Here is a 57,671-nt window from a genome sequence, read left to right on the forward strand (position 1 = left end):
AATTCAGGAAAAACCTCTTTCTTGACGATCACGGAAAATATCAGCCCGCCGACAAGAAACACCAGCATCAGCAAGTTTGCGGTGACATGATTTCGCGCCATCCAGGCGATGGCGCCCGTTTTGGTATCGATACCTCCGTCTTCCACTCTCAGCTCATTCATTCGCGCCTCCGCCACGAGGGCCTTTTCTGGTGGAATTTTCGGCTGAGGCCGCTGCATCTGCCGGTGGCAGACGGGACAGGTTAATCTCTCCAGCGATCCGCACGGGCATTCCCTCGGTCACTGTAATCAGGCGCGTAGTCACCAGAGTTTCACCCCCACTGAGACCTTTCTCCAGTACTGCGTAATCCCCGCTGGTATAAGCCACTTCAACCGGCAAAACCGCAGTGCGGTTATCCCGCACTACCCATACGTTATCGCCATCCTGTAGTGCGCTTAATGGAATCCGCACACGCTCCTGCGCACTTTGGGAAACAATCTCGACCCGCGCGAGATCATTCAGTAACAACTGGGGCTGCGATGGATCCTGAACAGATAGCGGGTCGTCTAATTCCACCAACACACTGGCAAGCCTGCCCTGCTCTTCCAACACTGGAATCACGCGAACGAATTCACCACGACGATAAATACCTGCGGGCCATTGGCTGCCATAAATACGCACTTCAATATCACTGCTATTCAGGCGATACAGCTGAGAGGCTGGCACTTCCACAGCAATCTGGAAGCGATCGGCACTGGCCAGGCTATAAAGCGTATCCCCGGGAGATACCCGATCACCCACATCCACACTGCGACTCACTACAAGTGCATCGAAAGGCGCTCGGACCTGAGTGAGACGGAGGTTGCGCTGGGCAAGTGCGACATCGGCCTCTGCAGCCTCCACGCCAGCCTCGGCAGCGGCCTGCTGGGGTTCACGTAGCACCAGTGCGCGGTCGGCATCTGAGAGAGTTGTGCCAAGCAGCTCATATTCCTCCAAAGCCACCTGCTGCTGGCCACGCTCCTGCTGGAGTTCCGCTCGGCTTTTGGCAAGGGTACTTTGAGCAGTTTTTAGCGCCAGCTGATAGGGTTCCTGCTCTATACGAAGCAGCACCTTACCTTTTGGCAGAACCGCACCTGGCCCCAGATCGTAATCAAGCCATTCAACCTGTCCATCCACCTGCGGTTCCAGCTCCGCCTGTTCGCGCGCCGCCACTGTTCCCAGGGCACTCAGGGTAAAAGAAAAATGCCCCTGCTCTGCCAGGGCAACATCCACCGCCGGTGCTGACACCTTGCGCTCACCACGTCCCACGGTGGGTTTCTCACGGATCAACCAGCTGGAAAGCAAAAATGCCAAAACCAGCAAAACTACAGGCATCAGCAAGCGCCAATTGAATTTATTCAGCATTAAGAATTTCCCTCCAGGTACAGCTCCAGATCCACTGGCTCAGGTACGGGGAGGTCCTCCTGAGGAAGCCCCCCGGAAAGTGCGCGGTAAAGTGTCACTCGGTTTTCAATCAACTGGCGTTCAGCGGAAAGCACCTCACGCGCCAGATTTTGGTAATCGGTCGTCGCAGTTAGAACATTGAGGAAGTCCACAGTGCCATTGATATAGGCGCGACTGCGCCGCTGGGCAATCAATTCCGACAGGCGCTCACGCTCCCGCAGGTGCCCAAGCTCCTGTTCAATGGCGCGCTCGCGAATTAAGGCCTGTTCAACTTCTGATAGCGCTTCATTCACCGTACTGCGATACAGCGCCCAGCTCTCCTGCAAGACCGCACCCTGCTGATCTCGCTTGGAAGCCAGTGCCCCACCATCAAAAATGACACCCTCAATAGACGCGGCAATCGCAATCAGCCAGTTCTCGGTAATATCGCTTATCAGACTGGTGCCATTACTGGCGACAGCGGACAAACTGAGCACAGGAAGCCGATCCGCCCAGGACTGGTCCGCCAAGTGGTAATCCTGAAGCAGGTTGCGCTGGGCCTCACGCACATCCGGGCGGCGCAACAATAACTGGGAGGGAATACCGGTATCCGGCAGTCCTGGCAATACAGGCAAGCTTGCCACCTCTTGGATATAGCCTTCCAATTGGGGCTCATTGGTCCCAAGCAGAGCAGCTAACTGTACCTTGAGCGTTTCGATATCGGATTCGGTCTGTTCCAGTTCCTGCTCAGACCCCTGAACAAGCTGGCGTTGCTGCAACACATCGGCAGCATCTGTGACACCGCGACCAAATCGCAACTCCAATACCTTCAGACTCTTGCGATTGGTCTCAAGTTGCTGCTCCAGCAAATCGCGCTGCCCCCACTGCTCGCGCAGCTGTAACCAGGTAGCAGACACTTCAGAAGCCAAACTGAGAGCCGCAGTCTGAAGGTTTTGTTCCTGTGCCAGGAAGCCCGCCTCAGCAGCACTGGCACCGGAGCGTACGCGCCCCCACAAATCCACTTCATAACTGGCAGCGATACGGGTGCTCCAGCTGTTGCCCTCGTTAGACGGGTCAGTAAATTCCCCGGATGAATAGCGCTGCTCGGTATTTTCCACCTGGGCGGTCACACTGGGCCAGAATCCCGAGCGCGCTCCCCGGGCCGCGGCGGCAGCTTGCTCAAGGCGCCAGTAACTGGCCTGCAGGCTCGGATTGTCCTGCAGGGCCAAGTGAACCAGTTGATCTAATTGGGGGTCATTAAAACTACGCCACCAGCGCGATTCCGGAGCCACACTGCCGGAAGCACCAAAAGTTTGCGGCAGCCCTAAAATTTCCTGCGATTGAGGGGGTTCGACAGGTTGCGAAGAACAGCTGGCAAGCAAGGGAATACAAATTGCCAAAACGCGGTAAAAGCACAAGGAATATCACCGAAAAAGAGTTTTAAGCCATTAAAAGTAGAGATTTATTGCGTGCATTATCTCCCCGAAAAAATGCCCGGCAAGGCGTTTTACTCTTGTTTACAAACCGCGGGGAAAATCCTGTGAAATTTTGCCGTCCGTAAGAGTGCCCCAACGCAACTACTTAGGTATGATGCGCCACACTAAACTGAATGGTCACCGGGATTTGCCGCGGGATTCTTCGATAGTCCCCATGACAATCGGTGTTGGCCAGGCATCCATTAAGCCTGACCAGCTGGACATCCGGTGCAGATTAATAACGGAAGTAGAAGAGACAAGCCATGAGTAAACATCAGCCCCTCGCCCATTGGGACGACATTTTGCTGCTGGACCAGCAGCTGACCGACGAAGAGCGTATGGTGCGCGACGCCGCGCGCGAGTACTGCCAGGACAAGCTGATGCCCAGAGTCCTCGAGGCAAACCGCCACGAAATCTTTGACCGGGAAATCATGAGCGAAATGGGTCAACTTGGTCTGCTCGGTTCCACGATCGAGGGCTACGGCTGTGCCGGTCTCAACTACGTTTCCTACGGCCTGGTAGCGCGCGAAGTAGAGCGCGTGGACTCCGGTTACCGCTCCGCCATGAGCGTACAGTCCAGCCTGGTTATGCACCCCATCTACGCCTATGGCAGCGAAGAGCAAAAGCAAAAGTACCTGCCCAAGCTGGCCACCGGTGAATGGGTTGGCTGCTTTGGCCTGACCGAGCCGGATGCAGGCTCCGATCCCGGCGGCATGAAAACCCGCGCCAAGAAGGTTGACGGCGGCTACCGCCTGAGCGGTTCCAAGATGTGGATCACCAACAGCCCGATTGCCGATGTATTCGTAGTCTGGGCAAAAGACGATGAAGACATCATCCGCGGCTTCGTACTGGAAAAAGGTATGGAAGGCCTGTCGGCTCCTAAAATCGAAGGCAAGTTCTCCCTGCGGGCCTCCATCACTGGTGAAATCGTGATGGATAATGTTTTTGTACCGGAAGAAAACAAATTCCCGGAAATCGGCGGCCTGCGCGGCCCCTTCGGCTGTCTGAACCGCGCCCGTTACGGTATTTCCTGGGGCGCCATGGGTGCCGGTGAGTTCTGCTGGCACGCCGCTCGCCAGTACGGCCTGGATCGTAAACAGTTCAACCGTCCGCTGGCTCAAACCCAACTGTTCCAGAAGAAACTGGCAGACATGCAAACTGAGATCACCCTGGGCTTGCAGGCCTCCCTGCGCGTTGGCCGCATCATGGACGAGAATAAGCAATTCGACCCCACCATGATCTCCCTGGTGAAGCGCAACAACTGTGGCAAGGCCCTGGAAATCGCCCGTATCTCCCGCGATATGCACGGCGGCAATGGTATCTCCGACGAGTTCCACGTAATTCGCCACGTGATGAACCTGGAAGCGGTAAACACCTACGAGGGCACCCACGACGTACACGCCCTGATCCTCGGTCGCGCCCAGACCGGGCTACAGGCTTTCGTTTAAGGCCCGCATACAGGCGCCCCCCGGCACTTGCCGGCGGGTGCGCCAATACCCGTTTCTCTGCTCTTTCCCGCTTTTTAGCTCGGTATCTCAATATTCGATTTCAATACGGTTCTCTCTGCGTACCAGTTGATTCTGTCACACACTGTCGACCCCTCTCTCCCCATGCCAAATAAGGAGTGCTATTCTCCCCTGCTTTGCGAGTCTGTGGATTTAAAGACACTATGGATCAACTGCTGCATTGGTTCGACCTGATCGGCATAGCGGTATTTGCCTTCAGCGGAGTGCTTGCCGCGGGACACAAACAAATGGACCTGTTCGGCGCCGTAGTACTCGCCTGCGTCACCTCGACGGGTGGAGGCACCATCCGCGACATCATTCTCAACATCCCGGTTTTCTGGCTACAGGAACCTTACTACCTGTGGATTGCCGTAATCACCGGTGTGGTCAGCTTTTACCTGATACGCTATTTACAGGTACCCATGCGCCTACTGATGTTTGCCGATGCTATTGGCCTTGCAGTATTTGTGGTGATCGGTACCCAGAAGGGCCTCGAAATGGGTTATTCCGCCACTATCGCCATAGTAATGGGAATGATGACAGGCACCTTTGGTGGTGTTATCCGCGACGTGCTGTCCGGGGATATTCCCTTGCTGTTGCGCAGGGAAATATATGCTACTGCAGCCCTCACTGGCGCAGCCGTTTTGGTTGCTTTAGATGCCAATGGCAAACTACCAGGCGATTTGGTGGTGGCCATTGCAGTGCTTGTCACCCTGTCTATCAGGCTGGCTGCCATACGCTGGAATCTTTCCGCCCCCATAGCCCGGTTTGGTAATCATTGACTTTGGCCAACTCCGAAACCCAAACATCAGTATTCGACACTGCTCACAGGAATAGACCCAGTGCGTAACTTTCGCCCGCTCTCCGCCCTACTTTGCTTTCTCTGCCTGGTGCTGAGCGCCTGTGAGCGATCAGACCCGGACGCGAAACCAGGTAAAGACAAGGAGTCCAAGAGCCATACTCGCTTGATCTCCAAGCCCTGCTGGTTTGAAACCGACGACAGCTGGCCCTTTACCCAATGCTTTATGATGGAAGTCCCAGAGGATTATGCCCATCCAACACGGCGGAAAATCCGTTTTCCGGTTATCCGTTTCCGCGCCAAAGAGCCCGATGCCAGCAAACCGCCCCTCCTTCACTTAGGAGCCGGCGGCCCCGGCGCAAGCATGGGCCTGGAACCAGAGAATGCCAGCGACTGGCTATGGCTAAACTACGCCGCCATGACGGTCGAAGACGGCCGGGATCTTATTGTGATCGACCCCCGGGGCACCGGCATGGCGCGGCCACGCCTCACTTGCAGTGAATTTATTGATGATGCCCAGACCGCTTTCCAGCGCAAGCTTTCACCGGAGGAGGAGGCGCGTGTTTTCGCTTTCAGTATGGAGCGTTGCTACAGTCGCCTGAGTAAAGGCGCCGATATGGCCCAATATAACAGTACAGTGGTAGCGCGGGATGTGGATGAGCTGCGCAAGCTACTGAAGCTCAATGAACTCGACCTATACGGTGTTTCTTATTCAACCCGGTACGCACTCACCTATGCCCGGGATTACCCTGAGTCTGTACGCGCACTGGTACTTAACAGCGCGGTATTTCCCAACATCGCCTACACCCAGCAGCTAGCCCAGGATTCGCTAGCAGCTTATGAGCGCGGCCTCAAACATTGTACTGAGGATAAAAAATGCAATAGCCGCTACCCGGATCTCCGTCGCAGACTGGAAAACCTGGTGCAAACCCTCGATGAGGAGCCCCGCACCATCCATATCAAACACCGCTATTCAAAACAGACCTACCCGTTCGTTCTGAACGGACAGCGTTTGCTGCGAGTGCTTTTCCAGGCACTGTACAACGAGAATTTCTACAGTGAACTGCCAAAAATGATCGAAGGACTGGAGAGCAGTGGCGATGAAGGACTTAAACCTGCACAAAAAGCCATCGGTCACTTTATGGAAATTGTGCTTGACCCCTATTTTGGCGATGCTGCCGGAGTCAGCCATTTCTGCTATGAAGAAGCGCCTTTCGTGGATTTTGACCAAGCCCGCGCCAGTGCCGAAAATACCGGAATCCTTGGTGGCGCCGTACGCTCAGACCTGAGCCTGCTACAGCTGCAGTGCCGTATTTGGGCGATTCCCTCAGCACCACTACTGGAATCTGAGGCCATTGAAACTCCCGCACCGGTAATGGTGCTGCACGGAGGTCTCGACCCGGTATTGGCTGCGGAGGATGTAGATGCTGCACGCAAAGCCCTACCCAATCATCAGTGGCTACTTTTCCCCAAATTGGCACACGATATTATTTCCGCCAGCAGCTGCGCCGAGAAAGCTGCCGGCCGCTTCCTGGACAATCCACTAAAAGATCAAACTCAGGCCACCATGACTTGCCGTGAGCAGGAACTCGCCGAGCAGGAGGCAAATAAAGAAGAGGACCAGCAGGCAGAATCCAGTGAGGCTGAAAACCAGACTTCCGAACCCCCGGTGGCATCGCCAACACAACCACCAGCAGCCTCGGAAAGTGGCCAGCTGAATTAACAACAGCATGGCTTTCCACCTACTCAACCAGCCAGGCCTGTACATACTCAGAACAGCTGGCAAAAACCAAGAATACAGGCTGAGCTAATTTGCCAACCTGGAGTCAGGCAAACCAAGGGAATTGAGCAGATGCAAACGGATGACAATACTGCACTGATTGAAGTAGCTGACCTGGTAACACTTCAAAAAAGTTCTGACCCCGTAATCCTTGACTGCCGTTATGAGCTGGCTGACCCGGAGAGTGGTGCTCGAGATTACGCTGCGGGACATATTCCTGGGGCCCACTACGCCAGTCTACACCGGGATCTCTCAGCCCCAACGCAACGTTTTGGCGGGCGGCATCCCATGCCCACCAGCGGCCAGTTCCAGGAATATGCCCGCAGCCTTGGTATCAATGACGATACACCTGTCATCGTCTATGATGACAACCGGCTGGGTTTCGCCGCGCGAGCCTGGTTCCTGTTTTATTTTTTTGGTCACAAGCCTGTCAGCATCCTAAATGGGGGGCTGAAGGCTTGGCTTGATGCTGGAGAGGCGCTTAGTACCATTGAACCCATTGCCCCGAAATCTGGAACCTTTACTGCAAGACCCAAAGAAAATCTGTTGGTGCACTATGAGGCGGTCAAGGAAGGTTTAAACGGCGCGTCATGGCAGCTTGTTGATGCGCGGGATAGCCAGCGTTTCAACGGGATTCAGGAGCCCATTGATCCTATAGCCGGTCATATCCCTTCAGCTATCAATCAACCCTGGCAGAATGTCACGGACAAAAATACCGGAAAAGTAAAGTCAACTAAGGAACTGCAAGCTCAGTTTGGCAGTCTGGGAGAAGGTAAACCGCTGCTTAACTATTGTGGTTCCGGTGTCACTGCCTGCGTGAATGTCTTTGGGCAATACCTGGCCGGTCGAAAAGATTCTCTGCTCTATCCCGGCAGCTGGAGCGACTGGTGTGCGCACCAACAATGAGTGAGTCGCTCGTGTTTACCTATCCGGTCCAGGTGCGAAGGAAGGCGGTAAATGGGGACCCTAGTCCCGGAGTGTTGCCGGAAAATACATTGCTGTGAGGGCAGCTATACCTACCCTCACACCTATTCAATGGCAACAATCACTCAAAGCGTCACCACACCCTGTTGATGTAGGCATCAACAGACCAATCACTACGAAATTGTATCCAACCACGCATATAGGCATGCCGGTAATACGCATCGAAAAAGTTAAGGAAGTCTCCTTTTGTCGCAAAACGGTACTCTCCATAGTTTGGATCGAAAAAGAGCGCACCTATATCAGAGTTCACCCTGTCATCTGCAACCCAGGCTGCAACAGCGTGCCCTGCTCTGCGGCCAGAGAAAGTAATATATCCATACGCATCTCGTAAACTGCGCAGCGCATTTACCAGGCTCGTATTAATTGGCGGAATTGGCTGAACTGGAGGTACTGGCTGGCCCGGTTGAATAACAACCATATTGTTCAATGCAACAGCAATTGCACTTGAACTCCAGCGATCTTCTTTATGCAAACCCTGATTTATTAGCCAGTTTTCGATATTTAATCCCTGTCTACCACCTCCATAAGTCCAGGTACGAAAATCCCGCCCCACCTTTATTAGCTCGCCAATATTTAGGGACCGATATGTGCGAAAACTAAAAGCACCAGCATTATGGACCCGGGGAGTTAAGCCTAATTTATCCGGCAAACTTTTATCGTCCAGTGCGTTGGTCTTTATCCAGTGCGCAGCTAGAGATGCGCAAATTCCAAACTTACCAAATCTGAAATAATGAATATAAGCCCGTGGTGAGGACTGGGAGAAGCCCCAGGTTTTTACACCATTGTTACGCCTGGCTATACGATCAACCCCCATAACAGTATTCCTCCTGAATGGATAGTTTATTAATCATGACAAACACGAGTGATACACCTACCTTCCAGTGGAGATGAGGCTCTCTTGTAGCTCATGTCATGAGCCAGACTTTACGAGAGCGCATAGCCTTCCGCTTTAGATCCTGAGCATATTTTTTTAGGTTTTGGTCTTAATTGATTTTTTAAGGAAAGTACTGGCAGTATTTGAGCGCCGGAACGTTTATTGGGAGGGTTTTTATAAAGGCAGGGAAATGAGGGGGGACGTAAATCACATAAAAAAATAGGCGGCACTTTTCATGCCACCTATTACTGATTCAATATGGGGTCTAATCGTGCATGGGATTGCGCAGGATCGGACAAATCGCTTCCTTATTTTTCGCCATATACTGCTGGTGATACTCCTCAGCGTAATAAAACGGCTGCGCCATGCTGATCTCAGTAGTCACCTCGCCACGCTGTTTTTCATCCAGCGCCGCCTGCACGGCATCCCTGCTGGCCTCTGCTTCTTTCTTCTGCTCTTCACTGGTGCAGAATATGCATGAGCGATACTGGGAACCAATGTCATTACCCTGGCGCATACCCTGGGTTGGATCATGCATGTCCCAAAACAGCTTTAGAAGCTCCGCATAGCTGACAACCTTGGGATCGTAAACCACCTTAACCACTTCAGCGTGCCCGGTGCGCCCGCTGCATACCTCGTCGTAATTCGGGTTTTCTGTCGCCCCGTCGGAGTAACCGACGGCGGTGGCAAAAACACCATCAGTTTCCCAGAATATACGTTCGGCGCCCCAGAAACAGCCCATACCAAACATGGCAACTTCCATATCTTCCGGGAACGGCTCTTTGATTGAGTTACCATTAACGAAGTGGACGCCAGTGATTTCCATCGGCTGCGGCCGACCAGGCAAAATCTGATCCGCATCCGGTATCTGGAATTTGTCGTATTGCATACTGTTATCTCAAGTGCTGAAATTTTCTTCAAACAGGATAGCCATAAGCTGCTAATCCGCCCAGAGCCATACTTAGGCCAGTTTAACTCAGTGATCAAACAGGTCAGAGAGATATTTGATCACTGGGTTAAAAATTGGCAGATCAACAATAAAAGGAGTCGCCATTGGCACGCTTAATCTTACTACTGCTTATCTTGATTGGAGTCTGGTATGCATGGCAGAAAATCAAGGCCAGCTCACCTGAAAACAAGCGCAAGCAGATTTTTCTGGCCACAGTTTTAGCGGCTGCGGTAGTCGTCGTTTTACTCGCACTGAGTGGCCGCCTGCACTGGGTTGGCGCCGCTGTGCTTCTGATCCTGCCGGTGCTCGGCCGCCTGCTTAACCAACTCACCCGTTTATTGCCCTGGATGGCACCGTTCTTTGAGCGATATTCCCGCAACCGACAGCAACAAAATCAACAACAGGGCGAGGAAAACTGGCAGGGGCAAAAAGCAGCTCAAAAGGATCAGGGCCCACCTCTCACCGAGCATGAAGCCCGGCGAATCCTGGGAGTGAGCGCCAATGCGGGAAAAGATGAAATTATTGGCGCACACCGTAAGCTGATTCAGAAATTACACCCGGATCGTGGCGGCAATGACTACTTGGCATCCCGGGTAAACGCCGCCAAAGAGTTATTGTTGCGTATTTTGTAATCAGGGCCCCCTGCAGAGGAGGTGCATATAGCGAGCCAGCTGCCGATATGGGTCGAGCTGAGAGTACTCCAGCTCCTTTTGCACAATCGCCGCCGCTGGCAATTTTTCTCGAATTGAGGGCGTCATGAAATCGTGGAAACAGCGAATGCCACTGTGACACTTAACATCAAAGCCAACTTCTCCCAACCACCCCTCCACCCACTCTGGTAACAAGGGATTTTGCGGGGTGAGACTGCCCGGATGCCCTCCCCAGTAGTCCTCACCAATATTGCGTTCAAGCTGGCGAAAGCTACCGCGCTGCAGCAGGCGAAACTCCAGCGCACGGCGATTGTAAAATGTCAGTGACAGGTATCCGCCGGGCTTCAGCAATCGGCGCAAGTGCTGCAGCGCCTGCTGCGGTTCTTCCAGCCACTCCAGCACTGCATGGCAGATCACCAGATCCGCCTCGCGCAGCTCTGCCTGTTCAGGCAATGCCTGTAACGGCTTATGCAGGAGTGTCACCTGCTTTTGCAGTTGTCGCTCTTCGACCTCAGCTGCGGCATGCTCTAGCATCTGTGCAGAAATATCGGCCAGGAAAACCCTGTGTCCGGCCTTCGCCAGATCCATAGCGAAATGCCCCTGGCCACCACCGGCATCCACCACTTTTAAAGAGTCTGACCTTCCATTGAGCAGCGGCGCCAGATCCCTGTTCAGCACCGCCAGGCGAATATCCCCCTTGAGCCCCCCATAGATACGGTTGCGAAAACGGTGTGCCAGGTCATCAAAGTTGCGATCGCTAAAACGACTAGCGCTCATCGGCTTCCTCATTACACAAAGCTATCTCACAGCGGCGACGATTCTCATCAATTTTGTCGCGTAGGGCGGCATCCAAATCCACCCCCAATACCGCAGCCAGCTTGATGAGATACATCTGGATGTCCGCAAGCTCCGCGGCGATCCCCATCGAATCTTCAGTTTGCATCAGAGCCTGTATTTCGCTGTTATCTTTCCACTGAAAATATCGCCCAAGCTCTGCAACCTCTACCGACAGTGCCATTGCCAGGTTTTTAGGAGAATGTAACGGTTGCCAACCGCGCGCTTCGGCCACTGCGTCGAAGGCCGCCAGGATTTCACGATGGGTCATCAAATTTCTTCCTCTGCTGACGTTCCAGACCGCCCTCACGCGCTGCCAAAATGGAGTTCAGTGCCTTGGATAAGAACTCACGCCGATACAGTACGCAGACCACAAAGAGGTAACTCGCAATAAAGAGCAGCGGATGGATAAACCAGCTCAACACTGACATAGAAAAGTAATAGGAGCGCAGGCCGTAATTGTAACTGTGGCCCGCGTGGTCGATCACCTTGGCAATGCTGATCGCAAATCTGCGGCGCTCTTCCTCAGAGAGATCACCGGTTTCCGGCGGCGGCGCAGCGCCAATCAGGACGTTGGCAAAGGAGTACTGGCGCAAAGACCAGGTGAAATTAAAAAAGGCATAGATAAAAATCAGGATCAGCAGCATCACCTTGAGCTCAAACTGCTCGACGGAGGTTGGCTCAGCAAAAGGCAGGCTCGTAATCACTTCGATAGCGGCCTTATTTGCGGTTAGGGCTGTTACCAAACCCGCCAGGATCAGGATACTGGTAGAAGCGAAGAAGCCAATCACCCGCTCCAGGTTACTCATGATCGCCGTGTCGGCCATACGCATATCCCTGTCAAGCATGCGCAGCATCCACTCCACCCGGTACCATTGCAGCGAGGACGTCAGGCACCAGGTTTCCTTGGCTTTTTTTCGCGCAAATATGGTGTAGCCGACCCAAGTAATAAAAAAGCCAGTGACGCTGGCGATATCCAACCAGGACAACCTCTATCTCCCTGTTCGTCTACATTTATGCCGGGGCTTTGGAAGGCGAAGTCTTCGCCTTGCTGGCATCCTTGTCAACACTGTCTTTCCGGTGTGTGCAAGCGGTAGAATAGCGCCCTTTCGCCAGCGACAGAGGCTGGCTAGAAAATTTCCTATAACTCCAGGGAGCTGTCTTTTGAGCAACTCACATCCTGCATTCAAACTGGTTACCAGCGCAGAAATCGATTCTCTCGGCGTGCGAGTCGAGGAATACCGCCACAATACTACCGGTGCACAGCACTTACATATCGCCGCAGACAACCCGGAAAATGTTTTCCTGGTCGCCTTGCGCACTGTGCCGGAAGACTCCACCGGTGTGGCACATATCCTTGAGCACACCGCATTGTGCGGCAGTGACAAGTACCCGGTGCGGGACCCGTTCTTTATGATGATCCGGCGTTCGCTCAACACGTTTATGAACGCCTTTACCAGTTCCGACTGGACCGCCTACCCCTTTGCCAGCCAGAACCGCAAGGATTTTGACAATCTACTGGATGTCTACCTGGATGCTGTATTTTTTGCGCGCCTGGACCCACTGGATTTTGCCCAGGAGGGACATCGCCTGGAGTTTGCCGAGGCAGATAACCCCAAAAGTGAACTTGTTTACAAGGGCGTAGTGTTTAATGAAATGAAAGGCGCCATGAGCTCTGTCAGTTCACAGCTGTGGCATACGCTGAGTAAATACCTGTTCCCTACTTCCACTTACCACTATAACTCCGGTGGTGAACCTACTGATATTCCCAAGCTCAGTTACGAGCAGCTGGTGGCCTTTTACCGCAGCCATTATCACCCGAGCAATGCCATCTTTATGACCTTTGGCGATATTCCCGCCGCAGAGCACCAGGCAGCGTTCGAAGAAAAGGCCCTGCACAAGTTCGACCAGCTGGAAAAAACGATTGCCGTTGGGCGCGAGGACCGTTACCAGGCGCCGCTCAAAGTTGAGGAGCACTATCCGCTGAACGGAGAGGCACTGCAGGGTAAAACCCATATTGTCCTGAGCTGGCTGCTGGGTGACGTCACCGACTTGGAAGAAGCCCTTACTGCTCATCTACTTGCAGGTGTGCTACTAGACAATAGCGCCTCCCCACTGATGAAGTTGCTGGAAACTACCGACCTGGGTACTTCCCCATCCCCGCTTGTAGGCCTGGACGATTCCCAACGCGAGCTGGTCTTTGTCTGCGGTATTGAAGGCAGCGAGCGCGACAGCGCCGACGAACTGGAAAAGCAAGTACTGGCAGTGCTGCAGGAAGTTGCGGAAAAAGGGATTCCCTACGAACAGGTTGCCGCCAGCCTGCACCAACTGGAGCTGCAACAGCGCGAGATTGGTGGCGACGGCTACCCCTACGGCCTGCAGCTAATCCTCACGGCCCTCACTGGCGCCACCCACCGCGGCGACCCCATCGGCCTGTTAAACATTGATGCCACTTTGGAAAAACTGCGCGAGCAGATTAAAGATCCCAGGTTTATCGCCGACAAAACCCGCGAACTGCTGCTGGATAACCAACACCGTGTGCGCCTGGTAATGAGCCCTGATGACCAACTGGCTGAACGCCGGGAGCAGGCGGAAAAAGACCGGCTGGCGCAGATCAAATCCCGCCTCAATGAAAAAGACAGGGAGCAAATTGTCGAAACCGCCAAGGCCCTGGCCGACCGGCAAAATCGTGAAGACGACGCTTCTATTCTGCCAAAAGTCGGCATCGAGGATATTCCGGCAGAACTGCCAGATGTAGAGGGAGAAAAAACCTCTCTCGGCAACCAGACATTAACCCGCTACAGCGCCGGCACCAATGGCCTGGTCTACCAACAGATGGTCAGCGCACTGCCGGAGTTCACTGAAGAAGAAAAACAGTTACTGCCTTACTACTGCCAAGTACTGAGTGAAGTTGGCCTGGGAGACAAGGACTATCTGGAAGTACAACAGTGGCAGACACGCGTAGCCGGAGCCTTACATGGTTTCACCAGCAGCCGCACTGCCATTGATAACCTCGATCATCTTTCCGGCCACTTTATCCTGTCCGGCAAGGCGTTATCGCGCAACCAGGAGGAACTGACTGAACTGATGCAGGCCACCATGGAGCAGGTCCGCTTCGACGAGCATGCCCGCATCAAGGAATTATTACTACAGACCCTGGCCCGCCGCGAGCAGGGCGTAGTTGGTAATGGTCATGCCCTGGCAATGGCCGCAGCGAGTGCCGGCTTTAACCGCGCCGCCTGGGAAAGTCATGCCACAGGCGGCCTGCTGGGCCTGCGCGACTTAAAAGCACTGGTCGCCAACCTGGACAAAGAGGAAGGCCTGCAGAAACTTACCGCGCAGTTCCAGGCTATTCACCAAAAGATCCTGGCTGCACCACGCCAATTCCTGCTGGTAGGTGAAGAAGATAAAATTGACAGCTTCAGCCAAGCGCTGTTGCCGCTCACTTCCAACCCCAGTACTACCGCGGCAAATCCGGAAGCACCTTTCAAACAAAAGCGGGTTGAAGAACTTTGGATTGCCAACAGCCAGGTGAATTTCTGTGCCAAGGCCTACCCAACTGTGCCCATGTCACACCCGGACGCGGCACCACTGTCTGTTCTGAGTGGCTTCCTCCGCAATGGCTTCCTGCACCGCACCATCCGCGAACAGGGCGGCGCCTACGGCGGCGGCGCGGCACACGACAGCAATATTGGAGTGTTTCGCTTTTATTCCTATCGCGATCCACGTATGGGAGAAACTCTGCAAGACTTCGATGCCTCCCTACAGTGGCTGGCTGAAGAAAAACACAAGGAAGAACAGGTTGAAGAAGCCGTTCTCGGTGTCGTCGGCGGACTGGACAAGCCAGGCTCCCCCGCCGGCGAAGCCAAGAAGAACTTCCACTCGGGTCTTTACGGTCGAACCCACGCAGTACGCCAGCAATTCCGCAAACAGGTAACAGAAGTGACCCTGCAGGATCTTCAGCGAGTGGGCGCCACTTATCTGGACCAGAGCAAGGCGAGTACCGCTGTAGTGACAGGTCCCCAGGGCCAGGCTGCCGCAGCAAACCTCAACTTGCAGGAAGAAAAACTCTGACAGAGCCCTGTGCTCTATCCCCGGTAAAGTTATTGCCGGGGATAGATCCCGCAGCCGACGCGCATCCGGCAGGCCCCAGGCCTGCCTGTTAATCGCAGTAACCCTTCAGCGAAATTCAGATGAGTAAACACGACAATATTTACGCGAGTCCTCTGGGCCAGGTAGCCGGTTTTGAGTTCGATCGCCAGGTAGTGCAAGTATTTCCCGATATGATTAAGCGCTCGGTTCCGGGCTATACCACCATCGTCGCCATGATCGGCACCTTGGCTGAGCGCTATGCCCAGGCAGGCAGCCGCTGTTACGATCTCGGCAGCTCTTTATGCGCCGCAACCTTAGCCATGCGTCACCGCATCCCCGCAGCAGATTGTGAAATTATTGCCGTAGATAACTCCAAAGCCATGACAGATCAGGCGCGCACCGTGCTCGAAGCCGATAGCGGCGAAATACCTGTACAGCTTATCTGCGACAACCTGCAAAACGTCACTATTGAAAATGCATCTGTAGTCGTACTCAATTTCACCTTGCAGTTTATTCCGGTGGAAGAGCGCGAGGAGATTCTAAGAAAAATTCACGATGGTCTACGCCCCGGCGGCATCCTGATTATTTCAGAAAAAGTGGACTTCGCCGATAAAGCCCATAATGAATTAATGATTGAACTGCATCATTCCTTCAAGGCTGCCAACGGTTACAGTGCATTGGAAATTGCCCAAAAGCGCTCAGCCCTGGAAAATGTGCTGATCCCGGAAACCCTGGATACCCATCGCAAGCGGCTAAAGAACGTCGGCTTTACCAGTGTTGATGTCTGGTTCCAGTGTTTTAATTTCGCCTCACTCATTGCCATTAAAGGCAGCCCCGAAAAGTAAGTACCCGTGATCGACTACTCCCAACTCTACCAAGGCCTGCAACATATCCCTGATCTGCGCTCCTGGCTCGCGCAGCTACCCGATCAGGTGGCCGAAAACCTGAGCCCCCATCGCTGGGGTGACCTGCCCGACTGGCGCGCAGCCATGGAAGCCTTACCGGATATCAAACCCTCAGATATAGAGCTTGCGCAAAGCGTCCGCATTGGCAGCGCCAGTGATGCAAGCTCTGAACAACTGCAGTTGCTGGAACAGGAACTGAGAAAACTACACCCCTGGCGCAAGGGCCCATGGGAAATTTTTGGCCTGCCTATTGATACCGAATGGCGCTCAGATTGGAAATGGGATCGCGTATTACCCCATCTGACCCCTATGGAAAATAGATTGGTACTGGATGTGGGATGCGGCAATGGCTACCACTGCTGGCGCTCTTATGGTGCTGGCGCCCGGCGCGTGATCGGCATAGATCCATCGGCAAAATTTGTTGCCCAGTTTTATGCCCTGAAAAAATACCTCGGCAAAGAAAAACCGGTAGACCTGTTGCCCCTGGGTATTGAAGCCCTGCCATCCAATCTACGAGCCTTCGATACCACTTTCTCTATGGGCGTGCTCTATCACCGCCGCTCACCCATGGACCATCTGCGCGAGCTCCGGGAAACCTTGCGCCCCGGAGGCCAGTTAGTTTTGGAAACTCTGGTGATCGATGGTGGCCTGGGGGATAGCCTGGTGCCGGAGGGCCGCTATGCAAAAATGCGCAATGTTTGGTTTTTCCCCAGTTGCGCCACCCTGGAAAGCTGGTTGCGCAAATGCGGATTCCACAATCCAAGGACAGTGGACCTAAATGTCACCAGCCAGGAGGAACAGCGCCGCACTGACTGGATGCATTTTGAATCGCTGGAGGATTTTCTGGACCCACAATCACCAGATAAAACCATCGAAGGTCACCCCGCGCCCAAACGTGCCGTTCTGGTCGCGGAAGCGCCGTAGCTTCTCTTACGCTACGAATCAGGAAGATCATAAATTCCGCAAAATCCGTAACAAATAGAATTTTGTACGGAATGCTGGCTGCCACCTTGATTGTTGCGTCTTGTAAGGCAAAGTGCGCCCCCAATTGGTGCAACTATATCCTTAAGGGAGGGCTGTGAAAGTAGACAGCCCAGCGCAGAGAAAATTTATGAGCATTAGTGTTTTTGAACTCTTCAAAATTGGTGTCGGCCCTTCCAGTTCCCACACTGTGGGCCCTATGGTCGCCGCCCGCCAGTTTGTGCAGGATCTGCGCTCTCGCTCCCAGCTAGCCAGCACTGATCGTGTACAGGTGCACCTGTATGGCTCCCTGGCGCTAACCGGTGTGGGCCATGGTACTGATATGGCCGTACTGATGGGCCTTCTGGGGCAGGCTCCAGATACGATTGATGTGGATAGTATCGAAGACAAGATGGCTGCGATACAAAGTGATCGTACCCTTGTGCTAAACAATGACCACAATATCGAATTCGTTCGCGAACGTGACCTGGTCTTCCATATGGAAGAGTTCCTGCCGCAACACTCAAACGGGATGACCTGCCAGGCATATTCCGGATCTGAACTACTGTTCGAGCGCAGCTATTTTTCCATTGGCGGTGGCTTTGTACTGTCCGAGGAAGATTTTGCTCACAAAGAAGAGATAGCCACCCTGCTTCCCTATGATTTCAGCAATGCTGAGCAATTAATGAAAACCTGCGAGCAGCACGGCTGGACCATTGCCGAACTGGCAATGGAAAACGAGAAAGCCTTTCGCAGTGAGCAGGAAGTAAAAGATCGCCTGTGGAATATCTGGAAAGTCATGGACGCTTCTATCAAGCGAGGCTGCCACCAGGACGGAATCCTACCCGGAGGCCTGAATGTACGCCGTCGTGCAGCCGAACTCTATCGTGAATTGAATAAGCAGAGCCCGGAAGAACGCAACCACGGCCTCGCTATCCTCGATTGGGTCAGCCTGTTCGCCCTGGCCGTAAACGAAGAGAATGCTGCACGCGGACGTATCGTGACTGCCCCCACTAACGGAGCTGCCGGTGTTATTCCCGCGGTAATTGCCTATTACGTAGAGTTCGTACACAACCCGGATATTCACGGAGAGCTGAAAGACCAGGTAGTAAAATTCCTGCTCACCGCTGGCGCCATTGGCATGCTATTTAAAAAGAATGCTTCTATTTCCGCTGCTGAAGTCGGCTGCCAGGGAGAGATCGGCGTAGCCTGCTCCATGGCATCTGCAGGGCTGGCAGCAGTAGAAGGCGGTACTAATCAGCAAATTGAAAACGCCGCCGAGATCGGTATGGAGCACAACCTAGGGCTCACCTGCGACCCTATTGGCGGACTGGTACAAGTACCCTGTATTGAGCGCAATACCATGGGTGCAGTAAAAGCCATCAATGGTGCACGCCTGGCTCTGCGCGGTGATGGTGCCCATATAGTTCCACTCGACAGTGTGATCGAGACCATGCGCCAGACGGGTATCGATATGCAAAGTAAATACAAGGAAACCTCTCTCGGAGGGCTCGCTGTAAACGCGGTTAACTGCTGAGTTTTTAAGGCCGGGGCAAGTAACTGCCTCGGCCACAACACAACTCCCCCACATCAGCTCTTAGCCCATTGCTCCCACCTAGAAATAAAGGGTTTTGATAACTCTCTCACGGTGCATTTGCTACTTGTTAAATATCAGTGAACGATGTGCAGCGACACCAGCCATAGTACCGGACGCGATCGCAAATGTTCCGCTCTGCATTGGGTTGGACAGGTCCCCCGCAACAAACACCCCATTAACAGAACTTTCTTTAAAAGCATCAACTTTCACAATACTGCCAACTAGAGAGTCTTCCAGTGCTAAATCCAGCATTCTTATAAGCGGCGAAGCCAGCATAGCCTTTGGAGAAACATAAAGACCCTCTAGAGGTATTTCCCTCCCATCAGCTAACAAGACAGCTTGCAACTGCCCTTTTGCTCCCAGCAAATTGGTAATCGGTGTCTCCTCGAGTACTACACCTCGATCAATCAAGTGCCCCAGTACTTCTCCCTCTGGGTTGAATTGCCCCTGAGTAAAAAGGGTTGTCGCCCCCCAATCTGGAATCATTGCCGCCTGATGAAAAGACAATTCACTGGTCGCAAACACACCCAAGGGGCGATCACTTAGCTCATAACCATGGCAATAGGGGCAGTGAATAACGCTTTTACCCCAGAACTCTTTTACACCTGGAAGATCTGGCAACTGGTCTGTGATACCACTGGCAAGAATCAGTTTCTTTGCGCGGTAAACGGCATCACTCTCTGCCGCTACCTCAAACCCGCCTCGCAATTTCTCAACACCTACAGCCGCATCCTCAACCAGCTGAAAACCGGGATAGAGTGCAAGCTGGGATAGTGCGGTAGCCCGAATCTCGGCGGGGCTTTTTCCATCCAAGCCAAATACACCGTGAGACGCACGAGCAAAGCGATTGCGTGGTTGGTTTGTATCCAACACCACTACTTTACGCCGCCCACGAACAAGCTGCATCGCGGCAGACAAACCTGCAAAACTACCGCCAACAATCAAAACATCGATATCCATGGCCACCTCCCAATCATCATGTAACTTTAATTGTTACACAATATTTTTAAAAATGACAACACACGTAACACCAAATGTTTCATGATATACTACGAGCTCAATGACTAAGGTGAACTATGCGAAAGGACAGTCGGCTTTCCCGGGTGCTACATGTACTCATCCATCTTGAAATGACTGATCAGCCAGTCACATCAGATAAAATGGCTGAAATGCTTTCCACCAATCCAGTAGTGGTTAGGCGTACCATGGCTCTGTTACGCGATCGGGGATATGTACGGTCGAGCAAGGGGCATAACGGAGGTTGGTCACTGGCCAAGCCCCTAGATGAAATCACACTATTGGATATCCATACGGCTCTGGGTGAAGCATCGGTTTTCACTATTGGGCTAACTGACGAGCATACCAACTGCCCCATTGAGCATGCGGTAAACGCCTCCTTAAAAGACGTTATGAATGAAGCTGAGAAACTGATGCTGAAGCGTTTCGGAGAAATCACTTTGGATTTACTAGGAGCGGAATTTAAGACCTGAACTTTTCCATACTGCGCGCTATTTCTTCTTGGCCCAAGATTGAATTCGCCATAATGATCGAACGCCCAATTCCTGAGCCGCCGAAACAGATCTGGATGCGCAGGGTTAGTGCATCCAGATCCTCAATTACATTATTTACGATACAAATTTAACTGCCGACTTCTTCACCCCGTAGGCCACCTTCCCGCTCTTTTCCTAACAGCAAAAGGTCCGATTTTACGGATGCTATTTTTGAGTACCTGCTTATTCAGAAGCTGCGAGCGATTTCCTGCTCCCAAACAGAAGCCACTACAGTGCAGAGACTAATTCACAGATTTAGACTCACGCTGGATACCCCGCCACCTCCTTTTGAACGCAACCGATAGAGAGCCACTCAATGAGCGACCTGCGTCCGAAGCATAGAACCCTGCTCCCAATACTACGGCAGCACCAAGTAGCGTGAGTCCATCAGGTAGATCACCAAAGATAATAAAACCAATCACGATGGCCCAAAACAACAAGGCATAGCTGAAGGGCTGTAAAACTGTTGCGGGCGCATAGGAAAGGGCCTTGATGAGCAAATAGTGACCCATTGCACCCAGTAGTCCATTCAACATCAATAATTGCCAACCTGTTGAGGTCGGTTCTACCCAGTAAAAGGGTGCTAATCCGCCGAAGACAATCAGACCAATGAAAGCCGTATAGAAGGCCGTTGTACTGGAGCTATCGAACTGCGCGACACGGCGTGAAAGAATTTGATATGCAGCCCACAGAATTGCCCCAGCTATCGGTATCAAAGTTTGCCAACTCATTACTCCCAATCCAGGCCGAATGATAATCAGAGCACCTATAAAGCCTATAGCAACACCCACCCAACTCCTCGTATCTATCTCTTCACCCAGGTACCATCCCGCCATCAATATTGCAAACAGCGGTGCCGTTGCAGCGATTGCATGGACATCAGCTAACGGCATCATACTGAATGCAAAGATAAATACTGTCACCTCGATCAAAAGCACAAGAGATCGAAGTATTTGGGTACCGAGAATCTTACTTCGAACTTGTTTGAGCTTGCCTGTTAATCCAGCCGTGACGATCACGATGAAAAAAAACATCGCAAAGCGGACTGCCATAATTTGAACAATGGGATAGGTTTGGACGAGTAGCTTACCGGTTGCATCCATACCGGCTAAACAAAGCATCGCCATAATGCTCAAAAGTATTCCGCGACCACTTTTTACATTCAATTTTTTAGTTCCTGAAGATAGAGCCCGGCCAACCCTGGGTCCTGGTAAAACCATTATGATCAGGTAAGGAACACCTTATGCAATCCGGCTTCCCAACCTGCATTCAGGGGGTGAAAGAAGAATAAATACAATAGAGATTTAACCAACTTCGCTGAGAATAACGCTTAACGTTATTAAGAAGCCTCTTCCACTGGCCACTTGACGAATGCAAGCACCCACACCAAGACTATATTGACAACAGGAACTATAAGTAACAAGCCCCACCATCTGGAAAAGCCAGCCTTCTTAGCTACAGAGCCAAAGATTAGCAACGGGCCGAGAAGGATTACAAAAATGATGATGAGTTGCCAAAGACTAATTCCGCCAACGCCCATCATTGTACCTCCTCAGTTTTGGTGCTGACACTCCACCTAGATGCAGCCAAAACAGCACCAGCTACCAGAAACCCTAAAACTGGTATGAACAACGTAAGACTATAAATTGGATTCAGTCCAGCACGCTTAAATATTCGCCACACTGGGTATAAGAGAAACAAGGCCACAACTAACGCTTCCACCACAAAGCTACCCATGAACTCTCCTTTTGATGAAGCCCAATCCCAAGATCAGTAGAGCACTAAACTAATGGCATTATGAGTCAACAGTACTCTCTGGTTAGGCGGGCAAGTCTATGCGCGGTATCGCCCAACGCACAACCCCCGCAACCCAAATAAATCCAATAAGACCTCCAAGATAAACATTCATAGTTCCACCTGGGGTTATAAAGCCACTGTATCCGAATACAGTGATAGTTTCGATTGCCTGCTCAAGAAAGAAAATAACACTGAGCGACTTAAGCCAGCGTGGGACCTCAACAGATGTGCCAGGCCCTATAGCTAAAAACGCTACCGCCATCGCTGTTGTTGACCCATTCACCAGAGGCCCCCAATAAGAAGATATGCCGAAGATTGTGCGAGCAACTGCTGGCTCCAGCCCTTCTGGATGAAGTGCTAACCCCGCCCATAGCCAAGCTTGAACCTGCGCTGTGATGGCAAATCCAAGCACGCCTGCAAGAAAAATATACCGACTCGGTTTCGGTAACAATGTAGAAATCTGCCCACCAAAGATGGCGAGGCCAAGTGAGAAAAAAGCCGCTGTCCAAGCATAAAACCGGGCGCTCAGTTCGTTAATTGAAAACCAATGAACAATCTGCTCGCCACTTGAATCGATAGTTGGATACGAACTGCCTAGTGCGACAAAACCGGCCACATAAAATGCAGCAGTCATCAGAATATTTATTAATAAAATTCGTGATGGTTTTATGCTCATACGAGGCAAACCTTTATGTAGCTTTCAGCACCACTTAATGTAGACCTAGGTGGTTGGTATTTCACATCTCTATCTGAACTTGCCAGGGTATCCCGATATTAGAAATACTAAGCAAACAGCTGTAGCTAAGCACAAGAAACTCTCCCTCGGGGAAGGACAACTACAGCTTAAAATATCAAGATTCTCCGGGAAGATGAATCTCTTTCAAGCTTAAGCCACAAGGTTCGCAGGTAGCGACATAGCTAAACTTAAAGTTAACAAACTTTCCAAAGAATACGTATACTTTATGCCCAATACGGTAATACCAGTACCCAACTACTAATAGGCTTGGCAGCCCAATAAAGACTATTTGAGTCATACCTTCAAAAGCAAATACTTCCTCTAAGAAAGATTCAGGATATAGGGTTATAATACATAAGTATGTCATGAAGCCTATAGGGGCCATTAAAGCGACAGACAAAAAAATAAAACCGATTGGATCTTCACCTGCAACCCAAAGCTTGATCTTAGACTTTCCTCTTTTTCCACATCTATCACAAATATACATTCTCAGTAGTTACCTATAATATAGCCTAATAGAAGATGCACCCTAAACTGGGGTTGTCACCTTCCAAATTTTTACGCACCCAAAGATTACATCTTTCACCATTTTAAAGTGTCCATGATATTTTCTAGAAATGCTTATCTTTGGCCATTCTGCCGTCGAGCAAGCCAAAGTCTACGAAAACAAGAAAAATGTGCGACTCCTCATCTCACTTTAATACTTCAATGCCTCAATGCTTGGATGAAATGTAGCCATGAAGAAGAGCCCCTAAGCGGAGACACTAGTCGAATTACTAGGAGACTTAACTCTAATGATTATATTGTAACTGCTGAGTAGTCAGGTACTTGATCATGAAGTAAATATTAAGCGTTTTCTCCTAAGTTAAGCTCAGCAGTCAAGGCAAGCTAAATTAATAAAGTCCGAAGACTGCTAGCTAAGACATACTACAACCCTTTATCAGCATGTCGCATGGGCCTGCAAATCCTCATTATATTTTTCAATTCGTCTGGATGCAGCAGCTATCCCATTTTCGTACCTATTGATATCCCCCTTCTGCTCACCCCACTCTTTCAAATTAGCTATACGCTGCTCCTCGCGATCAATCAGCGCTGTAATTGCTGCTACCTTTGCTGTTTTCAACTGTTCTTCGATACTTTTATTTATAATTTCTATTTGTTTAGACTGTTGATCAAGAGCAGTTAAAGTATACTTTTCAAACTGATCATTTTGCTTCTGTTGCAACACCATAGAATAAATTGCTAAGGCCAGAGCAAAGCTAGAAAACAGAGATGAGATAGCACCAAAACTTTCTCCAAAGTTACTCGCCTGATCCAGGCTCTCAAAACCATAAAATGCAGTGATGCCTGAAATAACCCACAATACGATCGAAATAAATATTAAAATCCATAGCTTCATAATCTTTCCCTAGATTAATTTTACGACCATTACACGGTCGCTGATGGCAATAAAGCAGCTTCAAGCGAGCCTAGCGTATAGCACACAACAATCGAAGTGTAGATATTGAATGCAGTAATCTTCCAGCACTACTCATTTTTTTGCACATATTCACATTTTTACTTAACGTTTCCAATAACGAGCACATCATGCAAAGCGTGGGCAGTCCGGCAGGAGCTGCATGGCAACTGAGGGCAAAGTTAACTGACTTATTATATGCAATATACTTATCGTCCTTTAGTCCACTTTTTTTCGCAGAAACCACCAAAATCGCAGTAAAATCAAGTAAGAAGCTGTTGCCCAATAGGACTTAAACTGGCAAAAGAGAATGTTTCTGATCTTGGTTATATTGAGCAGATTAACTCCGTATAACTTTGAATAATTATTAACTTATACCGTCAAATCAATTCAACTGGTACGCAAAGATTAATTACACATAGAGACGCACTATTATTGAGCGAGTTGAAAGAGGAATAACTGGCGAAACTATCAGCCAAATATTCATTGCAGAAGCTAGAAATTAAAGAATTAAACTCTCCAAACAACGGGCAGATTACTACCCGTTGACTAACAAATAAAGAGCTATCCCAGCCAATCATCTGGCTACCCAACTTCAAAAAGTACGGCCAAGGATACGTTTAGCGGCATCTATCGCAAAGTCTTTATAATCTGCCTCTATTTGTGCCATTTCTAACTCATATTGAAATTGCTCTTTACGCGGCAATGCCTTCCAGTCTTTTAGAATTGGGATATGACTGGTTTTCTCTGCGATAGTATAAAAAGCAACAAACTCTTCTCGCACTTTATCTTCCACCTGAAGCGCATCCAATAGAACGCGAATACGAATCGAAGCTTCGGTAAGCCCTACTCCATCATCCAACAGGGTGCGGGCAATAATCTGGATGCTGTCGTTTACTCTTTCGCGCTGATCTTCGGCAGCTTGCTCCAGCTCCGCCAGTTGTTCGGCCTGTTTCTTTTGCGCTACTGATAGTTTGCGCAGATAGTAGCCAGCCACAATAGCAAGAGCAAAAATGATTACTGCTGCAAGAATAAGCAACCAGATTGGGAAAACGGTCATTAAAAGTACACCTTAAGCAATGCCAGCCCGATACTGGCAGTAACAACAGAGAGCAATGTGCTGAGCCCCACAATATTCGCCGTAAGCTGGCTGTTCCCGCCCATAGCATGCGCCATTACAAAGGCCGAGATCGCACAGGGAGCACCCGTCATCAGGATCAAATATCCCAAGTATTCAGGGCTCATGCCCAATGCCAAACCAATCAGCAGGCAGACAGTTGGAGCAACAACCAGTTTAAGTAATGAGGCCGCAAGCGCCGTAGGGGAACTGCGCATCAGTGTTCGCATTTTCATGCTGGCACCAATACAGATAAGCCCCAGTGGCAAGCCCACAGATGCAAGATACTGAATGGTATCGTGCAGTACTTCCGGCAGCCTTACAGCCAATAAACGGCACACAATGGCTGCAATGACACCGAGGATTAGAGGGTTCTTGACCAGCTCCCACAGCATCACCCGCCAGCCAAATTTTCTGTCCTTATTGTAAAGCACGAAAAGAGCGACGGCGATAACATTAAACTGAATCGTGAGTGCCGCTACCAACCCTGCGGAATTGGAAACACCCTCGCTTCCGTAGGCTTTTTCGATCCAGGCAAGGCCGACAATCGCCACATTTCCACGAAAAGCCCCCTGGATAAAAGCGCTGCGATCCATTGGCGATACCGGCCGCGCCAGCAACCATGCCAAAGGGAGCATCACAAAAGTGCCGAGAACCCCTGCTACAAGCAGGTCTATTTCTTGCGCGGGGTTGGCATCCGAGGAATAGATATTAATAAAAAGCAGTGCTGGTAATGCCACGTGGAAAACAAGCCTGGAGGCATCATCAATAAAGCTGTCTCGTACTATCCCTTTATATTTGAGCAGGTATCCGCCAATAATCATCAGGAAAATCGGCCCTGTGACTGATAGCGCGAATACAAGATTTTCCATAAAAAATTATTCTTCCGTGGCGGCTTCCTCAGCCTGTGGCAATCCCTTTACCTCAGGCTGATCCGCTCGCTCCCTTAAATCCGCAGAGATCTGCTTACGGGTTTTAGCACCCAGCTTACGCAAGCTGTCGATACGCTTCACCGCATTGCCACGGCCTGTCGCCAATCGCTTGTAAGTCTGCTGGTAAGCGTCATCCGCTTGGCGCAGGCGATCACCAAGAACATCCAGTGACTCCAGCACCATAGCAAACTGATCGTGCAGCTTGCCGGCTTCGTCGGCGATTTTTTCCGCGTTCTTGTTTTGTTTCTCGTAGCGCCAGATATTCTCGACGGTGCGCAGGGTCGCCATCAGGCTGGTGGGGCTCACCAGGACAATTTGCTTCTCATACGCGAAACGGAACAGCTCCGGGTCCGCCTGCATCGCCAACATATACGCAGCCTCAATAGGCACGAAAATAAAGACGAAATCCAGGGTGCGCACACCCTCTAGCTGCTCGTAGGCTTTCTTGTTAAGGCCGGTAATATGGGCGCGCAGGGAATTCACATGCTGTTTCAGGGCTTGGGTGCGCTCCTCATCGGTTTCCGCCGAGCTGTAGCGCTCGTAGTCCACCAGGGAGACCTTGGAATCGATAATCAGGTCTTTGTTTTCCGGCAGGCGCACAATCACATCCGGCTGGCGCCTGCGGCCATCGCTCGTCAGGGTTACCTGGGTTTCGTACTCTCGACCCTTCTGCAAGCCGGACTCCTCCAGCAAGCGCTCCAGCACTACTTCACCCCAGTTACCCTGAATCTTGCGGTCACCTTTTAGGGCCGAAGTCAGGTTCAAGGCCTCATCACTGATGCGCTGGGTTTGCTCGCGCAACGCTTTAATCTGCCCCAGCAGGCTGTTGCGCTCAGCATTTTCGCGATCGTAGACATGCTCCACCCGCTTACGGAAATCCCCCAGCTGACGCTCCAACGGATCGAGACTTTTGCGCAGGCTGTCTTCACTGCGGCGCACGAAGCTCTGCTGCTTCTCTTCAAAAATCCGGTTGGCCAGATTCTCAAACTGCTCACCCATGGCAATACGCATTTGCTCCATCAGCTTGCGCTGCTCCGCCAGGGCCGCCTCCCCTTTTTCTACCAACACTTGGCTTCTCGTGAGCTGTTGCAGCTTGTCCGCCAGCTCGGTACGCAGGGATTCCACCTCAACCCCAAGCTGGGATTCCCGCTCGCGGCTGCTATCGATACGCGCCTGAGCCACCTGCAAAGCGGCTTCGCTTTGCAATAAAGCGCGGCGGCTACTGGCTCGCGCCAACCAAAACACCAAGCCCAACAGAAACAAGATGGCAACAGCCGCCATCACCGCATGATCGGCATTCAATTGCAGCGGGAACGCTGGCATAGAGTGGTACTCCCAGACCCGGAAAGAGATGGATAAATCAGGATTTTGCCAGGGGCCTATCCCCAATGGCTTGCCTAGATAGAGGCGAAACCACCATTCTACCAGTTTGACTATGGAAAGTGCGTCCGCCAGAGGATGCTATTGCTCCCTGATACCTGCAATGGGAATTTTCGTGGAGTTTTGAGGTATTCTTGGGGGATTGGTTTCGATGTTGGTACTCCAGAACGCATGCACAAACACAGCGCCCACCCAGATAGCCCAGCCCCCAGCGCCCTGATTTTTGATTCCGGCGTGGGCGCCATCAGCATTGCGCGGGAGATCCGCCGCCTGATGCCGGGCCTGACCTTACACCTGGGTGTGGACAACGGCTTTTACCCTTACGGCAACAAAAGCGAAGAGGAGCTGCGCCCGCGGATCGTCCAGCAGGCTCAGGCCATGATGGAACACTGCGGGGCCGATATTTTAGTGGTGGGCTGCAACACCGCCAGCACCCTGGCCTTGCCCCAACTGCGCGAATCCCTACAGAAACCCGTAGTGGGCGTTGTGCCCGCTGTGAAACCCGCCGCTGCCGCCAGCCGTTCCCGCACTATTGCCCTGATTGCCACCGAAGGTACCGTCAATCGCCGCTACACCCGCGAGCTGATCGAGCAATTTGCCAACGGCAACCGGGTAATTAATGTGCCCGCACCGGAGTTGGTGCATCTGGCGGAAAGCAAACTGCGCGGCGAAGCCATCACCGCTGAGGATTTGGAGCCGGTCTTGCACCGCGTATTCCACACCGCCGGCGGTGACCAAGTGGATATTGCCGTATTGGCCTGCACCCACTTTCCCCTGCTGCGGGAAGAACTGGACCAGTTCGCCCCCCGCTCAATCCAATGGCTGGATTCCGGCGAAGCCATCGCCCGGCGCGTACGCTGGTGGCTGGAAGAACTCGGGCTGATACTGCCGGATACCCCAAACACTGGCCGCCTGATCACCAGCACGGTTGACCTAACCGGCAATATAGAGAGGGCCTTTAGCGAGTTCGCCCCAGTTGCCGAACCCCTCGCACCCAACCCCTAACAACAAGCCATTACATGATGAGAACCACGCAACAGAGTTGACAGCTCCGTCACAAACCGCGACCGTTCCCCGAATAACAAGCCCTAACCGGTACCCGAATTCATGCTGAAGCCGGCATTTCCCGCTCTCGAAATATTTGCGCAGCTGCCCCCCGGCGGACTGCTGCTCACCCCCAACAACCGTCTGCGCAACCGCTGCCAACAGGTGTTTGCCGCGCAGCAGTCGCCCGGTGCCTGCTGGGTGCCGCCGCCGGTGGAGTCCCTGCGCAGCTGGCTGGACAAGCTCTGGTTCCAACTGCAACAGCGCAACTGGCAGCCCGCCTTGCAGCAGGTATTGAATCGCGAGCAACGGCAATTACTCTGGCAGCGCGCCCTGGACGAATCCCTGGACCGGCAACTGCTCAACAGCCAGCAGTTGTGCCGGGATGCCGATAGCGCCCTGGCGCAGCTACTCCAATGGCAGCTGATTTCCGACCTCTCGCAAATAGATGAAGCGCTAACTCCCCTATTGGAACAGTTCGCACTCTCTATGCGCAGCGACGAACTGCCGCTGTGCGCCATGATCAAAGCCTTTGCCACTGAGCTTCAGGCCCACAGCGCCATCACCCCAGACCAGCGCGATCAATTGATCCTGCGCGCATTCCAGGAAGGCACTCTGGAACCCGTCGCGCAAATAGATACCGCCGGCTTTGCCCAGATTTCGCCCCTCGCCAATGCCCTGATTCACGCAGGTGCCGCAGCCGTTAATGAAAGGCCGGGACTTACCCAGCAGAGCGAGCTGTCCGTAGCCGCCTGCGCCGATTTGGATGAAGAACTCTACCAAGCAGCTCTTTGGGCCGGACAAAAGCTCGCCGAAAACCCCGGCCACAGCGTTGGCATAGTGGTGAATAATCTGGGCCAGTGCCGCGCCCAGGTGGAAGCGGTATTTTCCCGCGTACTCGAACCCCAATACCTGGACCCGCAGCAACCGCGCTACACACTGCCGTTTAACTTCTCCGCCGGTACGCCCCTGGCACAGACACCGGTCGGCAGCGCCGCCCTACAATTGCTATCGCTACTGCAAGACGAATGGGATTACCCCCAATTGCAAAATATCTTGTTCAGCCCCTTCTGGGGTGACGACAGTGAAACCTGGCTGCGCAGCGCCCTGTTCCGCCGTTTACAAAAACTGGAACTTCGCCGCATCGACGGCGCCACCCTGCGCTACTGGGCCGAACGCACCGCAGAAGTGCTCCACTTGGAATCGCCGCAACTGCCCCGCCAGCTGGAACAAATGGCCGAACGCGCCCGGCGCTGGCAGCGAGCGCCCGCTGAAATTTGGGCCGCGCGCTTTTCCGAAACACTTAGCGCATTAAATTGGCCCGGCAACCGCAACCCAGACAGCCAGGAATACCAGCAGCTGATGCAGTGGGAATCCATCCTGGAAGAGTTCGCCGCACTCAGTGCCTGCGGTGGCAACCTTACTCTCACCCAGGCCCTGCAATTGCTGCGTCAGATTGCCAGCCGCACCCCCTTCCAAGCGGAAACCCGCGATGGCCCCTTACAAATTCTCGGAGTACTGGAAGCCGGCGGCCTTGCCTTCGATCACCTGCGCCTGGTCGGCTTCGGCCAACAGCAATGGCCGCCGGCCCCAGCGCCCAATCCGCTGTTGCCGATTCAATGGCAAAAACACTGGAAGATGCCCCGCGCCAGCGCCGAGCGGGAATTGGAACTGGCCCGCGAACTCACCGCCGACCTGCAGAATGCCAGCGGCGATATCGTCGTGAGTTACACCTGTGAAGAAGACGGTGTGCAGCAGGGGCTGAGCAGCTTGTTTGAAAGCCCGCAACAAGCCCAGCACTTTGCCGAAGGCGCCCTGCACAATCACTACAGCCAACTGGCGCAAGCCTGCCAGCTGGAAAAAATCGAAGACAAAAAGCTACCGCCACTCACCCCCGCCGAATGCGAACGGGTGCGCGGCGGTGCCTCGGTGCTCAAGGCCCAGGCCCTGTCCCCATTAAATGCGCAGTTGCGCTTCCGCCTCGGCGCCAGCAGTTTTACCCAACCGGATATCGGCCTCGGCCCCGCCGAGCGCGGTAATGTGGTGCACCAGGTGCTGGCAGAATTCTGGCAACAGTGCGGCACCCTCGCACAACTGCAAGCCATGGACGACGAGCAAAGCCAAGCGCAAGTCGAGCGCGCGGTGGAACGGTCCCTCGGCAGTGTGCGCAAAAAATACAATCACCTGCCAATTGGATTTTGGGCCATGGAAAAGCAGCGCCTGGAGCGCCTGCTGCAACAATGGCTGTCCGTGGAACTGGACAGGCCCAACTTCTCCGTAGAGAAAGTCGAATGGGAACAAGCCGTGGAAATCGGCGGGCTGCACTTTAACCTGCGCCTGGATCGATTGGATCAACTCGCCAGCGGCGAGCAACTGGTAATCGATTACAAAACCGGTATTCCCAGTATTCGCGACTGGCTTACCCAGCGTATCCGCGAACCCCAGCTGCCGCTCTACGCCCTATTCCAACCGGACGCCCACGCCATCGCCTTCGGCCAGGTGCGCAACGGCGACTGCAAATGGAATGGCTGCGGAGACCTGGAGCACGCCATTACCGGCATTAAAGCCGTCGGCGATACGGAAAAGGAATCCCCCTACGGCACCTGGAGCAATCTGGTGGAGCACTGGCGCTACAGCCTGGAATCCCTCGCCACCGAATATCGCAGTGGTGTAGCCACCCTCGCCTTTGATCGCCCCACCGATAACAACAGTGAACTCTGGCCCCTAAACCGCTGGCCGGAAAGGGAGCAAATAACCGAATGAACGAAGTCGTGACCACTCCCGCCCTGCGCCGCCCCATCGATGCCGACGCCCGCAGCCAAGCCCTGGATATCAGCCGCAGTTTTGCCGTGTCCGCCCCGGCGGGCTCCGGTAAAACCGGCTTGCTCACCCAGCGCGTATTAAAGTTGCTCGCCGCCTGCCAGCAGCCAGAAGAAGTGTTGGCCATTACTTTCACCCGCAAAGCCGCCGGTGAAATGCGCGAGCGCCTGATCGACGCCCTGCACAGTGCCCGCGACCAAGCCCGGCCAGACAACCCCCACGATGCCATCACCTGGGATTTGGCCCGCGCCCTACTGGAGCGGGATCGCGAACTGGAATGGGAACTGCTGCAAACACCCCAGCGCCTGCGCATTCAAACCATCGACGGCCTCTGCCGCAGCCTCGCCAGCCAACTGCCGATCGAAAGCGGCCTGGGCGCACCGGGTGAACCCCTGGAGCGCACTCAAATCGCCTTCGAACTGGCCGTAGTGAACCTGCTCAAACACCTCGATGGCGAAACCCCAGACGCAGACCTACAGCAACTACTGCTCCACCTGGACAACGACCTGGACCAGCTCAATAAGCTACTGCGTATATTGCTGGACAAGCGCGAGCAATGGCTCGGCCCACTCTTGAGCGTTAACTTCGACGGCGCCCAGGATTATTTCCATTTTGTTATCGACGAACTGGTAGCAGAAAAGCTGCAAGACCTCACCACAGCCCTCGGCAGTTATGCCGGGGAACTGCTGGAGCTGGCCAGTTATGCCGGCGGCAATTTACAAAAGGAAAACCCCAGCCACGGCCTGTGCCTCTTCGCCGAACTGGACGATTTCCCCAGCACAGATAGCAGCGGCCTGCCCGCCTGGCTCGCCCTCGGCAGCCTGCTCCTCACCACCACCGGTGATCTGCGCAAAGGCGGCGGCATCAATAAAAAACTCGGTTTTGGCCTGCCAGATAAAAAAGATCCCGAGCGCCCCATCGCCGAAGAATACAAACAGCGCATGAAAGACCTGCTGGCAGAACTGGCCGGCAACGAACCACTGCTCTCCGCCCTGCGGGAAGTGGGCAAACTCCCCAGCGGGCTGCAACAGAGCCAATGGCAACTGCTGCAAGGGCTCGCCCAGGTACTGCCCAAATTGGTCGCCGAACTAAAGCTGGTATTCCAGCAACTGGGCGCCACCGACTATACCGAAGTGGCCCAAGCCGCACTGATCGCCCTGGGCGATAGCGACAACCCCACAGACCTGGCCCTAAAACTGGACCTGCAAACCCAGCATATTCTGGTGGACGAGTTCCAAGACACCTCCCACACCCAGCTACAACTGCTGGAAAAACTCACTGCCGGCTGGCAGCAGGGAGACGGCCGCACCTTATTTATTGTCGGCGACGGCATGCAATCCTGTTACGGCTTCCGCAATGCCAACGTGGGTATTTTCCTGGATGCGCGCGAACGCGGTATCGGTGAAGTGCCCCTGGAAGCCCTCGACCTCCAGGTAAATTTCCGCTCCGAAAGCGCAGTGGTGAACTGGGTCAACGAGACTTTCCAAAGGGCCTTCCCGCAAGCAGACAATATCGGTCGCGGCGCCGTGCGCTATCTGCAATCCGTAGCGTTTAAAGGCAGCAAATGGGCCGAGCCCTCGGTGAATTTCTACGGCTGCATTGATGACGAAGACCGCAACCGCGAAGCCGCCCAAGCGGTTGAGCTGGTGCAGCAATTACAAGCGCAAGATCCGGAAAGCCGCATCGCCATTCTGGTGCGCAAGAAAAAACATCTGCAAAAAGTTCTGCCGGCCCTAAGCGCCGCCAATATCGCCTTCCAGGCCCCAGAGCTGGCGCCGCTCGCCAGTAAAATGGTGGTGTTGGATTTACTCAGCCTCACCCGCGCCCTGCTCGATCCCAGCGACCGCATCAGCTGGCTGGCCGTACTCCGCGCCCCCTGGTGCGGACTGCAACTGCCAGACCTTTACACCCTGGCCAACTGGGGCAATGGAGATATCACCGTAACCGACACCAGCGCGCGCCCATTATTAATGGCCTTGCAGGAAGTGGAAGATATCGCCCTGCTCAGCGATGAAGGGCGCACACGCCTGGCCCAAGTGGCTCCCAAACTGCTGCTCGCCTGGCAACAGCGCGGCCGCAAACCCCTGCGCACCTGGATTGAAGGCCTCTGGCTGGAACTGGGCGGCCCCGCCACCGTAGCGCAAAAATCTGACTTAAATAATGTGCAGGATTTTCTGCAATTATTAGAAGCCTTCGATACCGGCGGAGCCATTACCGACTGGCAACAGTTCACCTTGGCCCTGGAACAGCTCTACGCCCGCCCCGCCCAGGATGCCAAAGTGCAGGTGATGACCATTCACAAATCCAAAGGGCTGGAGTTCGAACACGTACTGATCCCAGGCCTGGATCAGGGCGGCAAACCCGGCAGCGACCAACTGCTGCGCTGGAGCGAATGGCTCAGCCGCGAAGGCGAAAGCCGCTTCCTGCTCGCCCCCAAAAATGCGCGCGGCGGCCGCGACCCGGTTTTTGAATACCTGAAGCACGACAACAGCGAACGCGAACGCCTGGAAGGCACCCGCCTGTTGTATGTAGGTTGCACCCGCGCCATCCGCTCGCTGCATCTTTTGGCCTGCATCAACCGGGATGAAAAAAAGGGCCACCTAAAAGCCCCTGGCAGTGCCGCCCTACTCGCCGGTATCTGGCCCAGTGTTTTGCACCATCAGGAAAGCGACTGGTGCCACTGGCTGGAAGCGGAAGAACCCCTGCTAAACCAAGACGAAGCCAGCAGAGATTACGACTACCTACTGCGCCTACCCAACCAATGGCAACCCCAAGCCATGCCCCGGCAGGAATGGCTGGCCCAATACCGCATGCCAGACTACCAACCCAAAACCGAGGAAGAAGACAATATTCCCGAACTGGGCCAGGTTGCCCTGCGCTGGTTGAAACACGCCGGCACCGTAGCCCACGAAACCCTCGCCACCATTGCCGAGACCAATATCAACGACTGGACACCAAGTAAACTGGAAGCCCAACGCCCCCTATGGCAACTGCGCCTGAAACAGTTGGGGCTATCCGCCACCAGCCTGGACCGCGCCGCCGAGAAAGTGGAGATCGCTGTACTCAACAGCCTCAACTGCCCCACCGGCCGCTGGCTATTGGATGGATCATTAAGGGAATCTGCCTGCGAACTGGAATTGCACAGCGGCGGCCGACAGTTACGCCGCTCCATTGTGGACCGCACCTTTATCGATAACGAAGGCACCCGCTGGATTGTCGACTACAAAACCGCAGAGCCCAGCGGTGAGGAAAACCAGGAAGAGTTTATTGCGGCTCAGCTGGAGCAGTATCGGAATCAGTTGGAGAATTACCGCAAGCTCTTTTATGCGCGGGGGGAGCGGAATATTCGGTGTGCTTTGTATTTTCCGTTGATGCAGAGGTTGGCAGAGTTGGCTTAGAGTAGGACAAGAATAATACTTAAGTTGAAATCTGCTCTTTTTAATATCCAGTAGTAACTGAGGATCTGAGAGTCCTCTAATGAACCTAGAACGCCCCTAAATTTAACTTGCCCCTAAAGAGGGGCATAATCCTCGAAGAAAAGTTAATTATAAAAACTGTAAAATAGAAAACTAGATCTGTATTGTTACTATGACTAAACAATGCCACGTACCACTGTTTATTATAAATCTTTAGTGCGCAAATCATAAATTTCTTTAAAGTACTTTTTTGAAATTTTTGTATAAAAATCTGGCACAACGTAGTGACAATAACTTAAATGTCCCAGCAGCGATGCTTCTTCTTCCGGATCTAGAAGCCCCTTCCTATATAAACTCAAAAGCAGCCTAATATGATCTTTTTGCTTCTTGTGAATCGTTATATGCCCACTAGTACATCTCTTCAGGCCTGTCACAGAAGCAGTCCCCCCGGTGCTACTGCCAAATCTCGTTTTGCTGTGATTGACCCTGACATCTGGAGACTTTGTTTCCTTGATAAGCGCAATAATCTCCTTATAAATCTCTTTGCATGCTCCTTTTTTATTCGTCGACAATACAAGATCATCAGCATATCTCGTATAAATTACCTTTCCATATCTTTCATCAGCTATCAAAGCTGTGACCTTAGAATCAAATTCGCGCATAACAATATTACTTATGACTGGCGAACTAGGATAGCCAATGGCTAACCGGTCATCTTTGTAAAAACACACACTTCGTATTAACTTCTCAGCCTCTGCATTCAATACCCATTCAGGCCTGACTGCGTCATGCCATTCTTTTAGAATCGGAGAAAAATCACTAAAAGAAATACTTGGGAAAAAATTTTCTAGATCCATCTTTAAGAAGAATCTATTTGAGCGATGCTTATTCGCATTGTGAAGTATTGATATACCTTCCCTATATGCCATTGAAGCATCGTGCACAGACATTCTATTGAAGACACTGTACATTAACCAATATTGAATGGTCTTTAGTTTTTTAGACGGATGATAAATCTCTCTATCCCCACCAGATTTCTTTCTAACACGAAATTTCTTCACGTGAGCGTGAGCCACACTAAGCGCCTCATTGATCAAACCTTCAGGTATTGACAGATCATCAGCTATCGCTTCTTTAATACGCATATAATCTTTCTCGATACCCTTTCAGAGCATAATTCCTAAAGGTCGATATGTACTTTGATATATCAAACCGAAAATCATAATATGTTTTATTTAACTTACTTCTGTAGAGCCCCTGCTTATTTCTTTCTATCGATTCAAATGAAGATAAAATAGCTAACAAATGCGTAACCTTATTGTAACTATTATCTCTACCAAAAATTAGCTTCAAAAGCTCGATCAACTCTTTGTGCAATATTGGCCCCGACAAGTATATGAGATCATGGATAAACATCGCTGACTTTTTATCAAATTTTTTTGATGGGTTTAAACTATCAAGATCAACAGCCTTCCCTGTAGATTTAATGGGATCTTTAAATAATTCATATATTTGATGAAAAGTATCACCAATAGCATCTCTATTCGTAACACCATCCCTACTCATTTTGTAGTAGACAATCCTCTCACTCCCCGACTTCTCTTCTATCGCCTTTATAGGACCCAGATTTATAAATGACTCTTCTTTTTTAAACTCCAGGCTATTGATTACGACAAGCTTACTTCTCAATTTATCATGCGAAAATGCTCCGAGCTCTGCAAACGCACTTGGACTCTCAAGAATTATCAATATATAATCAGAAAAATCTGATATTAAATTTTCCACATCTAATATATTTCCTTTATGCCCTTCATCCTTTAAGGTGGAAAACATTTTTTCCGCAAGAAAAAAGTGAGTATGAGGCAAGTGAGCCTCAGAAAAGTCCATCAAAGCTCTTCGCCGCTCTGATATCTCTTTGAGATTTTTGTTCGCACCGCAGAGGAAGACAAATTTTGATATATTTGATGGAAGATAGACGTGGGAGTGGCTTATTGCTTTTTGTAAAGCATAAACCCTATCATGGAGCAATTTTTTTGTTTTTATTTCATTTAACATTAAAGTTATTGCCTACTTAGAGCATGCGTTACTTCCAATATAGGAAGACGCTGACTAGCGTCTTCCTATATTGGAAGTAACGCCAGAAAGCTAAAAATTCAAGGCAGAATGTGACTCACATCCCGATGGGGTCTCCCCCATAACTGCTAGGCAACGCTCAGATTCTAACTCCATACCATTTATATTTCAATAAGAGATTTTTATATCCCAGGCGTGTAATGTAGGTTTAGCCTAAGGTACGTAGTAATCGAAAAAATTCATATCTCGTAGCGTGCAAAGCCATACCATCGGCACCTGAAAACACCACAAGCATTGCAAGACTCAGAGCAAACTTAGCTACTAGACTGCCAGACAACGTTAAGCACAGTAACATCAAGTTCAAATTTTTTAGCAATTAACTGTCCACCTCAAGAAGAATTGCAATTTTAATTATTTCTAGCGATCAACTATTTCTGAGCAGTAAGTTAAGTTTTCTTCCGCTTTTATAGGAGGAACCGGTACACAAGTCTATTTTCGATATATCTAAGTCCTCGACCATTGCTCTCTTATTCTTATGAGGACCAGGTTGCTTACACGCCACGCCCACCTCACTCATGAGTCTTCGGACTTTAAAGCATCCGATTGGTATCCCCTGCCACAAAGTAAAGCTACGATTGTGCGATTTTCAGCCGAGCTGCGACTGCACTCGAAGAGCTCAATGACTATGGAGCGGAGTTGCATTCTGGGTACATCAGCGGAGTGCTTCTTCCTATATTCGTAGTAGCATGATCGAGGTACTTCAAAAGCTTTACAGTCCAGTTCCACGGACTCCTGATCACTTAATCGATCTATCAACGCATACGATTCATCTCGTCGAACATCAAGAGTAAAAACTAACAATCCTGGATATCAGCCAACCCTATCGAAAAAAGCGAGAAATTGTACCAAGCACGGAACCCAAATGAGCAGCCGGAAAGCCTGGCTTTCACTGCCGAGTTTTAATTAAATATAGGCGCGCAAGTTTCCTTATTGAAATATATTAAGTTTCATTTGGTGTCACCGTTGAGTAAAATCGACTGATATCTATCAGTATGACGGGTTACGATTAAACAAATTTCTACGGTCGCTATCCTTTAATTAAGACCCCTAAATTTCTATAGCGCACACACTTTCAATAGGAGAAGCATAAAGTGAGGTAAGAATAGAGAAAAGGCGCTGACCCAAGGTGCTGCAACACCAGGGGCCAGCTAACCAAATTGATAATCAGACTATCAAGATGGCTGTATGCATACTACGCTAGAAACCCGCTCGTCTTCAATAAAGTGGAGCACAATCAGCAGCTTGGAGCGACTACCCAAGCTCTGGGAGCCTAGCGCCCGCCTTTTCCTATTCTGCGCCCACCGCCCCCGCGCGCCCCCCACTCTTCCACCAAGTATCACTTACCAAGCTTCCCCACCAAGGAATGCTCACCCACAGCTTGAGTATCGTTAGGAAGAAAACATGTTGATCCTAAAGCGCCGAACAGGCGAGAACCTAAGAATTGGAACGAATGTCTCGATCACAGTGTTGGAAGTGAAGGGAAATCAAGTAAAGATAGGCATCCGCGCCCCCAAATCCCTCCCCGTCCATCGTGAAGAGATCTATGTGCGTATCGAGAGAGAACGAAAAATAAGCAACGGAAGGCGTTGAGGAAAGGTTTTCCAAGGAAGGAGGCTCCACCTCAATAAAGTCGCTATTAATAGCTAGTTATCTTCGAGGTATAGGGCAGTGAACTTACATAGCCCTCTTTACAACTACAAAAATTCACCTCTCCACAGAAAGGTAAAAGTCAACACAAATTCGATCGAACAAGCAGTATAACTAGTTCGCAGAAGACTGTGGTCGTTTTTTAACCTATTCTTCTTCATCACTACGATCTATCAGGTTTTCCGGTGAGCCCAAAGTGCTATCTTTTTCAAGCTCTTCCTTAATATCTTCAGGAAGTGGCTTGAACAACTCTTTTGCCCTCTCTTCGGCTTTCTTTTTTGCCTGTTCGTATCTTTCTTTATCGTTCATAAGTCTCTTACCAGATAATGTGGATTGCCTTTCTTTGAACCAACCAATTTAAACCCACCATGAGACATATAGTACTTTATGATCTTGTCATTCATAGGCTCCATGATGCGAATTTTCTTTGCACCAATTAGATCCCCATAAATTTCATACGCCAATAGAGAAATACTGAACATTTCACCGGCGTATGGACAATTTTTAGGGGCTCTCTCTATAAAATCTAAACGCATTTCGGTGCCCTTGAATGTAGGGCGACCAAGGGACATTGAACATAGAGTATTTCCTAACCAAACTGACATATCGAATGACTTCGGGTAGAAAATCTTATAGCTCCGGGAAAATTCCCAATCCCATGAAACCTTTCGTTCAGCAGTATCCTTCCAAGCCTGGAAAGCATTTAAGGTTTTGTGGTCTATACCTTCAACATTTAGAACGCCCTTCAGGTTTCCGGGCAGGCTTTCTTTTGCTATATCTCTTGCTTGCGCTCGAAATACATCATACCGTTCTAACGTTTCCTTATGTGACGGCTGCATGTTTCCTCCTTAAATATGCTTACTGAGATTAATGATAATCATTCAGCTTTAGGTAACCAACTCTAGCTGGTCACCAGCACTTTCGTGTTTAAGATCTGAGTTATTAGCAATACCAAATGGAATATGCACCATAGGTATATCACCAGTATCTGACTTAAGGTGACTTCTTTGGTCATCAAAAAACATGTGAGGTTTAAGCCTGGTTAATATCCTCTCTTTTACCATCCCACCTAAAAAGAACATTTCATTAGCACTTACCCCCCAATCTTCAAGAGTTGTAATGACCCTTTCATGAGCAGGTGCATTTCGGGCAGTTACAATCGCAGTCCTAAGTATACGCTTATAGTTTCGGTCTCTTTCAACCTCTTTATCCTCTAATTCTTGTAGAGAGGATAACTTTTTAAATAGATCTGCCAGCGGCCCCGGTTGATGAGGAATTGCAGACTTTTTTACTTCATATTCATGAAACTCTGGTAAGTCCCCATCTTTGAATATGGCTTCCGCCTCATCATCAGCAATCACACCATCAAAATCGAATGCAATTCTTAACTCATCATCACCATCATCGTTCACAATCTTGCTAGGCAATACAACACCAGCAGGGAATCCTGCATCTATTGCATTTTGGACATCAACTTCATTTGCTGAAAGAAAGAGTGATGCATTAAACGCTGGAACATACTCATAAGGAGACTTCCCTTCGACAAAAGCTGCCCTAGAAATATCAAGCTCATAGTGTTTAATAGAGCGGAATACTCTTTTGCCTGTAGTAGCAGAATTCCTCGATAATAAAACCACTTCAACCGGGACCTCATCCTTAAATCGCTGATTTACCTGAAGGAACCGTCGGATAAATGGAAAAGCAACACCTTTTTTAAGAACATTATTCAGATTCGCTTCTTGAAATTCTTTGTAGGCTTTTGGGCCTTGATTTTCGAAAACGGCATTTGATTCTGACAGGTCAAACAATGCACTCGATGATACTGCTATCACAAGCTTACTTTCGATTGGATATGGCATCAACTATCCTTCAGGTTGATTAGGCGTCCTGCGCAGCCACCGCAGAAGCGGTACCATGCAACCATGGACATCCACTAATAAAAGTATAAACCGGCAAGACTCATAATTGAACAAGGAAACAGCACAGAAGATAAAGATGTATTAAGAAATATAAAACCAAACAAATTATTTATAATAATTTAATTAACATGTATTTATCTTTCTTGGTTTCTATATTCTGCGTGTACTCAACAATTCTGGACACCCACCAAATAGAGTGGCGAGCACGGCAACAGAAGCCAGATTAGAAAATTGACATTGGTCATACAAGAGTGATTTAAATTCAACAGGTTATAGTGAAATACCTACTCAGGAAGAATAGCCCCCCTTTCCTATTCTGCACTACTGCAGCCATTCCCCATCCGAAAAGCATTGCTTATCAAACTCGCCCAACAAGGGATACCCACCCACAGCTTGTATACCACTAAGAAGCAAATAAGTTGACCATAAAGCACCGAACCGGCAAAAGCCTTTAAGCTGGAACTAATCTCCTATTTACTGCACTGGGATTGAAAAGCAGTCAAGGAAAGTTAGACATGCACGTGTCCAATTCCCTTCCTAGCGATTGCGAAGCGACCTATGCACTCACAAAAAGCGGACAATGACAAGAGCTGGGGGCAAATTCGCTAAGGAAGGAGGTCCGAACCCAAGCTTTCACTTCCATGAATCATGAATATGGAAGCTGGCGAGGTAAGCCATCTTCGAAGGCGTACTAACACGCCCCCCGGAGCCGGCTTTCCATATATGAGATGGACACCTATCAACCTCAGCATAGGTGTAATCCTGCTGGATAACAATCACGTAAGCTGGTAGTAAAAGGTTCTAGCCTCTTGCGACTTCAAAGTCAGAATGACCAACGTATAACACGAATACTCCCACCCAAGCCACGTGACATCTACCTTTAGGTAGTGAATCACACAACGTAAGGTTACTAGCTAATAAATTAAGTTGGACAACACTTACTTGCTAAGTAATTTTACCCTCAAGCTTTTCTCGTTTTTCATGTAACTTGGCTTTAGTGCTTTTCAGGTCATTACTCTGGATAATGGCTCTTGCAAAGTGAAAACATACACCTGCGCCAATACCAAGTCCACCAAGACAGAGACCGTAAATTATGCTTCGAAATATCTCAGGTGGATTGAGAAAGTGAACCATTAATAGAAGTATGATTACAATAAAAAGTAAAAAGAAACAAATAAAAATTAGCGTAAGTGAACTTCTCAGCAGTTTAGTATTCCCTCTGCTCAACTTCTCGATAAACTCTTGATGAGAGTCTATCTCTTCAATTTTCTTTCGGATCTGATCTTCCCTAAAACGAATATATTTGATACCCGCTATTCCAGCGAAAAACGAAACTATAAAAGATATGACAATTACTTCTAGGCTCACAGTTTATCCTTATATATCGCTTTTACATAATGCTATAATCACGCACCTGTTAAGTAAACTACTTTATTACGAAACCTTGTCAACCTCAGGAAGCCTCGCCCTCCCATTTCCTATTCTGAGCCCATCACCCAACGCCACACCCCACTCTCCCTCCAATAATCACTTATCATGCTTCCCAACCAAATAGTATCATCTACAGCTTTAATATCAGCAGGAAACAACATATTGCCCCTAAAGCACCGAGTTGAAAAAACACTAGGAATTGGAGCCAATGTTTCAGTCATGATGCTGATAGCGAAAGGCAATCAAGTAAAGATAGGTATCCACGTCCCCAAGTACCTCTCTGCTCACCGAGAAGAGATCTATGTACGCATCAAAAGAGAACGAGAAGTAGGCAGCGGGAGGCGTTGAGAATAAAATATTCAAAGGAGGAGGTGTAGTGGTCCAGTAAACCCCTTGGCTTCATAGGGTAATCTACGTAAACTACTTTAAGCAGCCAAATAGAGCAATTCGCTTACAGCGATTCGACTTCCTTTACACTTGCTATCTTCATATGTATATCAATTAATGGAGATACAAACTCTAAACATTCTTCTGTAAAAAATTCACGTGATCTATTTATGCGGTAAGGATCGAAAATCTTGTGCATAGCCTGCTCAAGCTCACTATAGTTAGTAGTTTCAATTTCTTGAATAACTCGAAACCGATATGGAACACTAGTGTTGTATAACTGATTAATACGATTCTCTACAGTGCCTGTCGTTATGCCAATTTTCACAATCTCTTTTCTATTCTCGGTATAAAGGTTTGTTCCAAGTATATAAAGAGTTCCGATTCCCCGTTCTAAATTTTCTAAAACCTCTGTAGAAATAGTATCTTCCGTTCCATCAGTCTCAGCCGAATCTATAGCATTAGCACCAACCAAGAACACTTTCATAGGTTTCTGTGATCGATCTGAGTACATATCACTAGCATTTTTTTGAACTACATATATTTGCGCTAAAACTGCATGATCCAAATCTTTAAAATGTCCCTTTTCGACATTTTTCCTATGAGATTCCGTACCATACAATATTGGATAATTTTCTTTTATCAGATCTCGGATTTCCTGAGGAGTTAGGCCATCGGGATGTGCTGAGAGAAGATTTCTAACACCGTCACGGAATCTCATATGCGAACCTTAACAGTTATTAATGACCAGCATCTATATATCACCTTTTTCTGAATTTGCAAAGCTTCATTCTTAGTAATCCTGGATATCTAATAAAAGCTTATAGTTCTGGACACCCGCTTTCTAGAATGGTGAACAGGACAGCAGAAGCCAGATGATAAAATTAGCATTGAACCTATGGAAATCATTTAAACTCAACAAGTTCTAGTGAAATACCAACTCAGGAAGACTACCCCAACCTTTCCCTATCCTGCACCACTACGATCATTCCCCACCCGCAAAGTATTACTTAGCAAACTCCCCCATCAAGGAATACCCAAAATGAGCGCGAAGCAAGCACGTTGACCATAAAGCACTTAACCGGAGAAAGCCTGAGAATCGGGACAAATGTTTAAATCACAGCACTGAAAGTGAAAGGTAGCCAAGTGAAGATAGGCATCCATGCCCCCAAATCCCTCCCCATCCGTCGAGGAGGGATCTATGTCCGCATCGAGAGAGAACAAAAAGTAAGCAATGGAAGGCGCTGAGGGAAAGTTCTCCACGGAAGGGGGATAACACCAAGCCTCTGTTATTTAGCTATTTATTTTCTATACTTTCTTATAAATTAACACTCGTAGATGATCGAAGCCCCCGAGAGAGCCGTCTACTTATTAGGCGAGCAGACTCTAAAGCGGTCATCAATGCGCTTGCAACCATGATCAGAAATAACTTTTACAGCTACTGGATGCACTTCACAACTTACTGAAATGATTCAGGAATTTTTGGAACTTCCCGAACCTTACCATCGCGAAGAATAAAAGAAACAGACTTGCTCGCCATGGTAATTGGATTTACTTCAACCCACACCCAAATTTGGTCCTCACCTCGTGCAGTAACCGAGTAAGGGGAACCCATCATCTCAGTCAACTGAGCCTCCGTCATACCAACCTCAATCTGCCTCGCTTTCTGGAATTCAAATTTAGTTCCAGCACATCCGGTCAGAACGATCATTAGCGCAAATGAAATTATTATTTTTTTCATGCTTGCTTGGCATCCTATTCTAAAGGTAATTGTAAATATTACACTGTGGGATTAAGGTCATCCACCAAATAAAATAGAATTCTTAAGCTGACAGTAGTTTATCAGCCGGCTTTACGAAATGTTTAATTTCCATGCTATCAAGGCTGACCCTGAGATCTCACTGGCTTAGTAATACTTATTTCACCTAGCAAGGCTCCCAAACATATAATGCTCACCCACAACTTGAGTATCAGTCGGAAACAAACAAGTTGCACCTAAAGTACCGAACTTGAAAAAACTAAAAGTCGGAACGAACGCCACAACCACAGTAGTGAAAGGCAATCGAGTAAAGATAGCTATCCATTCCCCCAAGCCTTCGTTCCACCGCGAATGGGTTTATACACGTACTAAAATAGGTGATGGGAAGCGCTGCGCGCAGACTCTTATGAGGAGGAGACTTATCTACACTTCCACCCTTTATCTGGTATGATATAAAATATTGACGTCGTACAATCACCTATAAAGCAAAGGGAAATTGGATGCTTAATGACTTTGCGTGTCCCTCTTATTCTGTCTAGGTAGTAAAATAAATCTTGTATCTCTTCTGATATTTTCAAAGCCTATTCCTGCACTAAATATTTTCCAGCGCTCCAAGCCTCTCCACCCTGCAAAAATCTAACTTTAAGTTTAAATCTAGTTAGAATATTTGAGTCAAAACTTGGAATAAGATTCCATTTTCTACGATTTTGATTTGCGTTCTTCTTTTTCAATCTCATCATTAATTTCGACTTTACAATAAGAAGATAGAGAAAAACACGTATCACTAATAGCATTAAGCATTTCTTTAGCCCTATCTTGCCCCTTCACTCTACGAGCCTCCGGTATTGGCAGTAACTGATCATCTAACTAATGTATCCAAACCCGATTTATTTTCCTTCAGACTGACCCTATACTCGCTTGGCTTGTCATATGCAATGCTCTAATAAGCTCCGCACTACGGTCACTGATTTTATATTGTAATTGTTTCACATCACCCGCAATTTCATCACCTGCTTTCAGCACGTTACCGAGATTAGATTCATACGCTTCTCTATCTTTTTCTATTTCTGTTCTCAAAACTCCCTCTTGATAGCCCCAAAAAATATTTGACTGTCCATATATGCTACTAATAAATTCGCTCATTTCTGAATAGTAAATATCTACTATCGCTTTTGCTTCATGGAGTCTAGAGCAATTTTCAAGATACCTCTCCCTAAACTCCCGCAACTCCATATTAGAATCAGATTGAATAAAACTCATAGTCTGTGAGTTCTCCAATGCTATTTTGGAAAGTATCACGTGAAGGATTTCAAGTTTACGTCTTTCTAAAGAGACTTCAGATTTTAGACGCTCATCAAAGAGCCGATCTTCTTGTAGCTTAAGCTCTTTTTTTGCATTTAAACGGGCAATTTCTAACTGCTTTTTACCTGTTACCCTAGCAGTAATATATGCAGCTAGAGCACCTACAATAGCTCCTAAAAATATATACATTTCCTTTGGCATATTATCCCTATTAAACTGATTACAATTCTGGACACCCAATTTGAAAGTATAAACCGCCAGAGCTATCTAGCTGAAGAGCGGACTCAAATCGACTAACAATTCTGGACACCCACCAAACAGAGTGCGAGCAGGGAATCCAAATAAGAACATTGGCATTTGGCCTATAAAAGTGATTTAAATTCAATAGGTTATAATGAAATATCAACTCAGGAAAACTACCCCCTTCCCTGTTCTGCACCATTACAGCTGTTCCCCGCCCGCAAACACCTCTTATAAAACTCCCCAATAAGGGATACCCTCCTGCGGCTTGGATTTCAGCCTGAAGCAAGTAGGCTAATCATAAAGTAATGAACCGACGAAGGCCTTAAAATCGGTACGAATACCTCATTCACGGTATTGAGAGTGAAAGGAAATCAAGTAGAGATAGACATCCACTCCCCAATCCCTTGTCCTTTCACCACGATGAGATCTATGCGGACATCGAAAATGAACAAAAATTAAACACTAGCGGGGAGTTGATAGCAAATTTCTCATAGAGGAGGCCCTAACCAGGCCTCCTCTATGAGAATAGAACGTTATTTGAGAGCAAAGATACGGTAATTATATAACACCAAGGTCATATTCAAACGTTACAGCACAGTGGCACACATATATAGCTTCAATTAGCTTTTTACTTCGCTCAACGCTAATTTAGCCTCCTGTAAATCTATCCGAGCCTTGTGCCCGTGCTTTTGCAGTAGGTGGAGAAGGTTTGAACCATTCAAAAGAGTTAGTGGCTTCCCTTTAACAAATTCATAAGCATCGGGGCCAAAGTCTGCCGTTGTGACCAATATTCCCTTAGTTGCTCCCTCATTTACAGTCGTACCATACAAGTCTCTTACAGCGGATACACCAACGGAGTTGGTATATCTTTTTGCCTGAATAACGATTTTGCCTCCACGAATTGGGTCTGGGTCAAAAGCAACTGCATCGACCCCGCCATCTCTACTAGCCTGGGTGATTTTTACTTCTCCACCTCCAGACGCAAACTCTTTTTCGAATATCTCCCTGATAAGATTCTCAAAATCTTGCCAATCCATCGCAGCGAGATTATCACCATCTTCTAGACTATCAGCGACCTCGTAAGACGAGGTGAAACGCTTATCATTAGTATCAATAGTAACGATTGGGGCGATAGGAGATAGGCCGTGAAGTTTTGAACTACCCACTCCCTTTAGCTGCTTAAAACACGCCTTTGAATCAACGCGCTCAAGATTAATAGCCAAGAATTCATCTTTACTAGCCTGTAGAGAAAGTATGCAGGCATTAACCTCCTGCCCCGTCGCCTTATCAATAGAGTTAACCCATCCATTGAAGACAATTGAATCAATCGATTTTATTTGATCAGCTTCATAAAGCTCATGAATAGTTCGAAGAGCCACTTGATATAAAAGAGAATCGTAGAGTTTATTCAGAGCTGATTGAGAAATATACGATTCAGTGAATTCATCTCTCGAAGATACATACTTTACAGACTTAAGTGTTGGTAATAGCCCTATATCAGGGAGGCTATAATCTACTATCAACATTCTAGAGGGGTCTATATAGTCAAGGGACCATTCTCTTGGAAAATACTCAGGGTACTCTGAGTTAGATAAAACCATCTCACAGTAATCGATTAACGCATCAGAATTCGATGAAAAATAGAGTCCCTTTTGCTTTTTTATCTCTTGATTGCGGCTTTGTTGTTCTATTTCGTACGCTACTTTCTTCTCTTCCCATGTCTTTAGGTCTGAAGAGTACTTATCTGAACACTTTGTATTGATGAAGTTGACTTTTTCGACCTCAGCCTCCCAGTTACTGTAATCGCTTCCATAAACCTCGTCATTCCTTTTAAGATACTTATCTTTCAATAGTGGAATAATTTTTTCTAACAGGGTCATTTTCGGATTATATTTAGCCATATCCCTGGTTGGTCGAACAGGGAGACTTCTGATGCTAGGCTTCTTTGGCTTTCTTTCAGGATATGGCGCCTTGTCCAGAAGAGAATCCCAATCAATTGAATCGTCGATAGTAAGGGTATGAAGCAATGTCTTTTCTAGACGCTCTAAAGACTCAACCGCTTCATCAGTTTTTTCCTGGGCAAGTGCAATCTTTTGTTCTTTTGAACGAATCGCATCTTCCTTTTCTTTTCGCTTTTGCTCAGCTTTTTTCTTCTTACGCCACATCTCATCCCATGTCGCCTTCTGTGCAGCAGCTTTTTGCTCTACGACATATCTGTCTGTTCCCCGTATATGGCGGTATTTACCAAGGCCATTATGAACAACCTCAATCTCATAAAATTCTCTATTCGACATAAAAAATATTCCCTGGTGTAGAACAAACCCAAAATCTAATAGTTAATTCAGAATCAGCACCTATATATCACGCTTTTCTCTATAACTCCAAAGTTCGCTAGCCTAGTTACACAAGGGTACAGTGCCGGATCTCTATAATTCTGTATATTCTTCACTCTCTACCTTATGAGAGAGCACCTATGAGTCAAAAAGTTATTGGTTCTCTCCAAAAATGGAGGAAACTACCCTTTAATTCTGATACACGAAGTTAGACATAACTGACAAGGCCATCTTAACTTACATCTTTTGAGCGATCAGGATAGGAATCTACTCCCTGTTCCTCGCTTATCTTCACACGCCTACTCCACCCCAAAGAGACACCTATCAAGCATACCGCCAAGGAATTCTTACCTACAGTTTGAGCATCAGCAGGAAATAAATATGTCGATCCATAAGCGTCGAACCGAGGAAAACCTAAAAATTGGGGCGGATCTCAGTCACCGTGCTGGAATTGAAAAACAATCAAGTAAAGATAGGCTTCCATACCCTACAACCCTGCCCATTGATCGTGAAAAGATTAATGAGTGTGTAAAATATGAACAGGAGATAGGTAATAAAAGGCATTTAGAACAGATACCTTAGTCAGAGCCTTTAAAGACTGGTTAGCTTTGATCCCTAATAGGGTATCGTAGAAGTGTTTTTTCGATATCAGAAATAATTCTATTAAATTCACTATCCCCTAGTTCAAACACCACACTCCAATCCGATGCTGACAGGCCAAATTGCTTAAGGTCAAAACTAGGTTTAAGCTCATGGCTGAGACAAATTGATACTCTGACTGAACTATCTGTACATGCAAGAAACTTAAATTCCAAACAAGGTTCCGTAAAGGTGAGTTGAGCATATCTAGGTAATTTTCTTTCAGAAAGACATCTAAACCACTTTAAGATGCAATGTAATTCCGTAGCTTCGAGGGCGGGATCTATAACTTCATAGGTATCGTCATCCTGTTTGACAAGTATCCTAACAAAGCACCAATCATCTGTCGGACTATCCGGAAATTGATAGCCTTCGATAGATAGTTCTAGATCTACTCTATTTTCTACATTACTTAACTTAAACATATTTCTTTCGGATGCGTGAGGCAAACACTGTGATTAGCTAAAATGACTAACAAACTATTCTACTTTGCTATGAATTGCTTCCCTACCAGCCCCTTTTGGATACAAAAGCTGGTGAGAAGCATATCTTTTACTTAGTTTTTACATTCGTTTTTGTCAAAAGTAATTCTTTGTGAGCTTGTGACCCAATGGCCTGGGTTTTGCCGCGTGTCGAAACCGCAACCAGTTGTAGACCACTACATACCGCCTTTACTGCCCTTATGAACTTCTCCCGTTGGAGTATGTTTTACAGCCATGTGGATACCCTCCTCTAGGGTTGTGGTTAAGCTTGATGAGAATAAAGCCATATTCAAGAGCGGCTTATTTTGTGGAAGTTTACTAAATAATGGGAACTCCCGTGCGCCTCATTGACCCATTACTGTATTTAACACTAACACCCTCAAGGCGGTGGGTAGCTTTACTGAACCTGTGGAGCGAGCAGCTAAAGTCACAATGGACATCGATAGATGAATTATTATCTCTTAGATATTTGGCAATACTATTTGCCTTACCTTCAGGGAGATCTTCTCTTACATGAAGGCTAGCAACCGCCCCAGACTTATAAACTTCTCTCTTCACATGCTGAATTTTAATTTCAACGCCTGCACAAATAAAAATAAATTCAGCTGCCTCTAGTTCAATCTCATAAGGTGTCATATTGACAATTTGAAACCAAATATCACAGGTTGGATGCTCACATAGATTCACCGAAACAGAATCATGCCTAGCACGCACATCAAACAACACTAAGTCAGATAATCTTTTAGGTGTGAATATTTTTCTCAGCACGTACTTTGGTAGCCACTTAAGCCAGCGCCATATTTCCGTAATAGACAAGGTATCCAACTAACTCTCCGAAGCTATGTAATGGTGAGTTTACTTTACATAGGTGTGCCCTGGACACCCATCAAATAAAAGTATAAACCGCCTAGATCTATCGCTGAAGTGGAAATTAATTGAAATGTTAGGAATCATATAATCAAATTTATGTGAATAAAACAAAGGTTGAAGCAACTCACCAATCTACCGAGATCTAATATCAACCTACTCCTCCCTATCCTGCCCGTACCGCCATCGCGTTCCAATCCACCCTTCCTCAGCAGAAAAAACCATGTTGCCCATAAATCACAGAAATAACGAAAACCCAACATTTGGGACGAATGCCTCAACCACAGTTCTGGAATGTGAAAGGCATCCACGCCCCAAATCCCTTCCCGTCCACCGAGAAGAGAGATATGTATGAATCTAGAGGGAACAAAAAGTAGACAAGGAAGGGATTAGGAACAGATTCATCAAGGAAAGAGGTTTTATCACAACACTTGACTTTTATGAGATCAATTCAATAGGCAATATCAAGAGTTTTTAACTGCTTGGTCACCCGTAATATCACTCGAACCAACTGTCTCTTTCTTCAGCAACTCCGCAACTTTGTTGGCGATAGCCTCTTCCTGAGCCAACCAAATATTCGGAGCAGAATAACCAGCAAAAATTGATAGAGCCACGATTTTAGTTAAGGTTGCTACCGTTTCTTGTATAGCACCTACAAAATACAAGCCAAGTACTAAACCGAGTATGCCTCCAAGAATCATCCGTAGGCCAAGCCAAATCCCTCTGGCATTTCTCACATGCTCATTAGCAACAGTGAAATCATCTTCTTTGGTTGGGGGTTTGTGAGCTATCGTTTCTACGATTGCAAAAGCAAAGCTCCCGATGACCGCACCAATGGGGCAAAAAATAAGCAGTGCAATATCGTAGTTACTTAATCCTAATCCAAATAAACCCATAATTCTCCCCTGAAACACTTCAAATTAAATATTCCTAACTACGTGATTGACGAAATCCCTAATCACAAAATCTACTGCAGATATTGATAAATCCATTGTAGAAATAGGTTATCTTATGAAACACCAAAAGATCAACGTGGGTAGACGTTTGACTGTTTATAGCATGCGAAATCCTGGCCACCCACCAACATAGAGTGGCTAACAGGGTAACAGTAGCAAGATGGGGAAATGGCCTGGAACCATATAAAAATGTCATAAATTCAACAAGTTATCGTGAAAAACCAACTCAGAAACATTAGCCCCTATCCTATTTTGCACCACTTCGGTCACACTCTCCCCCCCGTAAAGCATCACTTACAAAACTCCCCTAACAAGAGATACCCACCCACGACTTGAGAATTAGTGGGAAGCGGGCAGGTTGACCTTAAAGCACCGAACTGACGAAAACCTAAGACTCGGTACGAATGTCTATATTGAGTGTAATAAACCTGCAACTAGTTACCTGTCAAAACTGCAAATGTTATGCTTTTACAATCAATAACATCGAAATGGAATTCAAAGATGGGTAAAAAGAAGATACCTTTCAAACATCAGCTAAAAACTGTACAAGACATTACTGACCGCATATCTAGAATCTATTTAGAAGCACAGGAGAGAAAGAAGAGAGCATTCTTTAGGACTGTCATAGATCCGAATGAAGCTACTATATATCAGGATGTTGTGGTCAACTCCAACCGGACACTTCTTTAAGCACATTCCTCAAATTCGATAGGGGCTAGGTCTCCCAGTGTTGTATGTATTCTGCGTGAGTTGTAATAAGTAATATAGGCTCTCACATCTGCTACCGCATCCTCCCTTGTCGGATAGAGGTTTCCCGTTAACCACTCCCGCTTCAGGCTGCTGAAGAAACGTTCAGTCGGTGCGTTGTCCCAACAATTTCCCTTACGGCTCATTGAACACACCATCCCCTGCTGACTCAATAACGTTTGGTAGGTATGGCTGGCATACTGACTGCCACGATCAGAGTGATGCAGGAGACCTTTTGGGGGCGTACGCAAATTGACAGCCATCATCAACGCACGAGTTACCAGGGTCGTTTCCATCTTGCGGTCTAGATGCCAACCAACAATCCGGCGCGGATAGAGATCAATCACTACTGCCAAGTACAGCCAGCCCTGCGAAGTCCAAATATATGTAATATCAGTCGTCCAAACTTGATTTTAAGCACTCGGTGAGAACTCCCTATTCAGAAGATTCTCTGCGACCGGCAGGTGATGTTTACTATCTGTTGTCAGTGTAAATCGCTTCTTGCGCTTTACTGCCAAGCCTAGCTTTTTCATGAGCTTGCGGACTCGATAGCGCCCGACTTCAAAGCCTTCTTTACGTAACAGCTTCATTAACCGACGACTTCCGAGACTCTGTCTAGATTCTGCAAATAGGGACTTCAAGCGATGGCATAGTTGCCATGTTTGAGCATCTATTGAGCTATTACCACGGCAACACCAATCGTAATAACTAGTCTTACTTACCTGCATTACCCGGCAGAGCACCCTAATAGGAAAGCTGCCTTGCTGTTTTTCAATAAAGCTGTACTTTATTTCATTTCTTTCGCAAAGAAGGCGCTGGCCTTTTTTAGGATTTCTTTCTCCATCCGCAACTGCTTATTTTCACGTCGTAATTGCTCTAATTCTGCGCGCTCGCCTACATCCAACCTCACACCGTCTTCTTCCTGCATCAGTTCCTTTATCCAGCGTCGCAGGTTATTGGCTGTTGTTCCTACAGCCTCTGCTGCTTTAGAAATTGAATACCCTTGCTCAGAGACTAGCGCTACGGCGTCTTTCTTAAATTCCGGCTTGAAATACCGACGTGTACCTTTTGTTGTCATACTTCACCTCGCTTGGTAGTTTTAACATCTTAGCGAAGTGTCCGGAAGGATTAGACCACTACAGGAAGGTTCACATGGTAGAGGCGGGATAAGTAAAGGGGTTGGGCACTGTGACTACAAATTCTCAAATTCTGATCCTATGTGGATTGAACCCAGTGACGAGCACGGTTTGTCTTTCTCATCGACGGTCAAGCATGCTGTCTCCACAATGGAATTTCTAGGCGGATTTCAAAAGAAGGGAACTAAAGTTAACTGTGCCTATTGGATTATAGAAGACAGTCAGCATATCCCTTCTGGAATGAAATTTGTACAAGATCCTGACAACCCCGCTCATTATTTACTGGCAGTAACAGAACGCATGCGAGTTGATGAACTCGTTTTCAAACTAAGATCTATATCTGATAGAATGGCCATCATGACAGACCTACAACTGGAGGCTTATAAAAGTGCTTAAATTTAAAGAGTCTGAGTCTGATACTAAAAGCCTCGCTTTACATTACGCTAAAGAAATGAATGATGAACTTCTTGAAGATTTTATCAATTCAAAAGTTAAAATTAATTCGACCGAAATGGCAACATCTTTAACAGAATCATTTTGGAAAATGACAGACTTAGCAATCAAAGATAATGAAGAGCAAAAAGTCATAGAGGGAATTACTGATATAGTGTTCTGGATGCATAAACTCTTTAACAAATTTTCTGGCTACATGCTTATTAATGGTTTTGAAGAAGTTTGGGAAAGTACATCAAGTAAGATACGTGCTAATTAAAACCTGGTATTGCCTTACTCCAATTTAAGGGAGTATGGGCTTTCCCACACCCCCTTGGTCTGTCAGCATTTTGGAAATAACTACTCTTTTACTTGGCGACTCCCATGTACTCTACTTTATTTAGAAGCTAGGGCTTCCTACAAATAGTATTTTTCTTAAAAAGGCCAGATACCTTATTCTGGCCTAAATGTATCTTCGGTGTATCATATATGCATTTTCAATGTATCTAAAAGATCATCTTTAAAATCAATTTTCTCTAATGATTCAGCTGTAAAAATCAAAGCTAATGCTTGATCCACAAAAACATAAATTGCCCCATTAACTTCCTCCACCTGCTCAACCACTGCCCAACTATAGAAACTATGGCCATGTTGACAAGTTTCTTTAATACCCTCTGGAGTAATCTCATACTCTTTAGATCCCAATATTATTCCATCTTTGTTTGGTGTAAAGCACTCGCCTATTTTTACAGCCAACAACCTACTAAGAGCAACATAAAAAAGAAACGCAAGTGATATAACCATAACTAATATGAACGGACTCAGCTCAATTTTCCCACTCTTAAACTGAACACAAGACATAAAAACTAAACCGATAGCCAGCCAAACAACTAGGTTCTTAAGAATCGATATCCATGTATGAGATTTCAAACGACTACATACCACATAATCACAATAGTTATTATAGTCAGCTTTAGAGGTTACTACTTTAAATTTCAAACGAATCTCCACAATCTACATCATATATAAAGGTCAATCTACCTTAAGCCCAAGCGTAAATTCTTTTGGACACACAGCGAAAGCTAATAACATCACTATACTTCTACTCCCTGAGGCGCTTTTCTGCCTTAATAAATCTTCTGAACGTATATACCATTACGGCAATATAAAGGGCAATTACTATCGCCATAGCAGAAATATCATAGACATTTATCACCCAGCTTTCTGGGTGTTGATCTCCTTGCACCAATAGCGTAGTAGTTAGAAATGACACTAACAGCAGCAGTATAAATACAGCGGTTATCAATAGAAGTTTGCATGCCAGGAGTATAAATCTCTTCATGAAACAAAAACCTAGGTTAGGCAGTTGAAGGCAGATGCAACCTGTACCTATATTTGTCTAAATAATTAGCTCAATACGACCTCCCTACATAAGGGAGGCCTTAACTACTTTAACCTTTTAACTTTATGTCCCGACCTTCAGACTGAGGTTAAAGTGGGGCCCCTATTCTCCCACTCGTCAATCATTCTATCGGTCAGCGCCCTCAAACGCCCCATGTATAGAATATCTTCTTGAAGCTCTTCAGCTTCTTCATCATCACATTCATTAATATCAACATCACATAATTTTTCTTCATAGCAAGCAAGAGCTTCTCGTATATAGTTCAAATCTTTGTAGTTATAAGACATCACCTAACTCTCATATATTTTTTTAAGGCGGCAAGCTTTTCAAAATACTCGGAAACAGGCATATCGATTTCCGCTTCAATCGAGTAGTGGGTATTGCCTTCTGCATCGGGAAACATATCTTTTGCAATAAACAATCCTGATTCCAATCTCGCATCTTTGGTAATTATCCACCGAGCATCCTTTCCCTCTCTAAATGGAACTTTGCAACTGATACCATCGAAAAGTGATACCCCACCCGATTTAGCCAAAATATACGGCTCTGAAGAGCCTGGCATCCGGTAGGTTACGATATCGTTTCGCTTGGGCCTTTCTTCACCCGTTCTGTTGTTTTTCACCATCATTGGCCGATGGTCCTCACGATACCTGACCTTATCGATCTGCGGATTATCAAGCTTTCCTTTCCTAAGCACCACATCCACATCAAATCTCTTCATACACACTTGATTGGCAAGTTTGTGGATTTTGCGTGCCCTAGGCATCATCCCGTGTAAAGCCCAAAACGTTTAGATTTGTTTAATCACTCCATAAGTTTCAATCCGATGTTGGTAAGCGATATTACTTCAATACTTAACGACGAGCCATAGCCAGCCGCAAACCCGATCCCCTTTGCCATTAGAGCCATAGCGAATCCAATTAGTTAACTCAGTAGCTTGAAGCGACTCCCCAACTTCCCAGTACCTAATTCCCGTCTTTTACTGATCCACGTCCACAACCCCAAACCGACAAAAATCTACAAGCTGGGACATACGTCTTAGCAATAGTGCTAGAAGTGATAGGAAATTAAGTAAAGATAGGCATCCACGCCCCCAGGTGAGAGATCTATGTCTATATCTAAAGCGAACGAAAATTAGGCTATAGGGGTTGTCCAGGTCAGGCTTCCCAAGGAAGAAGGCCCTACCCCTCTCTGTAGAAGTTAAACTTTATTTGGCAACGAGATACATATCTCCACGCCCTGCTCCAGCCTTTTCTTGAGTAAACTGTACAAAATGTACATAAAGTAAGTTGTTCCAAAAAGGCCCGAAGAGCCGTAGCATATTACTTGTGCTTGTTAGGCACCGGGCTCACCAGAAAGAAGGAAGTATGCTGTGTAGGCTAATCCAGCTACTAACAACCAAAATGAAATACTGACAATCACCACCAGAAACCCAATTGGCTCTCTCCCTTTCTTTGTGAAAGGTTTACAAATTAGATTGCCAGGGAAATGGAACATGACCTCGACAATGATTGTAAATATAGTCTCAACAATAAATCGACCGAGAAATCTAAATACACCGCCTATTACTTCTTCCACTAATTCTCTCTCCGAACCCAGGATTTTTGACGCCTAAAGCACTTACTGCAAAATCAAATCGAAGCAACGGTTTTTACACCGTATGCCTTTTCGTTTTAAATGTGAGCTCAATCCGAACCTCCTGAGTCAGAAAATTCGTTGCTACAATTGGATTCTACTAGGGATGAATCACTTCTATTCATAGAAATCACAACAGAATCAATTTCTTTCCTGGCCTCGATTGAGCTAAGACTTACGCCAAATTCTGTACAATATTTATCAAACTGCTTTTTATCTGACCACATGTATATTGCGTACATTTGATACTTAGTCAGTTTGGGATAGTGGTTTTGAACACTATTAGCTACCTCAGAGGCTAAATACTTTCTCTTATTCCCCCAATCATTTGATAATTTACGCCTTAAATCCCTTTTGAAGATCCGTATGGCCTTGCGTTTACTTGACAATTTTAAAAACCACACGATCAGGTACCTTTACCGATTAATTCAAAATCTACATCTGTATATCATGCTTCTCTCTAATTCTAAAGCTCATATATCCTACAACACAAAAAAATACAGAGAGTCAAGAAACCACCTTTAACTGATAAGTATGTCAAATAAAGATATAGAGCAACCTTTTATATTCTTGTAATTTCTTTGCTCTGTATATTTTTAGAAATACTTTATGAGTCAATGAGTTATTGCTTATCTTCAAGAAATAAGAAAAGCTGTTTTTCAATTCTGATATACAGAACAATGCAAAACCATCTTACTTGCCTATTTTGGGAGAATTAGATAAAAAGTCATTCCTCCCCTGCACCCTCCGCCCCCCAAAAAAAGTCACTTAGTACCCTGTTAAGGAACACCCTCTCGGATTGAGTATCAGTAGAAAGCAATGAGGTTACCCACAAGTAACGAACCGGCAAAAACCTAAAAATTGTTACGAATTCCTCACTCACAGTGTTGAAGTAACTGGAAAATAAGTAAAGATATGCCTCCCACCAATAACCCCTTGTCATCTATCGAGGAGACACCTACGTGCGCATCAAACATGAACAAAAAGTAGGACTAGAGAGCCCTGCTGTAGTATCTATTTGATAGATGGTACATAACTGTAGGATTTTTTAGAACTTGGGCAAAGTATGGGCTATCCCATTCATTGCTTTAAAGGTTGAATCATGCAGAAAACTATTACGATTATTGGTGCCACAGGCCATTTAGGTCGTCAGGTAGCACGAAAACTG

55 protein-coding genes and 1 pseudogene (2 of these 56 cut by a window edge) are annotated in these 57,671 nt (G+C 48.1%); 20 read left to right on the forward strand and 36 right to left on the reverse strand.

The annotated features are described in order from the left end of the window. The 3 genes in view from ACJJI7_RS19030 to ACJJI7_RS19040 are tightly spaced (each overlapping or abutting the next) and all read right to left on the reverse strand, a layout consistent with a single transcriptional unit that may run on beyond the window. Window positions 1-161 carry the 5' portion of an efflux RND transporter permease subunit gene (locus ACJJI7_RS19030; protein ID WP_444901503.1) on the reverse strand. The gene continues 2,995 nt to the left of window position 1, outside the view, so 161 of the gene's 3,156 nt are visible here — the first part of the coding sequence; the start codon lies at window positions 159-161; its stop codon lies beyond the left edge, outside the window. Continuing rightward, the gene (locus ACJJI7_RS19035) at window positions 154-1,383 is read right to left on the reverse strand and encodes an efflux RND transporter periplasmic adaptor subunit (protein WP_444901502.1); all 1,230 of its coding nucleotides are present in this window, start codon (window positions 1,381-1,383) and stop codon (window positions 154-156) included. The genes ACJJI7_RS19030 and ACJJI7_RS19035 overlap by 8 nt, the downstream gene beginning before the upstream one ends. Further along, on the reverse strand, window positions 1,383-2,819 hold the full coding sequence (locus ACJJI7_RS19040; RefSeq protein WP_444901501.1) for an efflux transporter outer membrane subunit: 1,437 nt from the start codon (window positions 2,817-2,819) through the stop codon (window positions 1,383-1,385). The genes ACJJI7_RS19035 and ACJJI7_RS19040 overlap by 1 nt, the downstream gene beginning before the upstream one ends. A 320-nt stretch (window positions 2,820-3,139) precedes the next feature. Between ACJJI7_RS19040 and ACJJI7_RS19045 the strand changes: the two genes are divergently transcribed. The 4 genes from ACJJI7_RS19045 (at window position 3,140) to ACJJI7_RS19060 (ending at window position 7,866) form a co-directional block, all read left to right on the forward strand. Then, window positions 3,140-4,324 (forward strand): acyl-CoA dehydrogenase, encoded by a 1,185-nt coding sequence (locus ACJJI7_RS19045; protein WP_020413010.1) that lies wholly within the window; start codon window positions 3,140-3,142, stop codon window positions 4,322-4,324. 221 nt (window positions 4,325-4,545) lie between these two features. After that, complete coding sequence (locus ACJJI7_RS19050; protein ID WP_020413011.1) at window positions 4,546-5,163, forward strand: trimeric intracellular cation channel family protein; 618 nt, start codon at window positions 4,546-4,548, stop codon at window positions 5,161-5,163. Between the two features lie 60 nt (window positions 5,164-5,223). Further along, window positions 5,224-6,903: an alpha/beta hydrolase gene (locus tag ACJJI7_RS19055; protein ID WP_020413012.1), complete on the forward strand. Its 1,680-nt coding sequence runs from the start codon at window positions 5,224-5,226 to the stop codon at window positions 6,901-6,903. Between the two features lie 129 nt (window positions 6,904-7,032). Continuing rightward, window positions 7,033-7,866, forward strand: coding sequence for a sulfurtransferase (locus ACJJI7_RS19060; protein ID WP_444901500.1), 834 nt, complete (start codon window positions 7,033-7,035; stop codon window positions 7,864-7,866). 151 nt (window positions 7,867-8,017) lie between these two features. Here ACJJI7_RS19060 and ACJJI7_RS19065 read toward each other — a convergent pair whose 3' ends face one another. Both ACJJI7_RS19065 and msrA read right to left on the reverse strand, forming a co-directional pair. Next, window positions 8,018-8,758 (reverse strand): YopT-type cysteine protease domain-containing protein, encoded by a 741-nt coding sequence (locus ACJJI7_RS19065; RefSeq protein WP_020413014.1) that lies wholly within the window; start codon window positions 8,756-8,758, stop codon window positions 8,018-8,020. Window positions 8,759-9,083: 325 nt separating this feature from the next. Further along, the gene (msrA, locus tag ACJJI7_RS19070; protein WP_020413015.1) at window positions 9,084-9,707 is read right to left on the reverse strand and encodes a peptide-methionine (S)-S-oxide reductase MsrA; all 624 of its coding nucleotides are present in this window, start codon (window positions 9,705-9,707) and stop codon (window positions 9,084-9,086) included. 164 nt (window positions 9,708-9,871) lie between these two features. Between msrA and ACJJI7_RS19075 the strand changes: the two genes are divergently transcribed. Further along, window positions 9,872-10,399 (forward strand): DnaJ domain-containing protein, encoded by a 528-nt coding sequence (locus tag ACJJI7_RS19075; protein WP_282953331.1) that lies wholly within the window; start codon window positions 9,872-9,874, stop codon window positions 10,397-10,399. On the opposite strand, the gene ACJJI7_RS19080 is transcribed toward ACJJI7_RS19075, so the two are convergent. Genes ACJJI7_RS19080 through ACJJI7_RS19090 form a run of 3 tightly spaced genes read right to left on the reverse strand, consistent with a single transcriptional unit; the run spans window position 10,400 to window position 12,240 of the window. Beyond that, a complete protein-coding gene (locus ACJJI7_RS19080) occupies window positions 10,400-11,194 on the reverse strand; it encodes a methyltransferase domain-containing protein (protein WP_444901499.1) in 795 nt (264 codons plus the stop codon). Beyond that, window positions 11,184-11,522, reverse strand: coding sequence for a nucleotide pyrophosphohydrolase (locus tag ACJJI7_RS19085; protein WP_282953329.1), 339 nt, complete (start codon window positions 11,520-11,522; stop codon window positions 11,184-11,186). The genes ACJJI7_RS19080 and ACJJI7_RS19085 overlap by 11 nt, the downstream gene beginning before the upstream one ends. Then, window positions 11,509-12,240 carry a DUF599 domain-containing protein gene (locus ACJJI7_RS19090; protein WP_020413020.1) on the reverse strand — a complete coding sequence of 244 codons (732 nt, stop codon included), beginning with the start codon at window positions 12,238-12,240 and terminating at the stop codon, window positions 11,509-11,511. The genes ACJJI7_RS19085 and ACJJI7_RS19090 overlap by 14 nt, the downstream gene beginning before the upstream one ends. A gap of 175 nt (window positions 12,241-12,415) precedes the next feature. Between ACJJI7_RS19090 and ACJJI7_RS19095 the strand changes: the two genes are divergently transcribed. The 4 genes from ACJJI7_RS19095 (at window position 12,416) to ACJJI7_RS19110 (ending at window position 18,745) form a co-directional block, all read left to right on the forward strand. Beyond that, entirely contained in the window at window positions 12,416-15,325 is a 2,910-nt protein-coding gene (locus tag ACJJI7_RS19095; protein ID WP_444901498.1) for an insulinase family protein, read from the forward strand. 119 nt (window positions 15,326-15,444) lie between these two features. Continuing rightward, window positions 15,445-16,188 carry a carboxy-S-adenosyl-L-methionine synthase CmoA gene (gene cmoA / locus ACJJI7_RS19100; RefSeq protein WP_020413022.1) on the forward strand — a complete coding sequence of 248 codons (744 nt, stop codon included), beginning with the start codon at window positions 15,445-15,447 and terminating at the stop codon, window positions 16,186-16,188. 6 nt (window positions 16,189-16,194) lie between these two features. Next, window positions 16,195-17,172 carry a tRNA 5-methoxyuridine(34)/uridine 5-oxyacetic acid(34) synthase CmoB gene (gene cmoB, locus ACJJI7_RS19105; RefSeq protein WP_444901497.1) on the forward strand — a complete coding sequence of 326 codons (978 nt, stop codon included), beginning with the start codon at window positions 16,195-16,197 and terminating at the stop codon, window positions 17,170-17,172. 187 nt (window positions 17,173-17,359) lie between these two features. Then, window positions 17,360-18,745 carry an L-serine ammonia-lyase gene (locus tag ACJJI7_RS19110; RefSeq protein WP_353376309.1) on the forward strand — a complete coding sequence of 462 codons (1,386 nt, stop codon included), beginning with the start codon at window positions 17,360-17,362 and terminating at the stop codon, window positions 18,743-18,745. Between the two features lie 120 nt (window positions 18,746-18,865). Here the strand turns inward: ACJJI7_RS19110 and ACJJI7_RS19115 are convergent, their stop codons facing one another. Continuing rightward, window positions 18,866-19,765, reverse strand: coding sequence for an NAD(P)/FAD-dependent oxidoreductase (locus ACJJI7_RS19115; RefSeq protein WP_444901496.1), 900 nt, complete (start codon window positions 19,763-19,765; stop codon window positions 18,866-18,868). Between the two features lie 116 nt (window positions 19,766-19,881). Here ACJJI7_RS19115 and ACJJI7_RS19120 point away from each other — a divergent pair, with 116 nt between their 5' ends. After that, window positions 19,882-20,295: an Rrf2 family transcriptional regulator gene (locus ACJJI7_RS19120; protein ID WP_353376311.1), complete on the forward strand. Its 414-nt coding sequence runs from the start codon at window positions 19,882-19,884 to the stop codon at window positions 20,293-20,295. Window positions 20,296-20,597: 302 nt separating this feature from the next. Here the strand turns inward: ACJJI7_RS19120 and ACJJI7_RS19125 are convergent, their stop codons facing one another. From ACJJI7_RS19125 to ACJJI7_RS19155, 7 genes are all read right to left on the reverse strand, one after another. Beyond that, on the reverse strand, window positions 20,598-21,521 hold the full coding sequence (locus ACJJI7_RS19125) for a DMT family transporter (protein WP_353376312.1): 924 nt from the start codon (window positions 21,519-21,521) through the stop codon (window positions 20,598-20,600). A gap of 653 nt (window positions 21,522-22,174) precedes the next feature. After that, window positions 22,175-22,828 (reverse strand): hypothetical protein, encoded by a 654-nt coding sequence (locus tag ACJJI7_RS19130; RefSeq protein ID WP_444901495.1) that lies wholly within the window; start codon window positions 22,826-22,828, stop codon window positions 22,175-22,177. 175 nt (window positions 22,829-23,003) lie between these two features. Continuing rightward, window positions 23,004-23,375 (reverse strand): hypothetical protein, encoded by a 372-nt coding sequence (locus tag ACJJI7_RS19135; protein ID WP_444901494.1) that lies wholly within the window; start codon window positions 23,373-23,375, stop codon window positions 23,004-23,006. A 453-nt stretch (window positions 23,376-23,828) separates the two neighbouring features. Continuing rightward, complete coding sequence (locus ACJJI7_RS19140) at window positions 23,829-24,287, reverse strand: hypothetical protein (protein ID WP_444901493.1); 459 nt, start codon at window positions 24,285-24,287, stop codon at window positions 23,829-23,831. A 652-nt stretch (window positions 24,288-24,939) separates the two neighbouring features. After that, window positions 24,940-25,404, reverse strand: a complete 465-nt coding sequence (locus tag ACJJI7_RS19145) for a DUF2489 domain-containing protein (RefSeq protein ID WP_444901492.1) — start codon at window positions 25,402-25,404, stop codon at window positions 24,940-24,942. Then, the gene (locus ACJJI7_RS19150) at window positions 25,404-26,333 is read right to left on the reverse strand and encodes an AEC family transporter (protein ID WP_444901491.1); all 930 of its coding nucleotides are present in this window, start codon (window positions 26,331-26,333) and stop codon (window positions 25,404-25,406) included. Before ACJJI7_RS19150 ends, ACJJI7_RS19145 begins: the two co-directional genes overlap by 1 nt. Window positions 26,334-26,339: 6 nt before the next feature. Beyond that, window positions 26,340-27,716, reverse strand: a complete 1,377-nt coding sequence (locus ACJJI7_RS19155; RefSeq protein WP_444901490.1) for a DNA recombination protein RmuC — start codon at window positions 27,714-27,716, stop codon at window positions 26,340-26,342. 228 nt (window positions 27,717-27,944) lie between these two features. Between ACJJI7_RS19155 and murI the strand changes: the two genes are divergently transcribed. The 3 genes from murI (at window position 27,945) to ACJJI7_RS19170 (ending at window position 35,035) form a co-directional block, all read left to right on the forward strand. Further along, window positions 27,945-28,778, forward strand: coding sequence for a glutamate racemase (murI, locus tag ACJJI7_RS19160; RefSeq protein WP_444901489.1), 834 nt, complete (start codon window positions 27,945-27,947; stop codon window positions 28,776-28,778). A 102-nt stretch (window positions 28,779-28,880) separates the two neighbouring features. Further along, a complete protein-coding gene (locus ACJJI7_RS19165; RefSeq protein ID WP_444901488.1) occupies window positions 28,881-31,580 on the forward strand; it encodes a PD-(D/E)XK nuclease family protein in 2,700 nt (899 codons plus the stop codon). Further along, a complete protein-coding gene (locus ACJJI7_RS19170) occupies window positions 31,577-35,035 on the forward strand; it encodes a UvrD-helicase domain-containing protein (RefSeq protein WP_444901487.1) in 3,459 nt (1,152 codons plus the stop codon). Before ACJJI7_RS19165 ends, ACJJI7_RS19170 begins: the two co-directional genes overlap by 4 nt. A gap of 221 nt (window positions 35,036-35,256) precedes the next feature. Here the strand turns inward: ACJJI7_RS19170 and ACJJI7_RS19175 are convergent, their stop codons facing one another. Together ACJJI7_RS19175 and ACJJI7_RS19180 are read right to left on the reverse strand one after the other, a co-directional pair. After that, window positions 35,257-36,198: a retron St85 family RNA-directed DNA polymerase gene (locus ACJJI7_RS19175; RefSeq protein ID WP_444901486.1), complete on the reverse strand. Its 942-nt coding sequence runs from the start codon at window positions 36,196-36,198 to the stop codon at window positions 35,257-35,259. Beyond that, the gene (locus tag ACJJI7_RS19180; RefSeq protein WP_444901485.1) at window positions 36,188-37,108 is read right to left on the reverse strand and encodes a retron St85 family effector protein; all 921 of its coding nucleotides are present in this window, start codon (window positions 37,106-37,108) and stop codon (window positions 36,188-36,190) included. The genes ACJJI7_RS19175 and ACJJI7_RS19180 overlap by 11 nt, the downstream gene beginning before the upstream one ends. 1,479 nt (window positions 37,109-38,587) lie before the next feature. Between ACJJI7_RS19180 and csrA the strand changes: the two genes are divergently transcribed. Then, on the forward strand, window positions 38,588-38,776 hold the full coding sequence (gene csrA / locus ACJJI7_RS19185; protein ID WP_282932586.1) for a carbon storage regulator CsrA: 189 nt from the start codon (window positions 38,588-38,590) through the stop codon (window positions 38,774-38,776). Between the two features lie 204 nt (window positions 38,777-38,980). Here csrA and ACJJI7_RS19190 read toward each other — a convergent pair whose 3' ends face one another. The 4 genes from ACJJI7_RS19190 to ACJJI7_RS19205 all read right to left on the reverse strand — a co-directional run bounded on the left by ACJJI7_RS19190 (window position 38,981) and on the right by ACJJI7_RS19205 (window position 42,120). Further along, entirely contained in the window at window positions 38,981-39,142 is a 162-nt protein-coding gene (locus ACJJI7_RS19190) for a hypothetical protein (RefSeq protein WP_157954055.1), read from the reverse strand. Continuing rightward, complete coding sequence (locus tag ACJJI7_RS19195; protein WP_444901484.1) at window positions 39,139-39,672, reverse strand: hypothetical protein; 534 nt, start codon at window positions 39,670-39,672, stop codon at window positions 39,139-39,141. The genes ACJJI7_RS19190 and ACJJI7_RS19195 overlap by 4 nt, the downstream gene beginning before the upstream one ends. Before the next feature lie 48 nt (window positions 39,673-39,720). Beyond that, complete coding sequence (locus ACJJI7_RS19200; protein WP_444901483.1) at window positions 39,721-40,692, reverse strand: 5'-nucleotidase; 972 nt, start codon at window positions 40,690-40,692, stop codon at window positions 39,721-39,723. Between the two features lie 1,005 nt (window positions 40,693-41,697). Then, window positions 41,698-42,120 carry a hypothetical protein gene (locus ACJJI7_RS19205; protein ID WP_444901482.1) on the reverse strand — a complete coding sequence of 141 codons (423 nt, stop codon included), beginning with the start codon at window positions 42,118-42,120 and terminating at the stop codon, window positions 41,698-41,700. Between the two features lie 285 nt (window positions 42,121-42,405). Here ACJJI7_RS19205 and ACJJI7_RS19210 point away from each other — a divergent pair, with 285 nt between their 5' ends. Further along, window positions 42,406-42,531, forward strand: a complete 126-nt coding sequence (locus ACJJI7_RS19210; protein ID WP_475717145.1) for a carbon storage regulator — start codon at window positions 42,406-42,408, stop codon at window positions 42,529-42,531. A gap of 103 nt (window positions 42,532-42,634) precedes the next feature. On the opposite strand, the gene ACJJI7_RS19215 is transcribed toward ACJJI7_RS19210, so the two are convergent. Beyond that, on the reverse strand, window positions 42,635-43,291 hold the full coding sequence (locus tag ACJJI7_RS19215; protein ID WP_444901480.1) for a GIY-YIG nuclease family protein: 657 nt from the start codon (window positions 43,289-43,291) through the stop codon (window positions 42,635-42,637). A gap of 425 nt (window positions 43,292-43,716) precedes the next feature. On the opposite strand from ACJJI7_RS19215, the gene ACJJI7_RS19220 reads away from it, so the two are divergent. Further along, window positions 43,717-43,818, forward strand: a complete 102-nt coding sequence (locus ACJJI7_RS19220) for a hypothetical protein (RefSeq protein WP_475717098.1) — start codon at window positions 43,717-43,719, stop codon at window positions 43,816-43,818. Between the two features lie 211 nt (window positions 43,819-44,029). On the opposite strand, the gene ACJJI7_RS19225 is transcribed toward ACJJI7_RS19220, so the two are convergent. The 4 genes from ACJJI7_RS19225 to ACJJI7_RS19240 form a co-directional block, all read right to left on the reverse strand. After that, complete coding sequence (locus ACJJI7_RS19225) at window positions 44,030-44,311, reverse strand: hypothetical protein (RefSeq protein ID WP_444901479.1); 282 nt, start codon at window positions 44,309-44,311, stop codon at window positions 44,030-44,032. A gap of 717 nt (window positions 44,312-45,028) precedes the next feature. Further along, complete coding sequence (locus tag ACJJI7_RS19230; protein WP_475717099.1) at window positions 45,029-45,157, reverse strand: hypothetical protein; 129 nt, start codon at window positions 45,155-45,157, stop codon at window positions 45,029-45,031. 69 nt (window positions 45,158-45,226) lie between these two features. Next, on the reverse strand, window positions 45,227-45,832 hold the full coding sequence (locus ACJJI7_RS19235) for a hypothetical protein (protein WP_444901478.1): 606 nt from the start codon (window positions 45,830-45,832) through the stop codon (window positions 45,227-45,229). Between the two features lie 662 nt (window positions 45,833-46,494). Next, window positions 46,495-48,168 carry a restriction endonuclease gene (locus ACJJI7_RS19240; protein WP_444901477.1) on the reverse strand — a complete coding sequence of 558 codons (1,674 nt, stop codon included), beginning with the start codon at window positions 48,166-48,168 and terminating at the stop codon, window positions 46,495-46,497. Window positions 48,169-48,588: 420 nt separating this feature from the next. Here ACJJI7_RS19240 and ACJJI7_RS19245 point away from each other — a divergent pair, with 420 nt between their 5' ends. Beyond that, window positions 48,589-48,789, forward strand: a complete 201-nt coding sequence (locus ACJJI7_RS19245; protein WP_444901476.1) for a hypothetical protein — start codon at window positions 48,589-48,591, stop codon at window positions 48,787-48,789. 20 nt (window positions 48,790-48,809) lie between these two features. Here ACJJI7_RS19245 and ACJJI7_RS19250 read toward each other — a convergent pair whose 3' ends face one another. From ACJJI7_RS19250 to ACJJI7_RS19265, 4 genes and pseudogenes are all read right to left on the reverse strand, one after another. Next, a complete protein-coding gene (locus ACJJI7_RS19250) occupies window positions 48,810-49,271 on the reverse strand; it encodes a WapI family immunity protein (RefSeq protein ID WP_444901475.1) in 462 nt (153 codons plus the stop codon). Window positions 49,272-49,646: 375 nt separating this feature from the next. Beyond that, entirely contained in the window at window positions 49,647-50,153 is a 507-nt protein-coding gene (locus ACJJI7_RS19255) for a hypothetical protein (protein WP_444901474.1), read from the reverse strand. Between the two features lie 506 nt (window positions 50,154-50,659). Continuing rightward, window positions 50,660-51,091 carry a hypothetical protein gene (locus ACJJI7_RS19260; protein WP_444901473.1) on the reverse strand — a complete coding sequence of 144 codons (432 nt, stop codon included), beginning with the start codon at window positions 51,089-51,091 and terminating at the stop codon, window positions 50,660-50,662. A 746-nt stretch (window positions 51,092-51,837) separates the two neighbouring features. Continuing rightward, a pseudogene (locus ACJJI7_RS19265) lies at window positions 51,838-52,976 on the reverse strand (IS3 family transposase). A gap of 208 nt (window positions 52,977-53,184) precedes the next feature. Between ACJJI7_RS19265 and ACJJI7_RS19270 the strand changes: the two are divergent. Continuing rightward, window positions 53,185-53,430 carry a hypothetical protein gene (locus ACJJI7_RS19270; RefSeq protein WP_444901472.1) on the forward strand — a complete coding sequence of 82 codons (246 nt, stop codon included), beginning with the start codon at window positions 53,185-53,187 and terminating at the stop codon, window positions 53,428-53,430. Further along, window positions 53,423-53,746 (forward strand): hypothetical protein, encoded by a 324-nt coding sequence (locus ACJJI7_RS19275; protein ID WP_444901471.1) that lies wholly within the window; start codon window positions 53,423-53,425, stop codon window positions 53,744-53,746. Before ACJJI7_RS19270 ends, ACJJI7_RS19275 begins: the two co-directional genes overlap by 8 nt. Window positions 53,747-53,949: 203 nt before the next feature. Here ACJJI7_RS19275 and ACJJI7_RS19280 read toward each other — a convergent pair whose 3' ends face one another. The 5 genes from ACJJI7_RS19280 to ACJJI7_RS22650 all read right to left on the reverse strand — a co-directional run bounded on the left by ACJJI7_RS19280 (window position 53,950) and on the right by ACJJI7_RS22650 (window position 56,907). Further along, window positions 53,950-54,465 (reverse strand): YcxB family protein, encoded by a 516-nt coding sequence (locus ACJJI7_RS19280; protein ID WP_444901470.1) that lies wholly within the window; start codon window positions 54,463-54,465, stop codon window positions 53,950-53,952. 480 nt (window positions 54,466-54,945) lie between these two features. Further along, entirely contained in the window at window positions 54,946-55,155 is a 210-nt protein-coding gene (locus tag ACJJI7_RS19285; RefSeq protein ID WP_143731643.1) for a hypothetical protein, read from the reverse strand. Then, window positions 55,155-55,589, reverse strand: a complete 435-nt coding sequence (locus tag ACJJI7_RS19290; protein ID WP_444901469.1) for a hypothetical protein — start codon at window positions 55,587-55,589, stop codon at window positions 55,155-55,157. Before ACJJI7_RS19290 ends, ACJJI7_RS19285 begins: the two co-directional genes overlap by 1 nt. Before the next feature lie 614 nt (window positions 55,590-56,203). Beyond that, window positions 56,204-56,446, reverse strand: coding sequence for a hypothetical protein (locus ACJJI7_RS19295; protein WP_282953295.1), 243 nt, complete (start codon window positions 56,444-56,446; stop codon window positions 56,204-56,206). Window positions 56,447-56,553: 107 nt separating this feature from the next. Further along, the gene (locus tag ACJJI7_RS22650; RefSeq protein ID WP_507021860.1) at window positions 56,554-56,907 is read right to left on the reverse strand and encodes a DUF6559 family protein; all 354 of its coding nucleotides are present in this window, start codon (window positions 56,905-56,907) and stop codon (window positions 56,554-56,556) included. A 698-nt stretch (window positions 56,908-57,605) separates the two neighbouring features. Here ACJJI7_RS22650 and ACJJI7_RS19300 point away from each other — a divergent pair. Next, window positions 57,606-57,671: the 5' end (the start) of an SDR family oxidoreductase gene (locus tag ACJJI7_RS19300; RefSeq protein ID WP_444901468.1), read on the forward strand. 816 nt of this gene lie beyond the right edge of the window; the window shows 66 of its 882 coding nt (coding positions 1-66); the start codon lies at window positions 57,606-57,608; its stop codon lies beyond the right edge, outside the window.

The organism is Microbulbifer variabilis (genome assembly GCF_056232115.1).

Excerpts from the sequence above, each read along its gene's own strand:
- ACJJI7_RS19035 (WP_444901502.1), bottom strand. The coding sequence starts at position 1,383 with ATGCTGAATAAATTCAATTGGCGCTTGCTGATGCCTGTAGTTTTGCTG.
- ACJJI7_RS19045 (WP_020413010.1), top strand. The coding sequence starts at position 3,140 with ATGAGTAAACATCAGCCCCTCGCCCATTGGGACGACATTTTGCTGCTG.
- ACJJI7_RS19050 (WP_020413011.1), top strand. The coding sequence starts at position 4,546 with ATGGATCAACTGCTGCATTGGTTCGACCTGATCGGCATAGCGGTATTT.
- ACJJI7_RS19060 (WP_444901500.1), top strand. The coding sequence starts at position 7,033 with ATGCAAACGGATGACAATACTGCACTGATTGAAGTAGCTGACCTGGTA.
- ACJJI7_RS19065 (WP_020413014.1), bottom strand. The coding sequence starts at position 8,758 with ATGGGGGTTGATCGTATAGCCAGGCGTAACAATGGTGTAAAAACCTGG.
- msrA (WP_020413015.1), bottom strand. The coding sequence starts at position 9,707 with ATGCAATACGACAAATTCCAGATACCGGATGCGGATCAGATTTTGCCT.
- ACJJI7_RS19080 (WP_444901499.1), bottom strand. The coding sequence starts at position 11,194 with ATGAGCGCTAGTCGTTTTAGCGATCGCAACTTTGATGACCTGGCACAC.
- ACJJI7_RS19085 (WP_282953329.1), bottom strand. The coding sequence starts at position 11,522 with ATGACCCATCGTGAAATCCTGGCGGCCTTCGACGCAGTGGCCGAAGCG.
- cmoA (WP_020413022.1), top strand. The coding sequence starts at position 15,445 with ATGAGTAAACACGACAATATTTACGCGAGTCCTCTGGGCCAGGTAGCC.
- ACJJI7_RS19110 (WP_353376309.1), top strand. The coding sequence starts at position 17,360 with ATGAGCATTAGTGTTTTTGAACTCTTCAAAATTGGTGTCGGCCCTTCC.
- ACJJI7_RS19115 (WP_444901496.1), bottom strand. The coding sequence starts at position 19,765 with ATGGATATCGATGTTTTGATTGTTGGCGGTAGTTTTGCAGGTTTGTCT.
- ACJJI7_RS19120 (WP_353376311.1), top strand. The coding sequence starts at position 19,882 with ATGCGAAAGGACAGTCGGCTTTCCCGGGTGCTACATGTACTCATCCAT.
- ACJJI7_RS19130 (WP_444901495.1), bottom strand. The coding sequence starts at position 22,828 with ATGAGCATAAAACCATCACGAATTTTATTAATAAATATTCTGATGACT.
- ACJJI7_RS19135 (WP_444901494.1), bottom strand. The coding sequence starts at position 23,375 with ATGTATATTTGTGATAGATGTGGAAAAAGAGGAAAGTCTAAGATCAAG.
- ACJJI7_RS19140 (WP_444901493.1), bottom strand. The coding sequence starts at position 24,287 with ATGAAGCTATGGATTTTAATATTTATTTCGATCGTATTGTGGGTTATT.
- ACJJI7_RS19145 (WP_444901492.1), bottom strand. The coding sequence starts at position 25,404 with ATGACCGTTTTCCCAATCTGGTTGCTTATTCTTGCAGCAGTAATCATT.
- ACJJI7_RS19150 (WP_444901491.1), bottom strand. The coding sequence starts at position 26,333 with ATGGAAAATCTTGTATTCGCGCTATCAGTCACAGGGCCGATTTTCCTG.
- ACJJI7_RS19155 (WP_444901490.1), bottom strand. The coding sequence starts at position 27,716 with ATGCCAGCGTTCCCGCTGCAATTGAATGCCGATCATGCGGTGATGGCG.
- murI (WP_444901489.1), top strand. The coding sequence starts at position 27,945 with ATGCACAAACACAGCGCCCACCCAGATAGCCCAGCCCCCAGCGCCCTG.
- ACJJI7_RS19165 (WP_444901488.1), top strand. The coding sequence starts at position 28,881 with ATGCTGAAGCCGGCATTTCCCGCTCTCGAAATATTTGCGCAGCTGCCC.
- ACJJI7_RS19170 (WP_444901487.1), top strand. The coding sequence starts at position 31,577 with ATGAACGAAGTCGTGACCACTCCCGCCCTGCGCCGCCCCATCGATGCC.
- ACJJI7_RS19175 (WP_444901486.1), bottom strand. The coding sequence starts at position 36,198 with ATGCGTATTAAAGAAGCGATAGCTGATGATCTGTCAATACCTGAAGGT.
- ACJJI7_RS19180 (WP_444901485.1), bottom strand. The coding sequence starts at position 37,108 with ATGTTAAATGAAATAAAAACAAAAAAATTGCTCCATGATAGGGTTTAT.
- csrA (WP_282932586.1), top strand. The coding sequence starts at position 38,588 with ATGTTGATCCTAAAGCGCCGAACAGGCGAGAACCTAAGAATTGGAACG.
- ACJJI7_RS19190 (WP_157954055.1), bottom strand. The coding sequence starts at position 39,142 with ATGAACGATAAAGAAAGATACGAACAGGCAAAAAAGAAAGCCGAAGAG.
- ACJJI7_RS19195 (WP_444901484.1), bottom strand. The coding sequence starts at position 39,672 with ATGCAGCCGTCACATAAGGAAACGTTAGAACGGTATGATGTATTTCGA.
- ACJJI7_RS19200 (WP_444901483.1), bottom strand. The coding sequence starts at position 40,692 with ATGCCATATCCAATCGAAAGTAAGCTTGTGATAGCAGTATCATCGAGT.
- ACJJI7_RS19210 (WP_475717145.1), top strand. The coding sequence starts at position 42,406 with ATGCTGATAGCGAAAGGCAATCAAGTAAAGATAGGTATCCACGTCCCC.
- ACJJI7_RS19215 (WP_444901480.1), bottom strand. The coding sequence starts at position 43,291 with ATGAGATTCCGTGACGGTGTTAGAAATCTTCTCTCAGCACATCCCGAT.
- ACJJI7_RS19225 (WP_444901479.1), bottom strand. The coding sequence starts at position 44,311 with ATGAAAAAAATAATAATTTCATTTGCGCTAATGATCGTTCTGACCGGA.
- ACJJI7_RS19235 (WP_444901478.1), bottom strand. The coding sequence starts at position 45,832 with ATGCCAAAGGAAATGTATATATTTTTAGGAGCTATTGTAGGTGCTCTA.
- ACJJI7_RS19240 (WP_444901477.1), bottom strand. The coding sequence starts at position 48,168 with ATGTCGAATAGAGAATTTTATGAGATTGAGGTTGTTCATAATGGCCTT.
- ACJJI7_RS19245 (WP_444901476.1), top strand. The coding sequence starts at position 48,589 with ATGTCGATCCATAAGCGTCGAACCGAGGAAAACCTAAAAATTGGGGCG.
- ACJJI7_RS19250 (WP_444901475.1), bottom strand. The coding sequence starts at position 49,271 with ATGTTTAAGTTAAGTAATGTAGAAAATAGAGTAGATCTAGAACTATCT.
- ACJJI7_RS19260 (WP_444901473.1), bottom strand. The coding sequence starts at position 51,091 with ATGGGTTTATTTGGATTAGGATTAAGTAACTACGATATTGCACTGCTT.
- ACJJI7_RS19270 (WP_444901472.1), top strand. The coding sequence starts at position 53,185 with ATGGAATTTCTAGGCGGATTTCAAAAGAAGGGAACTAAAGTTAACTGT.
- ACJJI7_RS19285 (WP_143731643.1), bottom strand. The coding sequence starts at position 55,155 with ATGTCTTATAACTACAAAGATTTGAACTATATACGAGAAGCTCTTGCT.
- ACJJI7_RS19290 (WP_444901469.1), bottom strand. The coding sequence starts at position 55,589 with ATGAAGAGATTTGATGTGGATGTGGTGCTTAGGAAAGGAAAGCTTGAT.